The sequence below is a fragment of the Cupriavidus sp. MPR-AND1C genome (assembly GCF_058809705.1).
In genome coordinates this window covers 1-57671 of sequence record NZ_JBXASU010000046.1, presented here as the reverse complement: position 1 = coordinate 57671, position 57671 = coordinate 1, and the positions used below count along the sequence as shown (strand labels likewise).

Here is a 57671-nt window from a genome sequence, read left to right as displayed (position 1 = left end):
TGGCGCCAGTGGCGCGATTTCTTCACTGGCTGCCCCCGCGCAGACCATTGCCGAGCTGGCGGCGCTGCCGCCCTGGTTCCTGGTCGCCGCCGCCGCGCTGATCGGCTTGCTGGTCGGCAGCTTCCTCAACGTGGTGGTGCACCGCCTGCCGCGCATGATGGAGCATGACGAAGCCAACTATATCGCGTCGCTGCGCGACGACCCGATCCCCCACCCCGAGCCCTACAACCTGATGGTGCCGCGCTCGGCGTGCCCACACTGCGGACACGCCATTGGCGCCCTGGAGAACATTCCGGTACTGAGCTACCTGTTCCTGCGCGGGCGCTGCTCATCGTGCGCCGCGCCCATCGGCGCGCGCTATCCCCTGGTGGAGGCGGGCACCGCGCTGCTCACCGCGCTGGCCACCGCGCACTTCGGCCCGACCTGGCAGGCTCTCGCTGCCATCGCCCTGATCTGGGCCCTGATCGCCCTCACCCTGATCGACGCCGACACGCAGCTACTGCCCGACCAGATCACGCTGCCGCTGGTATGGCTGGGCCTGCTGCTCAATCTCGGCGGGCTGTTCGCACCGCTGGCGGATGCCGTGATCGGCGCGGCCGCCGGCTACCTGCTGCTGTGGACGGTGTACTGGATCTTCAAGCTGGTGCGGGGCAAGGAAGGCATGGGCTATGGCGACTTCAAGCTGATGGGCGCGCTGGGCGCCTGGTTCGGCTGGCAGGCCCTGCCGGCGCTGGTGCTGCTCTCCTCCGTGGTGGGGCTGGTTTTCGCGCTTGCCAATATCGCGCTGCGCCGTCAGGATCGCGATACGCACTTCGCCTTCGGCCCTTATATCGCCGGAGCCGGGCTGCTTGTGCTGTTCTTTGGGCCCAACGTGCTGCCGCTGGGCATTGTGGGCTGAACGGGCGCCGGCCGCCGCAAGGCAGCCCCTATCACACCCACAGCGAGCTTCGAGACCTACATGCTGCAAATCGGACTGACCGGAGGCATCGGCTCTGGCAAGACCCGCGTGGCGGACCTTTTTGCCGCGCGCGGCGCCGCCCTGATCGATACCGACCTGCTCGCGCACGAGATCACCGCGCCGGGCGGGCTGGCCATCCCTGCCCTGCTGGAAGCCTTTGGCCCCGCCTGCCTGCGCGCCGACGGCGCCATGGACCGCAATGCCATGCGCGAGCTGGTGTTCTCGGACCCGGCGGCCAAGGCCCGGCTGGAGGGCATCACCCACCCCCTGATCCGCCAGTTGACCGAGGCGCGCGCCGCCGCGATCCGCGCTGGCGGACTGCATCCTTACCTGATCTACGTGGTCCCGCTGCTGGTCGAGTCGGGCTCATGGCGTGCACGGGTGGACCGGGTGCTGGTGGTGGATTGCAGCGAGGCCACGCAAGTTGCACGGGTCATGGCGCGCAACGGTTTTTCCCAGGGCCAGGTCGAGGCCATCATGGCCAGGCAGGCCAGGCGCAGCGAACGCCTGGCCGCCGCAGATGATGTGGTCGACAACGAGGGCCCGCCGGAAGCCCTGCCCGCCCAGGTGGATCGCCTGGACCAGATGTACCGCACCCTGGCTGGCGCCTAGGCAGTCACAGGCAGGGTGACTGGCAGCATCCTTGTGTGGTGCTGCATGCGACACCCCAAGTCGGCTGTTTCATTGTCCTGTTTGGCGGTCTCGCATAGAATGCGCTGGAATCACGAGGGAAATGGCCGCATACTGCCGATGTTGCGGGCCCAGGCCGATTCACATCGCGCGGGCCCGGATACACCGTGAGCCTCGCCGCTCCGGCAATGCCGCCCGGGTCAGATTGCCCACCCGCCAACCCGCCATGTTGCACGGATACACCCATTGATTCTGTACGAATATCCTTTTAACGAACGCATCAGGACTCTCCTGCGCCTGGAAGACCTGTTCGATCGGCTGGATTATTTTCTCGGCCAGGATCACGCCCTGCAGCATCACGTGGCGTTGACAACGCTGTTCGAGATCATCGACGTCGCCGGCCGCGCGGACCTGAAGACCGACCTGCTCAAGGAACTGGAACGCCAGCGCCAGGCGCTTGCCGCGCTGCGCGCCAATCCGCAGATCGACCAGGGCGCGCTGGATGGCGTCATCAGCGAGATCGAGCAGGCCATGGCCCAGCTCAACCAGACGGTTGGCAAGGCCGGCCAGTTGCTGACCGATAACGAGTGGCTGACCAGCATCCGCAGCCGCGCCATCATCCCGGGCGGCACCTGCGAGTTCGACCTGCCGGCCTACTACGCCTGGCAGCACCGCCCCGTCGAAGACCGCCGCGCGGACATCCTCAAGTGGGTGCGCCCGCTGGTGCCGCTGCGCCTTGGCACCAACACCGTGTTGCGCCTGCTGCGCGAGTCCGGCCAGAGCGGCAAGGTCATCGCCACCGGCGGCAGTTACCAGCAGATGCTGTCCGGTCGCAGCTACCAGCTGATGCAGGTGCTGCTGGATGAATCGCTGCTGGCCTTCATCCCCGAGATGAGCGCCAACAAGTACATGCTGTGGGTCCGTTTCACGCAGCAGGATGGCGATCTGCGTCCCCGTTCGGTCGACGCCGACATCCCCTTCCTGCTCAAGCTCTGCAATTTCTGAAGCAATGACAACCGTAGTCAAATGCCCCACCTGCGGCACGGACGTGGCCTGGGTACCCGAGAGTAAATTCCGTCCCTTCTGCTCGAACCGCTGCAAGCAGATCGACCTGGGCGCGTGGGCGTCCGAAAAATACGTGATTGGCGGCAAACCCGGCGAGGAACCCTCGCCGGACGAGCAAGACGAGGACTAAGCACCGCGCGACCGTTGCGGCCGCGACGCTTCAGGCAGTTCAGGCGCTACCGCTCTCGGCAGCCAGCCAGTCCACCACGGGGATGGTAGCGGGCAGCAAGGGGCCTACATCCACCGGCGCCGATTGCCACGAGAAGGCCTGGCCCTCGCGGCCGACCAGCTCGCCCGTCCACGCAGTGACCTTGCAGAAATGCAGGCGCACATAGGCATGCGGGTAATCATGCTCCAGCACATGCCAGCGCACGCTGGCGCCCACCTCGATGCCGAGCTCCTCATGCAGCTCGCGCGCCAGCGCCTCTTCCACCGATTCGCCCGGCTCCAGCTTGCCGCCCGGGAACTCCCAGTAGCCTTCATAGGGCTTGCCCGCCGGCCGCTGGGCCAGCAGGAAGCGCCCGTCGGGCCGCACCAGCACGCCAACGGCGACCTCGGTCACCTTACGCACCGGCGCCGCCGCATCGGTCACCTGCGATGCCTCGCTCATGCCTGGCCGTCCTGCGCCGAGGCCATGTAAGGCTTGCCATGCTTGCCGCCCCAATCTCGGGCGAACTGCCAGGCCACCCGCCCCGAGCGCGAGCCGCGCTCCAGCGCCCACACCAGCGCATCGCCACGCGCGGCGGCGATGTCTTCGGCGCTGCAGCCAAAGTGCCCGAGCCAGTGGCCGACGATGGCCAGGTACTCGTCCTGCTTGGGCGGGTAGAACGACAGCCACAGCCCGAAGCGCTCGGACAGCGAGATCTTTTCCTCCACCACTTCGCCGGGATGGATCTCGCCATCGTCGGTGTGCCGGTAGGTCTCGTTGTCCTTCATGTACTCGGGCAGCAGATGGCGGCGGTTGGAGGTGGCGTAGATCAGCACATTGTCCGACTGCGCGGCCACCGAGCCGTCCAGCGCCGACTTCAGCGACTTGTAGCCCGACTCGCCTTCTTCGAACGACAGGTCGTCGCAGAAAATGGCAAAACGCTCGGGACGCCCCGACAACTGCTCGACGATATCGCCGAGGTCGCCCAGGTCATCCTTGTCCACTTCCACCAGGCGCAGGCCGTCCTTGACGAAGGCATTGAGGCAGGCCTTGATCAGCGAGGACTTGCCGGTGCCGCGCGCGCCCGTCAGCAACACGTTGTTGGCCGGCAAGTGCTGCACGAACTGGCGCGTATTGGCCACGATGGCATCCTTCTGCCGCTCGATGTTCTTCAGGTCGTCGAGATGGATCGGCGGCAGCTGGCGGATCGCCTGCAGGTAGCCGATGTTGCCGAACAGGCTCTGCCGCTTGCGCCAGCGGAAGGCGACGGCCTGCTCCCAGTCAGCGTCGGTCAGCTGGGGCGGAAGCCATTGTTCAAGGCGGGCGAGGAAACTATTGAGGCGGGCAGCAAGGTCTGACATGGCGGCTTGGGGGAAAAGCGGATCGTTGGCAGGGGAGCGAGGGGCTGGCGTGCCGTGCCCGCGCTGGCGGGAGCGGCACGCATTGCGTGCCTGGCCGGTGCTTACGAACGATAGTCCGCGTTGATCGAAACGTAGTCGTGCGACAGGTCGCAGGTCCAGACCGTGGCGGCGGCATCGCCACGGCCCAGCGCGATGCGCACGGTGATTTCGGCCTGCTTCATCACACGCTGGCCGTCTTCCTCACGATACTCGGGGTTGCGGCCACCGTCGCGCGCGACCAGGACATCGTCCAGCCACAAATTGACACGCTCCACGTCGAGATCGTCCACGCCGGCATAGCCCACCGCGGCCAGGATGCGGCCCAGGTTGGGGTCCGAGGCGTAGAAGGCGGTCTTGACCAGCGGCGAATGCGCCACCGCGTAGGCGATCAGGCGGCATTCGGCCACGTCCTTGCCGCCCTCGACCTGGATGGTCATCAGCTTGGTGGCACCTTCGCCATCGCGCACGATCATCTGCGCCAGTTCCTGCGACAGGTCGGTCAGCGCGGCACGCAGGGCCTCGAAATCCGCACCCTCGGCACGCTCGATGGCCGGCGCGCCGGCCTTGCCGCTAGCGATCAGCACGAAGGAGTCATTGGTCGACGTGTCGCCATCGATGGTGATGCTGTTGAAGGAGTGATCCGCCGCGTACGACACCAGCGCCTGCAGCACATCCTGCGACACGGTGGCATCGGTGGCGACGAAGCCGAGCATGGTGGCCATATTGGGACGGATCATGCCCGCACCCTTGCTGATGCCGGACAGCGTCACGGTCTTGCCGCCGATCTGCACGGTGCGCGAGGCGGCCTTGGGCTGGGTGTCGGTGGTCATGATCGACTCCGCCGCGGCCAGCCAGTTGTCGGGCTTGGCATTGGCGATGGCGGCGGGCAACGCGGCGGTGATGCGGTCCACCGGCAGCGGCTCGAGAATCACGCCGGTCGAGAACGGTAGCACTTGCTCGGGTGCAATGCCGAGCTGCGCGGCCAGCGCATCGCAGGTGGCGCGCGCATTGGCCAGGCCCGGCTCGCCGGTGCCGGCATTGGCATTGCCGGTGTTGACCACGATCGCGCGGATGCCCTTGCCGGCGGCCAGGTGTTCGCGGCAGACCTGCACCGGTGCGGCGCAGAAGCGGTTGCGGGTGAACACGCCCGCCACGGTGCTGCCTTGGGCAACGCGCACCACCAGCACGTCCTTGCGGTTGGCCTTGCGGACACCCGCTTCGGCCCAGCCGAGCTCGACGCCGGCGACAGGTTTCAGGTTTTCTGCCAGCGGCAGGGGCAGGTTGACGGCCATGTGCGTTCCTCTATGCGTTCGACGTTGCTGGTTTTGCTCGTGCCAGACGGCTGCGCTCTCAACTGAATGCACCGCCCCTGACGAACATGCCCGCTTGCGCGGGCATGTTTGCTGACTTCACGGTGCGCGGCTTAGCTGAGCTTGCCGTGGCACTGCTTGAACTTCTTGCCGGAGCCGCATGGGCAGGGATCGTTGCGCCCCACCTTGGCCATGTCCGCGGCTTGCGCCGCAGCGGCGTAGGCAATGCCGGCGCGCTCGGGTGCGCTGCTGCCCACGCTCTCCGCGCCCTGCGTGGCCTCGTCGAACTCCTCGTGCTTGTACTGCACGTTGGCGAGGTGCGACAGGCCTTCCTCGATCTGCTCCGAGGCCTGCTCGAGCTCCTCCGGCGACTGGATCTGCACGTTGAAGATCACGCGGGTGACTTCCACCTTGATCACGTCCAGCAGGCTGGCGAACAGCTCGAACGACTCGCGCTTGTATTCCTGCTTGGGATCCTTCTGCGCATAGCCGCGCAGGTGGATGCCCTGGCGCAGGTGATCCAGCGCGGCCAGGTGCTCGCGCCAGTGCGTGTCGATGCTTTGCAGCATTACCGAACGTTCGAAGCCGGCAAACGATTCGCGGCCAACCTGGTTGACCTTGGCATCGTAGCGCTCGTCGGCGGCACGCATGATCTTGTCCAGCAGCACCTCGTCCTCGATGCTCTGGGCGGCCTCGATGGTCGCGGCCAGCGGCAGGTCCAGGGACCATTCCTCGCGCAGCTTGGTCTCCAGGCCCTTGATGTCCCACTGCTCTTCCATGGAGTCGGCCGGCACGTGGTCGCGGAACATCTCGACCAGCACGCTCTGGCGCAGGTTCTTCACCATCTCGCCAACGTCTTGCGACTCGAGCACCTCGTTGCGCAGCTTGTAGATTTCCTTGCGCTGGTCGTTGGCCACGTCGTCGTACTGCAGCAACTGCTTGCGGATATCGAAGTTGCGGCCTTCCACCTTGCGCTGGGCGGACTCGATCGAGCGCGTGACGATGCCCGCTTCGATCGGCTCGCCTTCCGGCATCTTCAGGCGCTCCATGATGGCGCGCACGCGGTCGCCGGCAAAGATGCGCAGCAACTGGTCGTCCAGCGACAGGTAGAAGCGGGACGAGCCCGGATCGCCCTGGCGGCCGGCACGGCCGCGCAGCTGGTTGTCGATACGGCGCGACTCATGGCGCTCGGTGCCCACGATATGCAGGCCGCCAGCGGCCTTGACCTGCTCGTGCAGCGACTGCCACTCGCCTTCCAGATGGGCGATGCGCGCAGCCTTGTCGGCCTCGGAGAGGCTTTCATCGGCCTCGATGAAGCCAGCCTGCTTCTCCACGTTGCCGCCCAGCACGATGTCGGTGCCACGGCCCGCCATGTTGGTGGCGATGGTGATCATCTTGGGGCGGCCCGCCTGCGCCACGATCTCGGCTTCGCGCTCGTGCTGCTTGGCGTTGAGCACCTGGTGCGGCAACTTGGCCTTGTCGAGCAGCCCGGACAGGTATTCCGAGGTCTCGATCGAGGTGGTGCCCACCAGCACGGGCTGGCCGCGCTCGTAGCAATCGCGGATATCGCGCACCACGGCGTCGTAGCGTTCGTTCGAGGTCTTGTAGATCTGGTCCTGGAAGTCCTTGCGCTGGGCGCCACGGTTGGTGGGGATGACCACCACTTCCAGGCCGTAGATCTCCTGGAATTCGTAGGCTTCCGTATCGGCCGTGCCGGTCATGCCGGACAGCTTCTCGTACATGCGAAAGTAGTTCTGGAAGGTGATCGTCGCCAGCGTCTGGTTTTCCTGCTGGATCGTCACGCCTTCCTTGGCTTCCACGGCCTGGTGCAGGCCGTCGGACCAGCGCCGTCCGGTCATCAGTCGGCCGGTGAACTCGTCGACGATGACGACTTCGTCGTTCTGCACCACATAATGCTGGTCGCGATGGAACAGGCTCTGCGCGCGCAGCGCGGCGTAGAGGTGATGCATCAGCGTGATGTTCTGCGGCGCGTAGAGCGATTCGCCCTCGCCGATCAGGCCTTGCTGCATCAGGATCTCTTCGGCCTTCTCGTGGCCCGCCTCGGTCAGGTAGACCTGGTGGCCCTTTTCGTCGACGAAATAGTCGCCCGGCTTCTCGACGCCGGTGCCGTCGGCTTTTTCCTCGCCGATCTGGCGCACCAGCAGCTTGGGCACGCCGTTCATGCGCTGGTACAGGTCGGTCTGGTTCTCCGCCTGGCCCGAGATGATCAGCGGAGTGCGCGCTTCGTCGATCAGGATCGAATCCACCTCGTCGACGATGGCGTAGTTCAGCGGACGTTGCACGCGCTGGCCAGGGTCGTAGACCATGTTGTCGCGCAGGTAGTCGAAACCGAACTCGTTGTTGGTGCCGTACGTGATGTCGGACGCATAGGCAGCGGCCTTCTGGTCGTGCGGCATCTGCGACAGGTTCACGCCGACCGACAGGCCGAGGAAGTTGTACAGGCGCCCCATCCACTCGGCGTCACGCTGGGCCAGGTAGTCGTTGACCGTGACAACGTGCACACCGCGGCCGGTAATGGCATTGAGGTACACCGGCAGCGTCGCGGTAAGGGTCTTGCCCTCGCCGGTGCGCATTTCAGCGATCTTGTTGTCGTTGAGCACCATGCCGCCGATCAGCTGGACGTCAAAGTGGCGCATCTTCATGATCCGCTTGCTGGCCTCGCGGCACACCGCGAAGGCCTCGGGCAGCAACGCCTCGAGCGACTCCCCGGCGGCGTGGCGCTGCCGGAAAATCTCGGTCATGCCACGCAGGTCGTCATCCGAAAGTGCCTCGAACTTCGGTTCCAGCGCATTGATCTGCGCGACGGTCCTGCCATATTGTTTGATCAGCCGTTCATTACGGCTGCCGAAGACTTTCTTGAGAAGGCCCGTGATCATCGATTGCTTTCACCTACGCGAGTGGTACGCCGCCGTGGTACGCACTAGGGCGGCCTAGCCGCCGGCTTGGCCGGCTGCCCAGGGCGGACCGCGCGAGGAAATAGGAAGATTGGCGCAAAACGCCGAGTTTATCACGCGCGCGGGTCACGACCGGAACCAAGCGGCAGGTGAAACGCTGCGCAAACCACACCACGCATCCCCCACCACTTGACGGCCCGGACACAACCCGCGCATCCAATGCTTCCGACATCGGGGCGACGCCCCGGTTCTTCAACGGACGAGATTGCGATCGGTGGGGTCCGGCGCCTGGGCAACCTGGGCTGGCGCTGGCTTGGCGATGGCCAGGAAGCGATTCGGGTTTTGCGGCACACCGTCCACATGCACCTCGAAATGCAGGTGCGCGCCGGTGGAGCGCCCGGTGGAGCCCACCAGGGCGATCTGCTGGCCAGGCTTGACGAGGTCGCCGGCCTTCACCTGCAGCTTGGACGCGTGCGCATAGCGGGTCTTCAGGCCGTTGCCGTGGTCGATGTCGATCAGGTTGCCATATTCCGGATGCCATTCCGCCGCGACCACCACGCCGCCGGCCGCCGCCACGATCGGGGTGCCCGTGGGTGCCGAAAAATCCACACCATCGTGCGGGGTACGGCGCCCGGTGAACGGATCGAAGCGCCAGCCAAAGCCGGATGCGTCGTAGCCGCTAGCCACCGGCAGCACGCGCGGGACACGGCGGCTCTCGCTCTGGCGATCCAGCAAGGTACTTGCCACTGCGTCGAAATAGTCCGCGTGCTGCTCGGCCTGGTCCGACAGGCGTGCCAGCGCAAGCTGCAACTCCGGCAGGCTCGAGGTGCGCGATTGCGCGGATGCGGCCAGGCCGCCTCGCCCGGGCGGCTGCTGGAAGTTGAATTCCTTGGGCGCGATGCCGGCCAGCCCCGAGACCCGCTCGCCAAGCGCGTCCAGCCGCACCATCCGGGCCTGGATCTCGCCCACTCGGGTCGCGAGCACATTGAGGTTGGCCCGCAGGTAGGCGTCGTCGCCCGGTGCCCGGGCCGGCGCTGCGATGCCCGAGCGGGCCACGACCCAGGTCAGGGCCGACGACAACAGCGCGACGACCAGGCACAGCAATGCGATGCCGGCAAGGACCTTGCCCCGCGACAGGGTGAAATGGCGAACACGCGGTAGGCGTGGGTGAAGCACGATGATCTGCATGGCGCAACTCCTTCTCATGCCTGGCCGGCGCAGGCCGGGCAGCCGCGACGCATAAGCCGCCGCACTGACGCGAACGGCACGCTAGAATGCGCGCATGCGCATGTTTACCCATTACGCCCTCCAGACGCCCGCCGCCAAGCCGCTTAACGACTGGCTGGACAAGGCTGGCCCCGTCTCGGCCCTGATGCAGACGGCACGGGAACTGGCGGTACTGGAGGCTGAGGTGCTATCGCTCCTGCCACGCGGACTGCAGGATGGCATCGCTGTAGCCGGCGTCAAGCAAGACGCCCGCGGCATCGGGCAAGGCCAGTCGGAGCGAACTTTGCTGTTGCTTGCCGCCCATGGGGCCGCAGCGGCACGAGTCCGACAAGTGGTCCCCACACTACTTTCCAGGCTACAGCAGCGGGGATCGCAGATTACCGCAATCCGGGTGAGGGTACAACCGGAGGTCGGGCGGCAGGGCGATTGGGACACCGGGCCGGTGGTGAAGCCCAAGGTGGCGCGGATGTCGGCGACCGGCTTGTCCAGCCTGACACAGTTGGCCCAGGAACTCCCCGCGTCGCCGTTGCGCGATGCGCTGAATACGCTGTTGTCGCACCATCGGTGAAGGCGTCGGCGGGCGCTGATACATGAAGCGCAAGCCTGTTCGACGCCCAAACGTGAAAAAGCCGGCCTGGAGGCCGGCTTTCACATCGGACCGTGCAGCGGCCCTGAATTCCCTTCCCGCGCTACGCGAACGCCGGAGCCAACTGCGGCAGGAACGCTAGCGGCGCATCCTCGACGCGCTCGAACGTCACCATCTCGTAGGCTTCCTGATCGGCCAGCAACGCGCGCAACAGCTGGTTGTTGAGCCCGTGCCCGGACTTGTTGGCGATATACGCGCCAATCAGCGGATGCCCGACCACGTACAGGTCGCCAATCGCATCCAGGATCTTGTGGCGCACGAACTCGTCGCCGTAGCGCAGTTCTTCGTTGTTCAACATGCGGTGCTCGTCGAGCACGATCGCGTTGTCCAGGCTGCCGCCGCGCGCCAGGCCCATCTCGCGCAGGGCTTCCACTTCATGGGCGAAGCCGAAGGTGCGGGCACGGGCGATTTCGCGCACATAGCTGGTGTCGGCGAAGTCGATGGCGAAGGTCTGGCCGGTCTTGTCCACCGCGGGATGACGGAAATCGATGGTGAACGCCAGCTTGAAGCCAAAGAAAGGCTCCAGGCGCGCCAGCTTGTCGCCTTCGCGCACTTCCACGGCTTTCTTCACGCGGATGAAACGCTTGGGCGCCGATTGCTGCTCGATCTCGGCCGACTGCAGCAGGAAGACGAAAGACGCGGCACTGCCGTCCATGATGGGGATTTCTTCGGCGTCGACATCCACATACAGGTTGTCGATGCCAAGGCCCGCGCAGGCGGACATCAAATGCTCCACGGTCGAGACGCGTGCGCCGTCTTTCTGCAGGACCGACGCCAGGCGCGTGTCGCCAATGGCTGACGCGCTCGCGACGATTTCGACAGCTTCGGGCAGGTCGACGCGGGTGAATACGATGCCGGTATCCACCGGGGCCGGGCGCAGCGTCAGCGTCACTTTACGGCCCGAGTGCAAACCAATGCCAACGGTCTTGACCAGGGATTTGATGGTGCGCTGTTTTAGCATGACAGTCCCAGCTATTATTAAAATCTATCAAATACACTTTCTAATACAACGATTTTACCATCGCTTCGTTTGCTGCGCTGCGTCACTTTGTTTCGGTGTGTTAGCAAGAAGAAATAAAGCACAATAAATGCACAAAAAATCACTTTAGTGACGTGTGCTGACACACTCGCGTATTACGCGCGCAACGCAGCCAGCACGGCTTCGGCGCTGCTGACCTTGAACTCGCCGGGCGCTTCAAGCCACAGATGGGACACCACGCCATCGTCAAGCACCATGGCATAGCGCTTGGAGCGTATGCCCATGCCGCGTGCGGTCAGGTCTTGCTCCAGGCCCAGCCGGCGGGTCCATTCGGCACTGCCGTCGGCCATCATGCGCACACGGCCGCCAGTCTGCTGCTCCCGGCCCCAGGCGCCCATGACAAAGGCGTCGTTGACCGACACACACCAGATCTCGTCCACGCCGGCGGCGCGCAGCGCGTCCGCCTGCGCGACGAAGCCCGGCACATGCTTGGCGGAACAGGTCGGCGTAAAGGCGCCGGGCAGGCCGAACACCACGATCTTGCGGCCACGCGCGAGTTCCAACGCGGAGAAGGAATTGGGCCCAAGGGCGCAACCGCCGGTTTCGACCTCAAAGAACTCATTCAGCGTGGCGTCCGGCACACGCGCTCCAATAGCGATCATGCTGTGTCTTCCTGTCTCGGTAAAAACCCTGCTTAGCATCATAGTGCGCCCGCCGCGGGTGCCCAAGGCGGTTCACCGCCCGTTACTTCGTCGGAATCCTCCGACAAAGCGGTACCCAGGCTCTCACGCAGGGAACATCGGGTGGCTCGCGCCACGTGGCGCACGACGATTACATCACTTGAAGGCGGCCTTTCATGCTGCGGGCCACGCTGCTCTTGAAATAAATCCGCGCGCCGATCTTGCGATCAACGCGCGGACGACGGCACATCCCGGCCGGGAGGGGCGGGAGACCAGTCCGGGGAGGCGGCCGGAGGCACGCCTGTCCCGGCGACGGGATGCAGCCTGAGCGTCAGCGAAAGGGCAGCCAGGCAGGTTGCCGCTCAGTCCGAGACCACCGGGCGGAACACGAGCGTAGGGAGCGCTTGCGTGTTTCGCTGGTCCGGGGTCGCGGCCTGATGGCAACCGGCCGTGCCGGCCCCTTGCCGAGCCAACTCAGTCCGCCTGCTTGCGCAGGAAGGCCGGGATGTCGTACGTATCCACACCCTTTTCCTGCAGCGCAGCCACGTGGGCGGACGCGGACTCGCGCGAACTGCGCCATACCGCCGGCGTGTCCAGATTGCTGTAGTCCGGCGCGCTGCTGTGGCTTACGCCAACGTTGCTGGCCATGTTGCCCATCATCTGTACCGGCATGTTGTCGGTACCGGTCTTGAGCAAGGTCATCGGCTGTTGCTTCTTGGCCGAACGGCCCAGGCCCGTCGCCACCACGGTCACGCGCAGTGCGTCGCCCATGGCGTCGTCGTACACCGTGCCAAAGATCACGGTGGCATCTTCCGCGGCGTAGCTGCGGATGGTGTTCATGACTTCCTTGGTTTCCGACAGCTTGAGCGAACGGCTGGCCGTGATGTTGACCAGCACGCCGCGTGCGCCCGACAGGTCCACGCCTTCCAGCAGCGGGCTGGCGACAGCCTGCTCGGCAGCCAGGCGGGCGCGGTCAACGCCCGACACGGTGGCCGTGCCCATCATGGCCTTGCCCTGCTCGCCCATGACCGTCTTCACGTCTTCGAAGTCGACGTTCACCAGGCCATCGACATTGATGATCTCGGCAATGCCGGCAACCGCGTTGTGCAGCACGTCGTCGGCGCACTGGAAGCACTTGTCCATCTCGGCGTCATCGCCCATCACTTCGAACAGCTTTTCGTTGAGCACAACGATCAGCGAATCGACGCAGGACTCCAGCTCGCCCGAGCCAGCTTCCGCCACCTTGGCGCGGCGCGCACCCTCGAACTCGAAGGGCTTGCTGACCACGCCCACGGTCAGGATGCCCATTTCCTTGGCAACCTGGGCCACGACCGGGGCAGCGCCGGTACCGGTGCCGCCGCCCATGCCGGCAGTGATGAAGACCATGTGCGCACCACGCAGCGAGTCGGCGATCTGCTCGCGCGCCTGATCTGCACAGTTGCGGCCGACCTCCGGCTTGGCACCGGCCCCCAGGCCGGTGTTGCCAAGCTGCAGCACGCGCGAAGCGCTGGAGCGCTTGAGCGCCTGCGCATCGGTGTTCATGCAGATAAATTCAACGCCTTGCACGCCACGGCTGATCATGTGCTGCACAGCGTTACCGCCCGCGCCGCCCACGCCGATCACCTTGATGATGGTGCCGTCCTGCAATTCCGTTTCGATCATGTCAAAGTCCATCACTGCCTCCAAGAAGAATCAGCCGCCAAACGCTGCAGCCTCCCCGCCGCAACCCTTGGTTACTGAACAAGAAACCATCAAAAAACTGCGTGTTCAACGGCCTGCCCGCCGTTCGGTGGACAGCCCCGCCATTCAATCCAGTGCAATCCGATCGCCTGCAACGTTCAGAAGTTGCCGACGAACCATTCCTTCATGCGGGTCCACACCTGCTTGACCGAGCCGCTCTGCACTGCCACCTTGCGCCCGCGCATGCGCTGCACGCGGCCTTCGAGCAGTAGTCCCATTACGGTCGAATAGCGCGGACTCTTTACCACTTCGTGCAAATTTCCGCGATATTCCGGCACGCCGACCCGAACCGGCTTGAGGAAGATGTCCTCGCCCAGTTCCACCATGCCCGGCATCATCGCGGTGCCGCCGGTGATGACGACCCCCGACGACAGCAATTCTTCGTAGCCCGATTCGCGCACCACCTGGTGCACCAGCGAGTACAACTCCTCGATACGCGGCTCGATCACGGCCGCCAGCGCCTGGCGCGACAGCGAACGCGTACCGCGGTCGCCAACGCCAGGGACCTCGATCATGTCTTCCGGATCGGCGATGGCCTGCTTGGCGATGCCGTACTGGATCTTGACGTCCTCGGCATCGGGCGTGGGCGTGCGCAGCGCCATAGCGATGTCGTTGGTGATCTGGTCGCCGGCGATGGGGATCACGGCCGTATGCCGGATCGCGCCTTCGCTGAAGATGGCGATATCGGTGGTGCCGCCACCGATATCGACGAGCACCACGCCGAGCTCCTTCTCGTCCTCGGTCAGCACCGCCAGGCTGGAAGCCAGCGGCTGCAGGATCAGGTCGTGCACCTCCAGGCCACAGCGGCGCACGCACTTGACGATGTTCTGCGCCGCGCTAACCGCGCCGGTGACGATATGCACCTTCACTTCCAGGCGAATGCCGCTCATGCCGATCGGCTCGCGCACGTCCTCCTGGCCGTCGATGATGAATTCCTGCGTGAGGATGTGCAGGATCTGCTGGTCGGTCGGGATATTGACCGCCTTGGCGGTCTCGATCACCCGGGCCACATCGGTCTGGGTGACCTCCTTGTCCTTGATCGCCACCATGCCGCTGGAATTGAAGCTGCGGATATGGCTGCCGGCAATGCCGGTAAACACCTCGGAGATCTTGCAGTCGGCCATCAGTTCAGCCTCCTCCAGCGCACGCTGGATGGACTGCACGGTGGCCTCGATATTGACCACGACCCCTTTCTTCAGACCCTTGGACTCTGACTGGCCCATCCCGATCACTTCGTAGCTGCCGTCGGGGCGCAACTCGGCCACCACCGCGGCCACTTTGGAAGTGCCGATATCGAGACCGACCAGTAGGTCCTTGTATTCCTTGCTCATCGGTTTTTCTCCGCGTTCTTGCTCTTGAGTCGCGTCGGATTGTTGTTTGGATTGGTGCTGGCGTTCGTATTCGTATTCGTATTCGTGCTCGTGCTGGAACCAGTTGCCCTCGCCTTGGCCGCAGCCGCTGCCTGCGCATCGGTCAGGAAGCGCACGTTAGCCGCGCGAATCGCAAACCCGTTGGGGTATCGCAGGTCCGCGTACTCGATCTGCTTGCCCCACTGCTCCGTGACCTGGGGCCAGGCCACCACGAACCGCTTGACGCGCTGGTCCATGGCGTCGCGCTCCTCGTCGTTCTGTTCACGGCCAAGCTCCACCACCATGCCGTTGGAAAGCTTGGCGCGCCAGGCGTAGCGGGAAGACAGCGTGACCGCCAGCGGCTCCACCTTCAGCGGCTTGAACCACTCGCGCATGACTTCGAGCTTGTCCACCACATCGCTCTCGCTGTCCGGCGGGCCATCGAGGGCGAGCAACTGGGCATCTTCCTCGGCTTCGGCCGGATTGGCGACGAAAACTTCGCCATAAGTGTTGATCAGGCGGCCACTGTCGGCATTGCCCCACGTACCGAGGGCTTCGTGCTCCTCGACCTCGACCGCCAGCCCGTTGGGCCATTCGCGCCGCACACTGGCACGGCGCACCCAGGGCACCGACTCGAAGATCTGGCGCGCCTCGTTCAGGTCGAGCGTGAAAAAGCTCCCCGACAGCTTGCCCAGGGCGTTGGCGCGCACGCTCGGCGCATTGACATGGCGCAGGGTGCCGCCTTCCATCGACACCAGCTCGACGTGGGTAATGGCAAACACCGGCCGCTGCGCCAGCCATAGCAAGCCGGCAGCGAACGCCATCATCGCCACCAGCGCATAGAGCGTGGAGGCGATCAGGTTAAGCAGGCGAGTGTTGTGCCACATGGCGTTGCGTTGTCCCGGTTCCGGTCAGTCAGGGTTCAGTGTTGGCTCGGTCTATGCTCAATCGGGCTTCCAGGCCGCGCTGGGATGCAGGTCCAGCGTGGCCGCGGCAATCACCTGCATGACGAAGTCCTCGTAGCTGATGCCCACCGCGCGCGCCGCCATCGGCACCAGCGAATGGCCGGTCATGCCGGGCGAGGTATTCATCTCGAGCAGGTAAGGCTTGTTGTCGGCGCTGAGCATCACGTCGGCACGCGCCCAGCCGCGGCAACCCAGCACGCGGAAGGATTGCACCGCCAGGCGCCGGACTTCGGCTTCCACGTCGGCCGGCAGGCCCGACGGGCACAGATACTGGGTATCGTCAGTAAAGTACTTGTTTTGATAGTCGTAGTTCGCACCGGGAGCGACGATGCGGATCACCGGCAGCGCTTCGGCGGTGGCGCCCTCCCCCACGATCGGGCAGGTCAGCTCCGCGCCGTCAATGAAGGTTTCGGCGATCACGTCGTTGTCCAGCGCCGCGGCCTTCTCGAAGGCGGCACGCATCTGGCCGGCTTCGGTCACCTTGGTCAGACCGATGGACGAGCCCTCGCGCGCCGGCTTGACGATCAGGGGCAGGCCCAGGTCGGCCACAACAGCGTCGAAATCGGTATCGGCCTGCAGCATGGCGAAGCGCGGCGTGGGCAGGCCGTGCGTGGTCCACAAGCGCTTGGTGGCCTGCTTGTCCATGGCCAGCGCAGAGGCCAGCACGCCGCTGCCGGTATAGGGCACGCCGAGCTGCTCGAGCAGGCCCTGGATGGTGCCGTCCTCGCCGTAGCGGCCGTGCAGGGCAATAAAGACGCGGTCAAAGCCAGCCGTGGCCAGCTCGGCCACCGACTGCAGGCCGGGATCGAAGGCATGGGCATCGACGCCGCGCAAGCGCAACGCCGCCAGCACGCCGTTGCCCGACAGCAGCGATATCTCGCGCTCGGCCGAGCGGCCGCCAAGCAGCACGCCAACCTTGCCCAGCGCCTTGGGATCGATATTGGGATGGGCGACGAAGCTCATGCCTGGCCCCCTGCTTGCTGAGAAACCAGTTGTCCGGGCACGATACCGATCGTGCCCGCGCCCATCGTCACCACCACATCGCCGGGACGCACGGCGTTCAGGATAGCCTGCGGCATTTCGTCGATCTGCTCCACAAAAACGGGTTCAACCTTGCCTGCCACGCGCAGCGCGCGTGTCAACGCGCGGCCATCGGCGGCCACGATCGGGGCTTCCCCGGCGGCATAGACCTCGGCCAGCAGCAGCGCATCCACGGTGCCCAGCACCTTGACGAAGTCCTCGAAGCAGTCGCGTGTGCGGGTATAGCGGTGCGGCTGGAACGCCAGCACCAGCCGGCGCCCCGGGAACGCACCGCGCGCGGCGGCCAGCGTCGCGGCCATCTCGACCGGATGGTGGCCGTAGTCGTCCACCAGCGTGAAGGTGCCCGCGCTCTTGGCCTCGCCCTGCTCGTTAGTGCCGACGCAAGCCACTTCGCCATAGCGCTGGAAGCGGCGTCCCACCCCGTGGAACTCGCGCAGCGCCTTGACGATGGCGGCGTCCGGCACCTCCAGCTCGGTCGCGATGGCAATCGCCGCCAGCGCGTTCTGGATATTGTGCATGCCCGGCAAATTCAGCACCACCTCCAGCGGCGCCTCGGCGTGTCCGTTCAACTGGCGCAGCACGGTGAAATGCATCTGGCCGTCGACGGCGCGGGCATTGACCGCACGCACCTGCGCATCTTCGGCAAAGCCGTAGCGCACGATTGGCTTGGACACGAACGGCATGATCTCGCGCACGTTGGGGTCGTCCACGCACAGCACGGCGATGCCATAGAACGGCAGGCGCTGGGTGAACTCCACGAACGCCTGCTTGAGCCGGGCAAAGTCATGCCCGTAGGTGTCCATGTGGTCGGCGTCGATGTTGGTGATGACCTCGATCACCGGGAACAGGTTCAGGAACGAGGCATCCGACTCGTCGGCCTCGGCCACGATGAAGTCGCCCGTGCCCAGGCGCGCATTGGCGCCCGCCGAGTTGAGCCGGCCGCCGATCACGAAGGTGGGATCAAGTCCGCCTTCAGCCAGCACCGACGCCACCAAGCTGGTGGTGGTGGTCTTGCCATGCGTGCCGGCGATGGCCACGCCCTGCTTCAGGCGCATCAACTCGGCCAGCATCACCGCGCGCGGCACCACCGGGATGCGCTTGGCGCGCGCGGCCAGCACCTCGGGGTTGTCGTTGGTCACGGCGGTGGACACCACCACCGCATTGGCGCCGTTGACGTGGGCGGCATCATGCCCGTGCATCACGGTCGCGCCGAGCGACGCGAGGCGCCGCGTGGCGGCATTGCTGCCCACGTCGGACCCTGAGACCTTGTAGCCCAGGTTCAATAGGACCTCGGCGATGCCGCTCATGCCGGCGCCGCCGATGCCTACGAAATGGATGTTCTTGACGATGTGCTTCATGAATCCGTTGGTTCAATCCCTGGCCATCTGGCTGCAGATCTCCGCCACGCGCCGGGTTGCTTCGGGCTTGGCGAGACCGCGCGCCTGATGCGCCATCTCTCTGAGTCGGGGCCGCGACAGCGAGGCCAGCGTCTGCGCCAGCCCGCTCGCGGTCAGTTCGTTCTGTTGGACCAGCAAGGCGGCATCCTGGGTCGAGAGGAATTCCGCATTGGTGGTCTGGTGGTCATCGACCGCATGCGGGAACGGCACGAACAGTGCCGCCACGCCTGCTGCCGCCACCTCCGACACGGTCATTGCGCCCGCGCGGCAGATCACCAGATCCGCCTCTGCGTATGCCGCCGCCATGTCGTCGATAAAGGGCAAGGCTTGCGCCGCCACGCCCGCGGCCTGATAGTTGGCTCGCAGCCTGTCGATCTGCTTGGCGCCGGCCTGGTGCTTGACCAGCGGGCGCTCGCCCGGCGGCAGCAGTGCCAGCGCCTTGGGCACGACCTCGTTGAGCGCCGCCGCACCCAGGCTGCCGCCCACCACCAGCAGCCGCAACGGGCCGGTGCGGCCGTCGTAGCGCGCCTCGGGCGCCGGCATGTGCGCCACTTCATCGCGCACCGGGTTGCCGGTCCACTCGCTGTCCGGCAGGGCATTCGGAAAGGCGCACAGCACCCGGTCCGCGACCTTGGCCAGCACCTTGTTGGCCAGCCCGGCAATCGAGTTCTGCTCGTGCAGCACCAGCGGGCGCCCCAGCAGCGAGGCCATCATGCCGGCGGGGAACGTAATATAGCCGCCCATGCCCAGCACCACGTTGGGCCGCACCCGGCGCAACGCCTGCAGACTTTGCCAGAAGGCGCGCAACAGGTTCAGCGGCAGCATCAGCTTGGTCAGCGGGCCCTTGCCGCGCAGGCCACCAAACTGGATGAACTCCATCGGGATGTCGTACTTGGGCACCAGCGTGGCTTCCATGCCGTTGCGGTTGCCCAGCCATACCACCCGCCAGCCCTGCTCACGCAGCGCGCGCGCAACCGCCAGCCCGGGGAAGACATGCCCCCCGGTGCCGCCAGCCATCACGAGCAAGGTGCGCGGTGCGGTCATACCTTGCCTCCGCGCATCATTGAATGGTTGTGGCTACGGCCGCTGCGCTTAACTTCCTGCTTGCGCAGGAAGTTAGCCTCCGCCGGAACCAAGTGATGCTGCGCTACGGTCATACCTTCCCTCCGCGCATCATCACCCGGTTCTCGTAGTCGATACGCAGCAGGATCGCCAGCGCCACGCAGTTCATCAAAATGCCCGAGCCGCCGTAGCTCACCAGCGGCAAGGTCAGCCCTTTGGTCGGCAGCAGGCCAAGGTTCACGCCCATATTGATAAAGGTCTGCCAGCCAACCCAGATGCCGATGCCCTTGGCCACCAGGCCGGCAAAGGTGCGGTCGAGCTGCAGGGCGGTACGGCCGATCTCGAAGGCGCGGCGCACCATCCAGTAGAACAGCACGATCACCACCAGCACGCCCACGAAGCCGAACTCCTCGCCAATCACGGCGAGGATGAAGTCGGTATGCGCCTCGGGCAGGTAGTGCAGTTTCTCGATGCTGCCGCCCAGCCCCACCCCGGTCCACTCGCCGCGGCCGAAGGCGATCAGCGAATGGGTGAGCTGGTAAGCCTTGCCCAGCGCGTTGGCTTCTTCCCACGGGTTGAGATATGCGAAGATCCGCTCGCGCCGCCAGGGCGAGGCCGTGATCAGCAGCGCGAAGGCGCCCACCGCCACGCCAACCAGGCCGGCGAACAGCTTGCCGTTGATGCCGCCGAGGAAGAGGATGCCCATGGCGACGGTAGCCACCACCAAGAAGGCGCCCATGTCCGGCTCCAGCAGCAGCAGCATGCCGACCACCACCACGGCCACGCCCATCGGCAGGAAGCCCTTGCCCACGTTCTGCATCCACTCCTGCTTGCGCACGGTGTAGTTGGCGGTGTACAGCACCACCGCCAGCTTCATGAGCTCGGACGGCTGGAAGTTCATGATGCCCAGCGGAATCCAGCGCCGCGCGCCATTCACGCCCTTGCCCACGAACGGCACCAGCACGATGATCAGCATCACCAGCGCGATCACGAACAGCTTGGGCGCGTACTTATCCCAGAACTTGACCGGGATCTGGAAAGCCAGCAGTCCCATGGACAGCCCGATGAACAGCGCGAACGCGTGGCGCGCGAGGAAGTGGCTCTCGCGGTAGTTGGCATAGCGCGGCGAGTCAGGCAGCGCGATCGAGGCCGAATAGACCATCACCAGGCCAAGCGCGAGCAGCACGATCGCCACCCACAGCAGTGGCTGGTCGTATTCCATCATGCGCGAGCGCGTCGGCTTGACGCCGGACACCGCATCGCGCAAGCCGCCCCAGGCGTTGCCGATGGTGGCCCCGATAAAGCCGCTACGCTTGACCTGTGCGTCGCTCATGGCACGATCCCCCTGGACATCGCCAGTTCTTCCACCGCGGCGCAAAAGACTTCGGCACGGTGCACATAATTACGGAACATGTCGAGGCTGGCGCACGCCGGCGACAGCAGCACGGCGTCGCCGCCCTGCGCTGCACTGGCAGCCAGCGTGACCGCCTGCTCCAGCGTGGCGGCATCGGCCAGCGTGACGCCGGTGTCCTGGAGCGCGCGACGCAGCTCGCCGGCATCCTTGCCGATCAGCACCACGGCGCGCGCGTACTGCGCCACCGGCGCGGCCAGCGGCGAAAAATCCTGCCCCTTGCCTTCCCCGCCGGCAATCAGCACCACCCGCTTGTCCAGGCCGGACAACGCGGCGACGGTGGCGCCCACATTGGTGCCCTTGCTGTCATCGAAGAACTCGACATCATCCACCGTGGCGACCCACTCCACGCGGTGCGGCTCGCCGCGGTACTCGCGCAGGCCATGCAGCAACGCGTTCATCGGCAGGTCGATGGCGCGGCACAGCGCCAGCGCGGCCATGGCGTTGGTGGCGTTGTGCATGCCACGGATATGCAGCGCGTCGGCCGGCATCAGGCGCTTGTGACGCACCGGCACGGCTTCCACGCTCTCGGCGGCCGCAGCCTTGCGGCGGCGCGGCTTGTTCTCGCCTTCGGCTTCGCTATCGGGCTCGGCCACCACCAGCCAGGGCATGCCGCCCTCGCGCTGGATGCCGAAGCAGCCCGGCAATTCGGGCAGATCGTTGCCGAAGGTCACCAGTGCGCTGGCCGGGCGGGCCATATCCAGGCTGAGACGGTCGTTGCGGTTCAGGATCTGCAGGCAGCCGGCTTCGCCGGGCGCCGGCGCCGGGCCGAAGATCCGAGCCTTGGCGGCGGCATAGGCTTGCATGCTGCCATGCCAGTCCAGATGGTCCTGGGTGATATTGAGGACGGTGGCCGCGTGCGGCGCCAGCGTATGCGTGGTCTCCAGCTGGAAGCTCGACAGTTCCAGCACCCAGACCTCGGGCAGCGTGGCCGAGGCAATGCAGGCGGCCAGCTTGTCCAGCGCCGACGGACTGATATTTCCCGCCACCGCTACGCTCTTGCCGGCGCGCTCCACCAGGCGGCCGGTCAGCGCGGTAGTGGTGGTCTTGCCATTGGTGCCGGTGATGGCCAGCAGCTTCGGCGCGTAGCCCGACTCTGCCCGCAGATGCGCGAGCGCGCGCGCGAACAGTTCGATTTCGCCCCAGACTGGAATGCCACGCTCGCGCGCCGCTGCCAGCAGCGCGGCGGTATCGCTCTCCAGCGGCGACAGGCCGGGGCTGATCGTCACCAGTTCGATGCCGTCCAGCAGCGCTTCGGCCAGGGCGCCGCCATGAAACTCGGCCGAGGGCAACTCGGCCTGCAGGAAGACAAGGTTGGCGGGAGCCTCGCGCGTGTCGGCAACGCGCACGGGGGCACCATACAGGCCGCACCAGCGCGCCATCGCCAGCCCCGATTCGCCGAGGCCCAGCACCAGCACATGAGGTTTTTGCAACTCGCCAAACACTTCGATTCCCGCCTTTCTTGCGTTACTGCGTTAGTAGATATGCGCTGGCTTCAGCGCAACTTGAGCGACGACAGCCCGATCAGCACCAACAACATGGTGATGATCCAGAAGCGCACCGTCACCTGCGTTTCCTTCCAGCCCGACAATTCAAAGTGGTGGTGCAGCGGCGCCATCTTGAACAACCGCCTGCCCTCGCCGTAGCGCCGCTTGGTGATCTTGAACCACCCCACCTGCAGCATCACCGACAGCGTTTCCACCACGAAGATGCCGCCCATCACGAACAGCACGATCTCCTGGCGCACGATCACTGCCACCGTGCCCAGCGCGCCGCCCAGCGCCAGCGCGCCGACGTCGCCCATGAACACCTGGGCCGGGTGGGCGTTGAACCAGAGGAAGGCCAGCCCCGCCCCCGCCAGCGCTGAACAAAAGATCAGCAGTTCGCCGGCCCCGGGAATATGGGGGAACAGCAGGTACTTGCTGTAGACCGAACTGCCCATCACGTAGGCAAACACGCCCAGCCCGCTGCCGACCAGCACCACCGGCATGATCACCAGGCCGTCCAGCCCATCGGTCAGGTTCACCGCATTGCTCGAACCCACGATCACCAGATAGGTCAGCACGATGAAGCCGGCCACGCCCAGCGGATAGCTCACTTCCTTGAAGAAAGGCACGATCAGGTTGGACTTGTAAGGCATGTCGAGCGACAAACCGCCTTCGACCCAGCCCAGGAACAGGTCCCACACCCGCACATTGCTGCTTTCCGATACCGAGAACGCCAGGTAGACCGCGGCCACCAGGCCGATCAGGGTCTGCCAGAAAAATTTCTCGCGGCTCGACATGCCGCGCGGATCGCGATAAACCACCTTGCGGTAGTCATCCACCCAGCCGATCGCGCCGTAGCCCAGGGTCACCAGCATCACGACCCAGATAAAGCGGTTGCCCCAGTCGCACCACAGCAACGTGGAGATGGCGATCGACACCAGCACGAGCACGCCACCCATGGTGGGCGTGCCGGCCTTGACCAGGTGCGACTGCGGGCCGATGGTGCGCACCGCCTGGCCGATCTTGAGTTCGGTCAGCTTGCGGATCACCCACGGCCCGAGGCCGAGCCCGATCAAAAGCGCGGTGAGGTTAGCCATCACCGCGCGGAAGGTCAGGTAGTTGAAGACCCGCAGGAAGCTGTAGTCGTTTTGCAGCCACTGGGCCAGAGCCAATAACATCGTGTGTCCGTATTCCTTTCGACAACCACCCAGCGGCGCCGGGCTATCTGATTGATTGCGTAAATAACTGTTGATGACGATTAATGCGCGGGAGTGTTTGCGACCAGCGCATCGACCATCCGTTCCATCCGCATGAACCGAGATCCCTTCACCAGTACCGCGCTTGCCGCCGCCACGGTACCGTCCTTGTCTTGCGCCAACACCTGGGCGAGGTCCTCGGCCCGTTCGAAATACCGGGCTGCGGCGCCAAACGCCTGCACCGCGTGCACCATGGCCGCGCCCGTCGCCCACAGCGACTCGATGCCATGCGCGCGCGCGTAGGCGCCGATCTCCGTGTGAAAGGCCGGCCCCTGGTCGCCCACTTCACCCATGTCGCCCAGCACCAGCAAACGCGGCGCGGCAAACCCGGCCAGCACGTCGATGGCCGCCCGTACCGAATCGGGATTGGCGTTGTAGCTGTCATCGATCACCAGCGTGCCGCCGGTGGCATGCTTGACCTGCAGCCGGCCCTTGACCGCGGCAAACCCGGCCAGCCCTGCCTGGATCGCCTCGATGCCGACGCCCGCGCCCAGCGCGCAGGCGATCGCCGCCAGCGCGTTGCGCACGTTGTGGGTGCCAAGCACCGACAGGCGGACTTCGAACGCAGCACCAGGCGCGCTGACCTGCATCACTTGCACGCCGTCGTCCAGAGCCACATCGGCGCGAACATCGGCGCTGGCATCCAGGCCAAACGACAGCACGCGGCGCGCACCGGCTGCCTGGCGCCAGATGCCGGCATGCGCGCCGCCGCCTTCGGCGTCGAGCGGGAACACCGCCACGCCGTCCGCGGGCAACGCCGCGATCGCCGCGGCGTGTTCATGCGCCACGGCCTCCACGTTCACCATGAACTCCTGGTGCTCGCGCTGCGCGTTGGTCACTACCGCCACGGTAGGCTGGGCGATGCTGGCCAGGTAGACGGTCTCACCCGGGTGGTTCATGCCGAGCTCGAGCACGGCGAGCCGGTGCGCAGCGGACAGGCGCAGCACAGTCAGCGGCAGGCCGATATCGTTGTTCAGGTTGCCGCCCGTTGCCAGGCGGGCGCCCTCCCCTACCGCCGCCGCGAAGATCGCGGCGATCATTTCCTTGACGGTGGTCTTGCCGTTGCTGCCCGTCACCGCGACCGCGGGCAAGCTGAAACGGCGGCGCCAGCCGGCGGCCAGCTGGCCCAGCGCCAGGCGCGTATCGGGCACCACGATGGCGGGAATGCCAAGCGCGGCATCGGGCTCGCGGTCCACCAGCACCGCGGCGGCGCCACGCGCCACCACGTCTGCCAGGAAATCGTGCGCGTCGAAGCGCTCGCCCTTGAGCGCGACGAACAGGTCGCCGGGCTGGACCGTGCGGCTGTCGGTCAGCACGCGCGAGAACCCCCGGCTGCCTGCGCCATCGGGCCCGGAAAGACGCGCGCCGGCGATCCAGCCGGCGGCTTGCTGCAAATCGGTCATGGTGTATTGCGTCATGCTGACACCCCACGCGTGCCCAGCGTCAGCCGGACATGCTCGCGGTCGGAGAAAGGCCGCTTGCGGCCCTGCACCTCCTGGGTGGCTTCGTGCCCCTTGCCCGCCACCAGCACCACATCGGCTACGGTGGCGTGCTTGATGGCATACAGGATGGCGGCTGCGCGGTCCTCGATCAGGTGCGCGCGGCTACGATCGGCCAGGCCGTCGGCAATGGCGTTCAGGATGTCTTGCGGGTCTTCGCTGCGCGGGTTGTCGCTGGTCAGCACCACCTCGTCGGCAAGCCGCTCGGCCACTTCGCCCATCAGCGGGCGCTTGATCGGGTCGCGGTCGCCGCCACAGCCGAACACGCACCACAGCCGGCCCTTGCGGGCCTGGGCCACGGGGCGCAGCGCGTCCAGCGTCTTTTCCAGCGCATCCGGGGTGTGGGCGTAGTCGACCACTGCCAGCGGCCCGTCCTGGCCGCCATGGCTGCCGCCGAACAGCTCCATGCGGCCATCGACCGGCTTGAGCGTGCGCAGCGCGTCGAGGGCTGCGTCCCAGGCAATGCCGTTGGCCAGCGTGGCGCCGAGCACGGCGAGCAGGTTGCTGACATTGAAGGCGCCGATCATCGGCGTGCTGACATCGGCGCTGCCGAAGCTGCCATCCACATGGAAGGCCGTGCCGGCAGCGGTGGCGCGCACGTTGGTCGCGCGCAGCCACTGTCCTGCCTTGCGGGTCGGGCCGGCCGCGCCATCGATGCCGTACTCGATCACCTGCGCGGCGAGCGCGGGGTTGGCCAGCAGGCGACCACCCATGGCATCGTCGCGGTTGATCACGGCGGCACGCAGGCCTGGCCATTGGAACAGCAGGGCCTTGGCGGCCTCGTATTCGGCCATGGTGCCGTGGTAGTCGAGATGGTCCTGGGTCAGGTTGGTCAGCACCGCCACCGCAAAGTGCGTGCCGGCCACGCGGCCTTGCTCCAGGCCGTGCGAGGACACTTCCATGGCGACCGCGCGCGCGCCGGCGCCGTGCAGCGCAGCCAGGCTATCCTGCAACTGGACGGCGTCGGGCGTGGTGAAGCCGGTCGCCGTGATCGCGTCAGGAAAACCGGTGCCAAGCGTGCCGATGGTGGCGCAGCGCTTGCCCGCGGCCTGCAGCACGCGCGCCAGCCACTGGCAGCACGACGTCTTGCCATTGGTGCCGGTGATGCCGGTCACGGCGAGATCGCGCGCGGCGTTGTCATACCAGCCGGCGGCAATCGGGCCGGCGAGCTGGTGCAGGCCCGACACGCCAAGATGCGGCACGCCTTCGCCATGCGGCCAGGCGAAACCATCGGCCTCAAAGACCACGGCACTGGCGCCACGGGCGATCGCCTGGGCGATATGGGGGCGCCCGTCGGTCGACAGGCGCGCGTTGCCCAGCACATAGGCAAAGAACACATCGCCCTGGGCCAGACGGCGCGTGTCGCCCGTCAGCTTGGCGCCGGCGGGGGCGTGCTGGCGCAGCCAGGCCAAGGCATCGCCAGCCTGCGCGGCCACTTCGAGGGGGAGCAGCGGCTGGCTCATTGCGTCGCGCTCCACGGTTCGCTTTCCTGCACCTTGTCGCTCACGACCAACTGCCGGATCGGCGAGTCCGGTTGCACATTGAGCGCGCGCAGCGCGCCGCCGGTAATCGCGGAAAAGGCCGGGCCCGCCGCGGCGCCACCGTAGTGGCTGCCGGAGGTAGGCTCATCCACGCTCACGGCCACGATCACGCGCGGGTTGGACATCGGCGCCAGGCCGATGAAGGAAGCCCGGTACTTGCTGCGGTCGTAGCCGCGGCCAACGTGCTTGTACGCCGTGCCCGTCTTGCCGCCAACCCGGTAGCCCATCACCTGGGCTTCGGGCGCAGTGCCGCCAGGCGCCGTCACCGTCTCCAGCATGGCACGCACCTGGCGCGCCACCTCGGGCGACAGCACGCGCTCGCCAGTGACCGGGCCCTGGTTCCGGAACATGGTGACCGGGATCAGTTCGCCATCATGGGCGAAGATCGTGTAAGCGTGGGCGATCTGGAACAACGACACCGACAGGCCGTAGCCATAGGACATGGTCGCCTGCTCGATGGGCCGCCAGCTCTTGTACGGGCGCACCCGTCCGGCCACGGCGCCGGGGAAGCCGATCTTGGGCGCCTGGCCCAGGCCCACGCTCATATACATATCCCACATTTCCTGCGGCTTGAGCAGCATCGAAATCTTGGTCGTGCCGATGTTGCTGGACTTCTGGATGATGCCGGCCACGGTCAGCGCCCCGTAGTTGTGCGTGTCGCTGATGGTGGCGCCTTCGTAGTTGAACTTGCCGGTCGTGGCAAATACCGTCGACGGCGTGACGCGCTTGAGCTGCAGCGCCAGGCCGATCGTGATCGGCTTCATCATCGAGCCCGGCTCGAAGGTGTCGGTCAGGACCCGGTTGCGCAGTTGCTCGCCCGACAGGCGGGTGCGGTCGTTGGGGTTGTAGGTCGGCCAGTTGGCCAGCGCCAGCACCTCACCGGTCTGCGCGTCGAGCACCACGGCGCTGGCCGCCTTGGCCTTGCTGCGCTCGACGATGGCCTTGACCTCGTTGTAGGCCAGGTACTGGATCTTGGCGTCGATGGAGAGCTGCTGGTCCTCGCCGTCGCGCGGCGTCTTGAGGATGCCCACATCCTCCACCACGCGGCCAAGGCGGTCCTTGATCACCTGGCGCGCGCCGGACTTGCCGGCCAGCACGCCCTCGCGCGCCAGCTCCACGCCTTCCTGGCCGCGGTCTTCGACATTGGTAAAGCCGACGATGTGCGCCATCGCCTCGCCTTCCGGATAGAAGCGCTTGTATTCGCGGGTCTGGTGAATGCCGTCGATCTTGAGCGCGGCGATCTTGTCCGCGACGTCCGGCAGCACCTGGCGCTTCAGGTAGACAAAGCTCTTGTCTTCCGTGAATTTGCGGCGCAGTTCCTTGTCGCTCATGTCGAGCAGCTTGCTCAACTGGCGGATCTTGTCAGCGTCGATCTCGTCGGGCACGTCCTCCGGGACCGCCCAGATGGCCTTCACGGGCAAGCTGGTCGCCAGCACCAGCCCATTGCGGTCGAGGATCTTGCCGCGCGTTGCGGGCAGCTCGAGCGTGCGCTGGAAGCGCTTCTTGCCTTCGGCCTCGTAGAACTGGTTGCCCGGGCCCTGGATCCAAAGCGCGCGCCCAGCCAGGGCGACGAAGGCGGCGAACATCATGAACACCACCAGCTTCGAGCGCCACATCGGCAGGCGCAGGCCAAGCACGGGGCTAGCGGCGAACTGGCCGGTGCGCGGGCGCGAAGGGTTGCCGCGCTGGGCGTTTTGCGAGGGCCGGGCGATGGTCATGGCTTACTCCCCTCGGGTGCTGCGGCCGCGGGCGCGCTGGCGGGCGGCGCGTCCAGCACCACGCCGGCCAGGTACTGGGTCCTGCCGGGAAGCACCGGCGTCATCTTCAGCTGTGTCCGGGCTGCGTCCGCGATGCGCGCGCTCTTGCCGAGCGAGCTCTGCTGGTACTGCAAGCGGGACCAGTCGATGTCGAGCTGCTTTTCTTCCGCCTGCGCTCGCTCGTGGGCAACGAACAGGGTGCGGGCCTGGTGCTGCGCGCTCACCAGCGAGAGCGCGCACAGCATCAGGGCAGCCAGCAGGAAGAAAGTCAGGCGGTTCATGGGTGGCCCGCCTTCTGGGTGGAGGCGGACGAAGGGGACGCCGGGGACGGCAGCTTCTCGGCCACGCGCATCACCGCGGAGCGGGCACGCGGATTGGCGGCAACCTCTTCGGCGCCCGGCTTGACCCGGCCGAGCAGCTTCAGCGTGGGCTGCGGCAGCTGGTCCGCGCGCAGGGGCGCGCGGCGCATGGCGGGATCGGCATTCTGCTGCGGACGGGCGTGCGCCTGCATGAACCGCTTGACGATGCGGTCCTCAAGCGAATGAAAACTGATGACCACCAGCCGCCCGCCTTCCTGCAATAAGTCGTAAGCGGCGCTCAGGCCGCTTTCGAGGTCCGCAAGCTCTTGATTGACGTGAATCCGTAGAGCCTGAAAGGTGCGGGTCGCAGGGTCCTGACCCTTCTCGCGTGTTTTGACGGCTTTCGCCACGAGCGCGGCAAGCTCGGCAGTAGTGGTAAGCGGTCCGCCATGGCCGGGTTCGCTCCGGCGAGCAACAACCGCCTTTGCAATCTGTACAGCAAACCGTTCTTCCCCATAGTCCCGTACCACCCTTGCGATGTCTTGCTCATCCGCTTGCGCCAGCCACTGCGCGGCGGTAATGCCGCGCGTGGTGTCCATGCGCATATCCAGCGGTCCCTCGAAGCGAAAGGAAAACCCCCGCTCCGCGTCGTCGATCTGGGGTGAGCTGATGCCCAGGTCGAGCAATATCCCGGCGACCTTTCCCCGGCCCGCCAGCGCCGCCGGCATCTCGGCGAAGCTGGTGTGCTCAATGGAGAAGCGGGCATCCTTGATGGTGCCCGCCTCTGCGATTGCTGCCGGATCCTTGTCGAAGGCCACCAGTGCCCCGGCCGGGCCCAGCCGGGCCAGAATTGCCCGGCTGTGCCCCCCTCTGCCGAAGGTGCCGTCCACATAGACGCCATCGGGCCGCCAGACCAGGGCTTCGACAGCCTCGTCCAGCAACACGGTGCGATGGCGCAGGGCGGTGGTCCCCGGCGTTTGGGTTGAGCTCATGACCTCGTCAGAAAGAGAAATTCTTCAATGCGTCCGGCATGCCCTGCGCCATCGCCTGCTGTTCCTTGGCGGCGTAGGTCGCGGCATCCCAGACTTCGAAATGGCTGCCCATACCGAGCAGCATGACTTCCTTGTCGAGCAAGGCGGCGCTACGCAGCTCGGGCGCGATCAGCACCCGGCCCGCGCCGTCCATGTCGACGTCGGCGGCATTGCCCAGGAAGATGCGCTTCCACCAGTGCGCGTCCATCGGCAAAGCCGCAATGCGACCACGGAAGTTTTCCCATTCAGGGCGTGGAAACAGCAGCAGGCAGCCGTCCGGGTGCTTGGTCAGCGTTACCCGGCCCTCGGCCTGCTGTTGTAGCGCTTCACGGTGCCGCGCCGGAATCGACATCCGGCCCTTGGCATCCAGTGACAGCGCCGATGCGCCCTGAAACAAGCTAGCTCCCCGGTCCGCGCCGGCATGCTTGCCACCGGCTGGCGCGTGAATCCTTTAAATCCGACGTTGGGCGATGATCCCATAGCCAGACTGCGTTTTCACACAAAAACACACTTCCTCACACTATTTCCCACTTTAGAGGAAGCGATTTCACGGGTCAAGGCTCGTTATGGGGCAACAATCCGGGTTTTTTTAATTAGAACAATGACTTAGCGCGCACACCTCGCGCACCGAAAAAGTGAATTCCCAATGAAATGAAGATCTTATGGAAGAAAACAGAGAAACCACCTGAGAACAACCGAGGAAGGAACTGCCTGCAGCAGGAAAATCGGCCGAGCCGGAACGATGGAAGGATACAACGTTTTCGCGTCTACCCCGCGTGCGGGGGGCCTGGCTTGCCGGCGCGCGAAGCGACAGGGCGGGGCGTCCCGCTCCGGCGCCGTCCCTCAGATCCGATAAGCGGCGGTGGTCATCACCTTGGAAGCCGCCCGCATCATCGCGCGCACCGGCGAGGGCAGCGGCATGCCGCCCGCCTCGCGCGCGGCGGCGCCGTGCCTCACCTCGTCATCGCGCATCTGCTCCAGGATCGCGCGCGACCGGTCGTCGGCAACGGGGATCTGCTCGAGATGGCCATTGAGGTGCTGCTCGACCTGGTACTCGGTCTCGGAGACGAATCCCAGGCTGACGCGGTCGCCGGCTCGCCCCGCCGCCCAGCCAATGGCAAACGCGCCTGCGTACCAGAGCGGGTTGAGCAGGCTGGGACGCGAGCCGAGCTCGCGCAGGCGTTCGGCGCACCAGCCGAGGTGGTCTTCTTCCTCGCGGGCAGCCTCATCCATCTGCGCGCGGACCTGCGGCGTGCGCGCGGTCAGCTTCTGGGCCTGGTAAAGGGCCTGCGCGCAGACCTCGCCCACGTGGTTGATGCGCATGAGCCCGGCCACGTGGCGGCGTTGCGTCTCGTCGAGGCTCTGCGCATCGGGCGCAAGCGCATCGGCGGGGTTGGCGCGGCTGGCGCGGGTGACGCCTGCGATCGCACGCAAGGCCACATCGAATTCGCGAATCAAGGTATCCATGGATGCATGCGCTGGTGGTTGCTCGAAGCGATTCCGCGCCCCACTCCCTGGCTGAAGCGGGAGATGGACCGATGAATACGCCCTCGGGATTTCCCGCATTGTACCGTGGCCGGCTTGCCGGGCTTCTCCCGCCTGGCCCGCGCCGACAAGGGCCAGATACTCCAAAACCCTGAGTTGTGAAAAGCTGACAAGGGCAGTGAACCCGATTGTGAATCGAAGGCGGTTTGTTACAGTAGTTGGCAGCTTCTGACGAAGTTGGGTAAGCGGAAAATGGAGACTCAGGAGGTTTCTCCGCTGGCCACCAATAATTCTTACACGGAGATCATCGAGCATGAAAAAATCGCTTCTCGCGCTGGCTGCGTTGGGTGCATTCGCGGGTGCCGCACAGGCCCAGTCCAGCGTGACGCTTTATGGCGTGGCGGACATGAACATTGAATACGTCTCACACATGTCCAGCAGCGGCACCAGCGGCCCCTCGGGCAACGTGACGCGGATGAGCTCGGGTGGCCTGTCCGGCTCGCGCTGGGGTCTGCGCGGCGTGGAAGACCTGGGCAGCGGAATGAAAGCCCTGTTCGTGCTCGAAAGCGGCTTCAGCCTGGATACCGGCTCTTCGCAGCAAGGCAGCCGCCTGTTCGGTCGTCAAGCTTATGTCGGTCTGGAAAGCGCCCAGTTTGGCCGCATTACCCTCGGCCGCCAGTACACCACGCTGTTTGACCTGCTCGCCAACTTCTCGCCCAGCGGCTACGCTACTCAGTATGAACCGGTGGTCGCCCAGCTCGGGGTGAACTTCCGCTCCGACAACACTGTCAAGTACACCGGTGTGTTTGGTCCGGTGACCGCGATCGCCCACTGGTCGTTCGGCGCCGGTGCGCCGGGTGGTGGTGAGGTCCCGGGCCAATTCCGCCGTGACACCGCGTACGGTGCCGGCTTCGGCTATGCTGCCGGCCCCTTCGGCGCCACGATCGCCTACGACCAGTTCAACCCCACCGAGAGCGCTGCCGCGGGCACCAGTGCCACCTACAAGAAAGCCGCCGTGGCCGGCAGCTACGCCTTTGGCCCGGCAAAGGTCATGGCCGGTTATCGCTGGGGTCAGGCCAAGAGCTCCGCGGGCGCCAGCCTGCTGCGCGACGACTACTACTGGATTGGCGCCAACTACCAGGTCACGGCACCGCTGGGCCTGACACTGCAGTACAACTACGACAACGTCAAGAGCATGAACGGCGTCAATGTCCCGAATCCGTGGCAAGTCTCGTTCATCGCCGACTACAGCCTTTCCAAGCGTACCGACGTCTACCTGACGACCGCGTATGCCAAGAATGCGGGCCTGAACCTCGACACCGCGGCAATCGGCTTCGCCAATGGCTATCCGCTGGGCGCCGGCAAAACCAATATGTTCGGCGCTGGCGTCGGTATCCGCCACAAGTTCTGAGCAATTCCGCCCTGCTTGCAAAGGCACCTTCGGGTGCCTTTTTTGGTTTGGCAGCCTGTGCCGCTGCCGCCCCATCAGGAGACCGCCCATGCACCGCAACCGTCGCCGCGCAACCCGCCTGCTACTCGCAACGCTCGCCAGCACATGCGTTGGCACGCTGACCGTACCCGCGCCCGCGCAAGCCGCAGACCCCTACCCCAACAAGCCAATCCGCCTGGTGGTGCCGTTCCCCGCCGGCGGCACGACCGACATCATGGCGCGCGCAGTGGCCGCCGAGCTGTCGAAGCTCCAGGGCTGGAACGTAGTCGTCGACAACCGGCCGGGCGCGGGCGGCAACATCGGCACCGACATGGTCGCCAAGGCCGCGCCGGACGGCTACACGCTGCTGATGGGCACGGTGGGCACGCATGGCATCAACCAGTCGCTGTACGGCAAGCTGCCGTTCGACCCGGTCAAGGACTTCACCCCCATCACCGAGGTGGCCTCTGTGCCCAATGTGCTGGTGGTCAACCCCGCCTTCGCGCAGCAAAACCGCATCAACAGCGTCACCGACCTGATCGCCCATGCGCGCGCCAACCCCGGCAAGCTCAACATGGCGTCGAGTGGCAACGGTACCTCGATCCACCTGGCAGGCGAGCTGTTCAAGACCCAGACCCGTACCTTCATGGTGCACTTTCCCTACAAGGGCAGCGGCCCGGCCCTGACCGACCTGGCCGGCGGCACCATGCAGCTCATGTTCGACAACCTGCCCTCGTCGATGGCGCTGATCAAGAGCGGCAAGCTCAAGGCGCTGGCTGTCACCAGCGCCAAACCGTCACCGGCGCTGCCGGGCGTGCCAACGGTGGCAGAGGCGGCCCGCCTGCCGGGCTTCGAGGCCAGTTCCTGGTTCGGCTTGCTGGCGCCCGCCGGCACGCCGCATGAGATCGTCGCGCGCGTCCAGCAGGAAGTCGCGCGCGCGCTGGGCACGCCGGCCATGCGGGAAAAGATGCTGGCCCAGGGCGCCGACCCGGTCGGCAACACGCCGGAACAGTTCGCCGCCTTTATCCGCGCCGAGCTCACCAAGTGGGCCAAGGTGGTCAAGGACTCGGGCGCCAAGGTGGATTGAGGCGCGCGCCGGCCCGTGGCTGCGTGCAAGCGCATATACTTGAGGCATCAAACAACCAGCGTGCCGCGATGCCCACCTCACCTGCTGCCGAGGCCCCGCCCAAGGCCGGCGCCGAAGAAGCGCCGGTCGATCTCGAAACCAGCGCCGACGATAACGCCCACGACGCCCTGCGCCTGTGGCTGCGCCTGCTGACCTGCACCAATCTGGTCGAGGCCGACATCCGCTCCCGGTTGCGCCAGGATTTCGCCTGCACCCTGCCGCGCTTTGACCTGATGTCCCAGCTCGACCGCCATCCGGAAGGCCTGAAGATGGGCGAGCTGTCGCGCCGCATGATGGTCACCGGCGGTAACGTCACCGGCATCACAGACCAGCTCCAGCAAGAAGGCCTGGTCTCGCGCGAGGCTTTGCCAAGCGATCGCCGCGCTTACCTGATCCGGCTCACGCCGGCCGGGCGCATCGCGTTTTCCAAGATGGCGCGCGCACACGAAGACTGGATCGAGCAATTGTTCGGCGGCCTGCCCCAGACCGACCGGCGCGCCCTGTTCCGCTTGCTGGGCCGGCTCAAGACCGGGCTGGTGAGCGCATGAACGCAGCCCGCTCGGGACCGGGCACGCTTTGCGCCGCGCTGCTGACGCTACTCCTGGCGGCCTGCCAGAGCATGCCGCCAGGACCCGAAGTGTCACCGCTCAACGTCACCATCAGGCTTGGGCGCATCGGCGCGAAGACGCTGGTGGGCCAGGTCGACATGCCGGACAACGGTGCGGTGAGCACCGCCGCGGGCGTTGGCGGCGGCGCATGGAGCGGCGGTGGCTGGAGCGGCGGTGGCGTTGGCTTTTCCGTCGACCTGAACTCGTTGTTACGCCCGCGGCCGCGGCCGCGCATGGACCTGTTCCAGTACACGGTGGCACCGCTGGATGGCGGGGGCGGCAACGTCATCGTCAATGGCCCTGCGGCGCCTGGTCTGGAGCCCGGCGCCTGCGTGCGGATGATCTATCCCGACGGCGCCCCCGAGCCGCTGCTCGTGCCCTCGCGGGAATGCTGACGCGCCCCGCTGAATGAAGAACGGCCTCGCTGGCGGGAGGCCGTTCTTGCTGCGGCGTGCGTAGCTGGCTTGCGCTCTTCGCTCAGGCCGCCTTGCGGCTGTCGCGCAGCTCGCGGCGCAGGATCTTGCCCACATTGGTCTTGGGCAACTCGCTGCGGAACTCCACGAACTTGGGCCGCTTGTAGCCGGTCAGGCGCTCCTTGCAGAAGGCGATCAGTTCGGCTTCTGTCAGCGCGGGATCCTTGCGGACCACGTACAGTTTGACCACTTCGCCCGAATGCTCGTCGGGCACACCCACCGCTGCCACCTCCAGCACGCCCGGGCACTCTGCGGCCACGCCTTCGACCTCGTTCGGGTACACGTTGAAGCCGGACACCAGGATCATGTCCTTCTTGCGGTCGACGATCTTGGTGTAGCCACGCGCGTCCATCACACCAATGTCGCCGGACTTGAAGAAGCCGTCGGCCGTCATGACCTTGGCGGTCTCGTCCGGGCGGTTCCAGTAGCCGGCCATCACCTGCGGGCCGCGGATGCAGATCTCGCCAGCCTGGCCGAGCGGCACGTCCGCACCGTCGTCGTCGCGAATGGCGATGTCGGTCGACGGCAGCGGCAGGCCGATGGTGCCGGAGAACGCGTCGGAATCAGTCGGGTTGCAGGTCGCCGAAGGCGAGGTCTCCGACAGGCCGTAGCCTTCGATGATCGGGCAGCCCGTCCTGGCCAGCCACTTCTTGGCCACCGCTTCCTGCACCGCCATGCCCCCGCCGTTTGCCACGCGCAAGCCAGAGAAGTCGACCTTGTCGATATCCGGGCTGTTGATCAGCGCGTTGTACAGCGTATTGACCGCCGGGAACATGTTGAACTTGTACTTCTGCAGCTCCTTGATGAAACCGGGGATATCGCGCGGATTGGGGATCAGCACGCTCAGGCCGCCGCTGCGCATGCCCAGCAGGCAGCAGACCGTCAGCGCGAAGATGTGGTACAGCGGCAGCGCCGTGATGGTGATCACCTGGTCGATCGGTGCGCCCTTGGCCAGCGCCGGCTGCATCCAGGCTTCGGACTGCAGCACGTTGGAGACGATGTTCCGGTGCAGCAGCACGGCGCCCTTGGACACGCCAGTGGTGCCACCGGTGTATTGCAGGAAGGCAACGTCGTCCGGGCCCGTGGTGGCGGGCTGCAACTGCATGCCGCGCCCCTCTGCCAGCACTGCGTTGAAGCGCACGCAGTTGGGCAGCTCCCACGCCGGCACCATCTTCTTGACGTTGCGCACAACGAAATTGACGATCGCGCCCTTGAGGCCGCCCAGCAGGTCGCCCATGCTGGCCACCACCACGTGCTTGACCGGCGTGGCGGGCAGCACTTGCTGCAGCGTGGTGGCGAAGTTCTCGAGGATGACGATGGCCTCGGCGCCGCTGTCCTTGAGTTGATGCTCGAGTTCGCGCGGGGTGTAGAGCGGATTGACGTTGACGACGACAAAGCCGGCACGCAGCACCGCGGCCAGCACCACCGGATACTGCAGCACGTTGGGCATCATGATGGCCACGCGCGCGCCCGGCTTGAGCCCGCGCGACTGCAGCCACGCCGCGAATTGCCGCGACATGCGGTCGAGTTCGCCGTAGGTGATCGACTTGTCCATGCACACAAAGGCACGGCGATCAGCATAGGTGCGGAAGGACGCCTCGAGCAATTCGGCCAGCGAGTGGAACTGACTGCTATCAATCTCGGCAGGTACGCCGGCCGGGTAATGCTTCAGCCACAGTCTTTCCATGCACCGTCTCCTGATTTTCTGAATGGTCGTTCGATTTTCGACAGATGCTAAACGCGCGACCAGGTTAAGACAACACGTTAGATGAAGTCCTCTGGACATTGCTCATCGTCTGACGTGAAGTTTAGCGCACAGTTCAACCCGGACTGGGGAATTCCCCTAGCGGCTTGCGCCAGGCAGCAACGAAAAGCCTTGCCGAAGTCAGGCGTTCACCGGCAACACCATCTTCATCATGCTCGTGGCCAGCTCTTCCGCCAGCGCCTGCGCCCCCATGCGTTCAGGCTGGTGCCAGGTGTACATGAAGCCCACCACGCTGCCAATCGCATGCGCGGTCACGCGCGCGTCGCCATAGCTGAACACGCCCGTGCGCTTGCCTTCCTCCAGCAGCGCATAGAGGTCGCGATAGAAGGCCCGCGCCATATTGCCCAGCCAAGTCACCGTTTCCGGCCGCAGGTACTGGTTGTCGCGAAAGCTGAGCGTGGCGGGCACGTAGCAGGCAATGCAACGCCGCGCCATTTCCAGCAGGCAGGTATGCAGGCGCTCGCGCACCGGCAGGGCCGGGTCGGCGGTCTCGCGGATGACCGGCAGGCAGGTCTGCGCGGACTCGCGGCACAAGATGTCGAAGATCTCGTACTTGTCGGTGAAGTAGTAGTACACCGCCGGCTTGGTCACGCCCAGCGCGCGGCACAGGTCGTTCATCGTCATGCCGGGATAGCCCTTGGTATAGAACAGCTGGGCAGCGGCATCGAGGATCTGGCGGCGGCGCGCTTCCTGCCGCTCGGCGATATGCGAGCGGGCGGGTACGGCGTCCAGAGCGATTTCCGGAGCGGCCTCGGCGGCGGGAGCGGTTTTCTGTGCAGTCGGCATGACGCGATTCTCGCATGGCGCCGCGGCTGGAAGGCCCGGCAGTCCGTTTTGGCGTTGACCCGCTCCCCCCTGAACCGTGGATTCACGCGGGGGCGGCACCTGGCTTGACGCATGACGGCAATGCCAATACGATCATACCCAAGGGTAAATAAATATACCAAAGAGTAAATTTCGCCAACCCAAGCCGGCTTGGCGGCCCATCAGCAAGGAGACACCGCCAATGGACGAAACGACCTACCTGGCCGACATGCATGCGCGCTGGCAGCGCGCATGGCCCGAGCGCACCCCGCGCACGCCGCAATATCCGCTGGGGCGCCAGCCGCTCACGGATATGCTGCGCCACTGGAGCCGCACCCGGCCAGACCGCCCCGCGGTGATCTTCTACGGCCACGAAACCACCTACGCGGAGCTGGACGCGCAGAGCGACCGCTGCGCCGCGCTGCTGGCAGCACACGGCGTCGGCGCCGGTGACCGCGTGGCGGTGCTGATGCCGAACTGCCCGCAGTTCCACATCGTGTTCTTCGGCATCCTCAAGCTGGGCGCCGTGTACGTGCCGATCAGCCCGCTGTCGCAGCGCGCCGAGTTGCAGCACGCGCTCACCGACAGCACGCCGCGCGCACTGATCGCGCTGGACCAACTGGTGCCGCTGGTACGCGAAACGCGCGCCGCGCTGGGCGCGCAGGATCCGCTCGCCCTGCTGTTTTCGACCAGCTTTGCCGATGTGATTCCCGCCGAGCCCACACTGCCGCTGCCGCCCATGGTGCAGGCCCCGCGCCATGACTGCGAAGCGGACGGCTACGCCATCGACCTGCTGCGCGCGATGGCGGCGTGCACGCACGCAGCCCCTGCCACACCAGCCTCGCTCGATGCCGCGGCCGCGCTTAACTACACCGGCGGCACCACCGGCCTGCCCAAGGGCTGCATCCACACCCAGGGCGATATGGTGGACATGGCGGCCGCGTTCGGCGCGGTCTCGCTCGACATCGCCGACGACAGCGTCATGCTGGGCTTCTTCCCCGAGTTCTGGATCGCGGGCGAGAACCTCTGCCTGATCTTCCCCGCCTTCTTCGGCATCCCGCTGGTGCTGCTGGCGCGCTGGGATCCCGAGACCTTCATGGCGGCGGTGCAGCGCTACCAAGTCACCAACGCGTCGATGCTGGTGGACAACGCGGTGGAGGTGATGGAGCACCCGCGCGCGGCGCAGTACGCATTGCGCTCGCTGCGCTACGTGGGCGTATCGTCCTTCGTCAAAAAGCTCAACCTGCCTTATCGCCGCGCGTGGCAGGCGCTGACCGGCTCGGTCATTGCCGAGACCGCCTGGGGCATGACCGAGACGCAAACCTGCAACACCTTTGCCTATGGCATGCAGGACGATGACCTGGACCTGCGCGCCCAGCCCATCTTTGTCGGCCTGCCCGTGCCCGGCACAGAGTTCAAGATCTGCGACTTCGCCAGCGGCGAGCTGCTTGCGCCGGGCGCCGAGGGCGAGCTGTGCGTGCGCACGCCGACCCTGCTCAAAGGCTACTGGAACAAACCCGACGCCACGCGCGAATCGCTGCGCAACGGCTGGTTCCACACCGGCGACATCGGCCTGATCGACGAGCACGGCTATCTGCACTACCTGGGCCGGCGCAAGGAGATGCTCAAGGTCAACGGCATGAGCGTGTTCCCGGCCGAGATCGAGGCGCTGCTGGGCCAGCATCCGGCCATTCTCGGCTCGGCGGTGCTGGGCCGTGCGGATGAGGACCGGGGCCAGTTGCCGGTGGCCTTTGTCATGCTCAAGCCCGAAGCCATCGGCACGGTGGACAACGCCGCGCTGGTGCAATGGTGCCGCGCCAACATGGCCGTCTACAAGGTGCCGCTCGTGCATATTGTCGACGCCCTGCCGCTGACCGCCACGGGCAAGGTGCGCAAGCAGGACCTGGCGCCGCTGGCCGAGCAGCTTGGCTGATCCCGCAATGCCCCTCCCTATGAACTCCGCCACACTCACCTTCTTCGCATCATGACGTTCCGCAAGCTACTGATCGCCAATCGCGGTGAAATCGCCATCCGCATCGCCCGCGCCGCCGCCGCAATGGACCTGCAAAGCGTGGCGCTTTATAGCGAGGACGATCGCGACGCCCTCCACGTGCGCAAGGCCGATGGCGCGGTGGCGCTGCCCGGCACCGGCCCGCGCGCCTACCTCGATATCGCGCAGGTAGTGGACGCCGCGCGCCGCAGTGGCTGCGACGTGATCCACCCGGGTTACGGCCTGCTGTCCGAGAACGCGGAGTTTGCCCAGGCCTGCCTGGATGCCGGCCTGGCCTTCGTCGGCCCCGCACCCGATGTGCTGCGCCTGTTCGGCGACAAGGCGCGCGCGCGCGCGCTGGCCCGCGAGTGCGACGTGCCGGTGGTGCCGGGCTCCACCGGGCCGACGACGCTGGCAGCGACGCATGCGTTCTTTGCCTCGCTGCAAGCGCCAGGCAAGGCGGCCGGCATGATGATCAAGGCCCTGGCCGGCGGCGGCGGGCGCGGCATGCGCGCGGTGCACGCGGCGGCGGACATCGACGAGGCTTATGCCCGCTGCGTCTCCGAAGCCACGGCTGCGTTCGGCAATGGCGCCGTCTACGTGGAGCGCATCGTGCATGCTCCGCGCCATATCGAGATCCAGGTGGTGGCGGATGCGGCCGGCGGCGTGATCGCCCTGGGCGAGCGCGAATGCAGCCTGCAGCGCAGGCACCAGAAGCTGGTTGAAGTGGCACCCAGCCCTTCGCTCGATGCAGGCATGCGTGCGCGCCTGGCCCAGGCCGCGATCACGCTGGCGCGCGCCAGCGCCTATCGTGGCATCGGGACCTTCGAGTTCCTGCTGGGTGCGGATGGTGCGGATGGTGCGGATGGCGAGTTCTGGTTCATGGAGGCCAACCCGCGCCTGCAGGTGGAGCACACCGTCACGGAAATGGTGACCGGCGTGGACCTGGTCCAGGTGCAGCTGGCCATTGCCGCCGGGCAGGATCTCGGCCACCTCGGGCTGGCGCAAGCGCCCGCGCCGCGCGGCATCGCGGTGCAGTTGCGCATCAACGCCGAGCACCTCGACGCGCAGGGCCATTTGCGCCCCGCCAGCGGCCGCATCGATGCCTACGAGCCGCCCAGCGGCCCCGGCGTGCGCGTCGATGGTGCGGGCCATGCCGGCATGACGGTCAACCCGCGTTTCGACTCGCTGCTGGCCAAGCTGATCGTGCATGAGCCCGGCGGCGACTACGCGCGCGCGCTGGCCCAGGCCTATCGCGCGCTGTGCGAGTTCCGCATCGAGGGCATCGACACCAACCGCAGGCTGCTGCAGGACCTGCTGCTGCGCGACGATGTGCGGCGCAACGCAGTTCACACGCAGTACCTGGACGCGGCGCTACCGGCTCTCGCTGCGCAGTCGCAGGGCGGCGATCCCGGCCATCCGGCGCTGCATGCGGTATCCGCGGCCAGCAGCACGCAAGCGCTCGCATCCACGCTGCCGGACGACCTGCCCGACGATGCCGAACTGCTCAGCGCGCCCATGGACGGCGCGTTGGCCGCGGTGCAGGTGCGGCCCGGCGACCGCGTGCGGCGCGGCCAATCGCTGGCCATCATCGAAGCCATGAAGATGGAGCACCCGCTGGAAGCGCCGGGCGCGGGCGAAGTGCTGCGCGTGCTGGCCGCGCCCGGCGACGTGCTGCGCGCGGGCGCGCCGGTGATCGTGCTGTCGCTGGATGAAGGCGGCCATCATGGGGCGCAGGCCGGCGCCGCCGTGGATCCCGCCCATATCCGCGCGGACCTGCGCGACGCCCTGGCCCGCCACGCGCTCACGCAGGACGCGGCCCGCCCGCAGGCGGTGGACAAGCACCACGCCCGGGGCGGGCGCACCGCACGCGAGAACATCGCCCAGCTGTGCGATGCAGGCTCGTTCATCGAGTACGGCGCGCTCGCCATCGCCGCGCAGCGCCAGCGCCGCAGCGTGGAAGACCTGGAGCGCGCGACGCCGGCCGACGGCATCGTCACCGGCATTGGCACCGTCAATGCCGAGCGCTTCCCGGCAACGGATGCGCGCTGCATGGTGCTGGCGTACGACTACACGGTGCTGGCCGGCACTCAGGGCTTCTACGGCCACAAGAAGCTGGACCGCATGCTGGCGCTGGCGCGCCAGTGGCGCCTGCCGGTGGTGCTGTTCGCCGAAGGCGGAGGCGGGCGGCCAGGAGACACGGACACCCCGGTGGTGGCCGGGCTGGATTGCACGTCCTTCATCCAGTTCGCGCGGCTGTCCGGCCAGGTGCCGCTGGTGGGCATCGTCTCCGGGCGCTGCTTTGCCGGCAATGCCGCGCTGCTAGGCTGCGCCGACGTGATCATCGCCACGCGCAACGCCACCATCGGCATGGGTGGTCCGGCCATGATCGAAGGTGGCGGGCTCGGCGTGTTCGCTGCGGAGGAAGTCGGCCCGGTGAGCGTGCAAGCACCCAATGGCGTGATCGACGTGCTGGTCGACGACGAGATCGCGGCGGTGGAGACGGCGCGCCGCTACCTGTCTTATTTCCAGGGCGACCTGCCCGACGGGGAGGCCGGCGATGCGCGCGCGCTGCGCCACCTGATTCCTGAGAACCGGCTGCGCAGCTACGACATGCGCGGCGTGCTTGCGGCGCTGGCCGATCACGACTCCGTGCTGGAGCTGCGCGCCGCCTTTGGCGCGGGCATCATCACCGCGCTGATCCGCATCGAGGGCCGCGCCTTCGGCTGCATCGCCAACAACCCGCGGCACCTGGGCGGCGCCATTGATGCCGACGCCGCCGACAAGGCCGCGCGCTTCATGCAGTTGTGCGATGCGCACGGCTTGCCCATCGTCTCGCTGTGCGACACGCCTGGCTTCATGGTGGGACCGGAGGCGGAGAAGACCGCCACGGTGCGCCACGTCTCGCGCCTGTTCGTCACCGCCGGCGCGCTGCGCGTGCCCTTCTTCACCGTGGTGCTGCGCAAGGGCTATGGCCTGGGCGCGCAAGCCATGGCGGGCGGCAGCTTCAGCGCGCCGTTCTTTACCGCAGCCTGGCCCAGCGGCGAGTTCGGCGCGATGGGCATCGAGGGCTCGATCCGGCTGGGCTTTCGCAAGGAACTGGAAGCCGTGGCTGACCCGGACGAGCGCGAAGCCTTGTTTGCGCGCATGATCGAGGGCGCCTACCGGCGCGGCCGAGCGCTTAATATGGCTAGCCACCTGGAAATCGACGCCGTCATCGACCCGGCCGACACACGCCACTGGCTGCTGCGCGGGCTGGCCTCGGCGCTCCCGGCGTCGGCCGCGCGCGATACGCCGGCGGCCGGATCGCGCCGTTTCATCGACACGTGGTGACAAGCAGAAGGAGAGGATCGATGTCCCATGACTTGAGGCGCGCTGCAAGCGCCACCGCCAGGGTCGCCGCGCTGGCGCGTGGCGTGTTCATGCGCAGCGTCGCCGTTGCCGCGCTCGCGCTGGTCGGCGCGCTGCCGCTACAGGCCCAGGAAAAAGCGCAGGAAAAAACGCAGGACGCCGCAGCCGCGCCCATCAAGGTGGCGTTTATCGACCAGTTGTCCGGGCCGCTGGCCAACGTGGGCCAGATCTTCCAGGCCAACCTGAAGTTCGCGCTCGACGACGCCAACGCCCAAGGCGGCGTGCTCGGGCGCAACTACGCGCTGGTGAGCTACGACAACAAGCTCTCCGCGCAGGAAAGCCTCATCGCGCTGCAAAGCGCGATCGACGCTGGCGTGCACGTGGTGTTCACCGGCGCATCTGGCTCGCCGGTGGTCACGGCGCTGGTGGAGGCCGTCAACCGGCACAACGAGCGCAACCCCGGGCAGCGCGTGCTGATCATGAACTACGCTTCGCTCGACCCCGACCTGACGGGCACGCGCTGCAGCTTCTGGCACTTCGCCACCGAGGCGAACACGGCGATGAAAATGCGCGCGCTGGCCAATTTCGCGCGTGAGCAAAAGGGCATGCACAAGGTCTACCTGCTAAACCAGGATTACACCCAGGGCCGCATCTGGGCAGCACTGGGCCGGCAGATGATCGCGGGAGCGCGGCCCGACGTGCAGTTCGTCGGCGAGGCGCTGCACCCGCTGGCGCGAGTCAAGGACTTCGCGCCGTACATGAGCCGGATCAAGGAAAGCGGCGCCGATACCGTGGTCACGGGCAACTGGGGCCAGGACCTCGGCCTGCTGATCAAGGCCGGCGGCGAGGCCGGCTACGAACTGAACTACCTGAACCATAGCGGCGGCGGCGCGCCCGGCACCGTGCTGGCCGTGTCGCAGGCAAAGAACGCCCACCTGACCTGGGTCGCCGAGTACCTGCCCAACGGCGACGATCCGGTGCTGGCTGCGCTGGCGGCGCGGGTCAGGCAAACCCCGGCGGGCGAGTACTTCGCCCCGCGCGTGCTGATTGCCGTGCAGATGCTCAGCGCGGCGATGCGCCACGCGAACTCCGACGACCCGACCCGCATCGCATTCGCGCTCGAGGGCATGCAGTACCGCTCGCCCGTTGGCGACGTACTGATGCGCAAGAGCGATCACCAGTTGCTGCTGCCGCAGGTGGTCTCGACCATCGCGCCAGTGGACGGCAAGACCGTCAAGGTTGGCGTGGAAGGCACGCAGTACGGCTTCCGCCTCGACAGCACGACGGCAGGGGCAGACCTGAACCTGCCGTCGGTCTGCCGGATGAAGCGCCCAGCGGGCACCTAGTCAGTCCATCAAGGCTTGGCGCTAGCCGCAGTCGCGGATGGCGTGTCGGGCGCGCCGCTGGCGCGTGCCGCGCCGAGCGCGGCCCCTACCGCGGTCTCGCTCTCGCCGGCGCTCAGCGCGTCGCCGCCACTGGCCGGCGGCGCCAGCTGGCGCAGGCGGGCATCGCGATCGGCACGCGGCAGCTCGCCGATGCGCCGGACCTCGGCATAGAACGCGGTCCAGTCGCCACCGTTTTGCGCCAGGAGCACCGTGAAAGCCGGCACCCATTGCTGGTAGGTCGCCACCGCGGCAAGCTGCGCATTGGTCAGCGGCCGCTCGAACCAGCGATCGTAGCCGCTGTAGCCGCCCCACTCTTCCTTGAGCTTCGCATAGCGCACACGCAGGCCGGCGAAGATTTCCGCCTTGCCCGCCCGCTTGGCATCGTCTGACAGTGGCGAGTGATAGAGCGTATCGAGCCGGTCGCGCGTGTCCAGCAGCATCGCGCGGAATTGCTGGCGGCGCAGGTCGTACTGGCGGTAGCTGGCGCGGGCGTCGGGCGATGCCGCCAGCGCCAGCCAGCGCTCCACCCCGGCCGTTTCCACCGCGGTGGCAAAAGACTCGTTGAAGGTAGTGTCATCGCGCACATAGACCACCTGGTGCGCCAGTTCGTGGAAGATCAGCCGTGCCAGCTCGCCTTCGGGCTGGTAAACGAAGGTATTGAGCAACGGGTCGTCGAAATAGCCCAGCGTGGAATACGCCGGGATGCCGGCGACATACGGCTCCAGGCCCTCCTTGCGCAGGCCCTGCGCATAGCCGTCGGCATCCGCCTGCGCGTAGTAGCCGCGGTAGCTGATGCAGCCCACCACCAGGAAGCACCACTTGTGCAGTTCCATCGACAGCTCGGAGGTGGCGAACACGCTCCACACCACATACGACCGGTGCAGGTTAGCGTAGCGCCGGTAGCTGCCGTTGTCCGGCAGCTTCAGCTCATGCGAGGCAAAGTCGCGGATGGTGCCGGCCAGAGCCAGGCGCTGAGCCAGCCGGGTGTCCTTGGCTTGCTGCGCCGCGGCGATGGCGTCGGGCAATGGCCGGGAATCCGCCATCACCCCAAGGTGGCCGCCGATCGATTGCGCATAGTAGCCGACCGTGTCACAGCCGGACAACAGCGCGGCAAGCCCAAGTGCAGCCAGGGCTTGAAGCGTGCGTGCCGGGCGCAGGTTCATGGTGGCTAGGGGGTGGCGGTGGCGGACGCCGCTTCCACTTGCACCAGGCAATCGTAGAACACCGGCGCACGGCCCAGGTCGGTCAGCCGCTGGCTGGTGAGCTCGTTGGCGTTCTTGCCATCCGGCGCCAGCTTCTTCCACCAGATCGACAGCCCCACCACCAGCCCGCGCCGGGCCCGGTCGGTCACGCGGGCCCGCGCCAGCATGCTGCCGCGGTCGTTGAAGGCACGCACCATGCTGCCGCTGGCGATGCCACGCGGGGCGGCGTCCTCAGGATGGATGTCCAGGTGCGGCTCGCCTTCGGTGGCGCGCAGGCTGTCGACGTTGACGAACGAGCTGTTGAGGAAATTGCGCGCCGGCGGCGAGATCATCGCCAGCGGATAGCGCGCGGCCAGTTCCGGCGCGGTCGCGGGGGTCTCGTACGGGGGCACGTAGTCGGGCAAGGGATCGAGGCCGTCGCGGCGCATGATCTCCGAATAGAACTCGCACTTGCCGGACGCCGTGGCAAAGCCGCCCTCGGCGAGCGGCGCCACCGGCAGGTTGAGCTTTTGCCAGCCCTGTGCCTTGAGGGACTCCCAACTGATGCCTGCCGCGCGCGGGTCCGTGGCCACGATGGCCTGGGCGGCGATATCCTCGTCGCTATCGGCAAAGCACGGCTCGGCAAAGCCCATGCGCTGGGCCAGGCGGCGGAAGATCTCGGTGTTAGGCACGGCCTCGCCCAGCGGCGCGATGGCCTGGTTGTTGGCCAGGAAATACGTATGGCCGTAGGCCTTGTGCACATCCACGTGCTCGAGTTGGGTGGTGGCCGGCAGCAGGATGTCGGCATAGTCAGCCGTATCGGTGCGGAACTGCTCCAGCACCACGGTGAACAGGTCCTCACGCGCGAAGCCTTCGGCCACCTTGGTCGACTGCGGCGCCACCGCCACCGGGTTGCTGTTGTAGACCACCAGCGCCTCGATCTTCGGGTTGCCCGCGCCGTCACCGGCATCCAGCAGCGCGTCGCCGATGGTGCTCATGTTGACCGTGCGTGGCAGCGCCGGCAGGCCCGGCAGCAGGTCCGGGCGCTGCAGCGCCAGGTTGTCCACCGGGAAGAATCCCGACGTGGACAGCTGCAGGCCCCCGGCCGCGTGGCGCCAGGCGCCCACGAGCGACGGCAGGCAGGCCACCGCGCGCACCGCCTGGCCGCCGCCGTGCGAACGCTGCATGCCATAGTTCAGGCGGATCGCCACCGGCTGGCGCTCGCGCACCGCGAGTTGCCCGTAGAGGCCGGCGAGCCATTCGATGTCGTCCACGCTGACGCCGCAAATCTCGGCCGCGCGCTGCGGGGTGTAGGCCAGGGCACGCTCGCGCAGTGCCTCGAAGCCCACCGTGTGGCTCGCGATGTACTCAAAGTCGAGCAGGTCATCGCGCATCAGCACGTGCATCATCGCCAGCGCCAGCGCGCCGTCGGTGCCGGGCATCAAGGCGATGTGGCGATGGCATTTCTCGGCGGTCAGCGAGCGATACGGGTCGATCGCCACCAGGGTGGCGCCGCGCCGCTTGGCTTGCTGCACCCGCGTCCAGAAATGCAGGTTGGAGGCAATGGGGTTTCCGCCCCAGATGATGATGAGCTTGGCATCGGGCACATGCTCGATATCCATGCCGATGCTGGCTCCATAGGTATAGCGCAGCGCGGTGGCACCGGCGCTGGCGCAGATCGTGCGGTCAAGCAGCGAGGCGCCCAGCTTGTGAAAGAAGCGCGCCGCCATGCTCTCGCCCTGCACCAGCCCCATGGTGCCGGCATAGCTGTACGGCAGGATGGCCTGCGGGTCACGCGCGGCGATGGCGGACAAGCGGGTGGCCACGGTGTCCAGCGCCTCGTCCCAGGAAATCGGCTCGAACTTGCCTTCGCCCTTGCGGCCGACCCGCTTCATCGGCGTCAGCAGGCGGTCGGGGTGGTAAGTGCGGTCCGTGTAGCGCGAAACCTTGGTGCACAGCACGCCCTGGGTGCCGGGATGGTCGGGATCTCCCGCCACCTTGGTCGCGCGGCCGTCTTCGACGGTGACGAGCAAGGCACAGGTATCAGGACAATCGTGCGGGCAAGCGGCACGGACGATGCGGGAAGCCATGGATTCTCCTGGCAAGCGATTGGGGACGGGCGGCGCGACTGCCATGGGGCAGCAGCATTGGGGCGGCTGAGCGGCCACACGCGGCGGGACCTAGCACCGTGCAGGAAAGGCCGTTGCCGGACTAGCCTGGTGGCATCGCGTGTTGTATGCCGGCGTCGCCCCGACGGGCGCCGCCGGGGGAAATTGTTAGGCTCCGATTGTATTCGATTATGATAGCCCGACGCTGCGCCAGGGGATGGCGCCAGGACAGCGCCGGCACAGACCGGCAAGGCATTCACGGGTAAAGAAAACACCGTTTCTCACGGGGAAACCATGCAAGTGCATTCTGGGGTCAGGGGCTGGCGCATTGCCGGCCTGCTGGTGGCATGCGCCATCGGCTCATTCGTTGCCAATGCCAGCGCCGAGAACGGCGTCAGCGCGGACACTATCCTGCTGGGCCAGTCGGCCGCGCTCACCGGGCCTACCGCCATGCTAGGCAAGCAGCTCAATTCTGGCGCGCGGCTCTACTTCGACTACATCAACCAGCACGGCGGCATCTACGGCCGCAAGATCGAGCTCAAGGTGCTGGACGATTTCAACGAGCCGGAATCCGCCGCCAAGAATACCCGCGCGCTGATCGACGAGGACCATGCCTTCGCGCTGTTCGGCTACGTCGGCACGGAGACCGGCGAGGCCTCGTTGCCGCTGGCCACCCAGGCCAAGGTGCCGTTCTTCGCCCCCTACAGCGGCGCCCAGTCGCTGCGCGAGCCGTTCAACCGCTATGCCTTCCACGTGCGCGCCGGTTTCAACGAGGAAGCCGAGGCCATCCTGCGCCAGGTCCGCGTCACCGGCCTCAAGCGGGTCGCCGTGGTCTACAACGAGGACGCCTACGGCAAGGCCGGCCTGGAAGCGCTCGAGCGCGCCCTCAAGGCCGCGCCCGACAGCGGCGTGCAGATCGTCGCCCGCGAGGGCGTGGTGCGTAATACGGTGGAGATCGGTGACGCCATGCAGGGCTCCATGAAGTCCAAGCCCGACGCGGTGGTGATGATCAACGCGTACCGGACCACTGGTGCCTTCGTGAAGGAAGCGCTGCGCCGCGGCTTCAATGGCCAGTTCTATAACGTCTCGTTCGTCGGCACCCAGGCACTCGCCAAGGAAGTCGGCGCCAAGGGCAGCGGCGTGATCATCTCGCAAGTCATGCCTCACCCTGGCAACGCCACGCTGCCGGTGGTGCGCGAATACCTGCGCCTGCTGCAGGCGGCGGGCAAGCCCAACGAGTTCGACTACGCCAGCATCGAAGGCTTCATCGCCGCCAAGGCCTTTGTCGAAGGCACGCGCCGTGCCGGCAAGGACCTCACCCGCGAAAAGCTGATCACCGCGCTGGAAAGCATGAGAAACGTCGACCTCGGCGGCTACATCATCAACTTCAGCCCGGACAGCCACGTCGGCTCGAAATTTGTCGAGATGACCATCATCAACTCGCGGGGGCAGGTCATCCGCTGATGGGCACATGGCCCGTCTCGCGCACGCGTGAGACGGGCCCGATGCCGACAGCACCTACGCCATGTCGTTCAGGTGGCAAGCCGAAAACCGCATCGGCGCGATTTCCTTCAACAGTGGCTGTTCCTCCCGGCAACGCGGCATCGCATGCGGGCAGCGCGGATGGAAATGGCAACCCGGTGGCGGGTTCAGCGGCGAGGGAATCTCGCCTTTGATCGCCACGAAGGTCTTCTTGCCCACCTCCAGCTTCGGGGCCTCAGCCAGCAGCGCCTGCGTGTAGGGATGGTTGGGGCTGGCGAAGACATCTTCCGCCGGCGCCGACTCCACCACCCGCCCCAGATACATGATCACCACCCGGTCGCTGATGTGCTTGACCACGCCCAGGTCATGGCTGATGAACAGGTAGGTCAGGTTCAGGTCCTGCCGCAAGCGCATGAAGAGATTCAGCACCTGCGCCTGGATCGAGACATCCAGCGCCGCCACCGACTCATCGCACACCAGGAATTCCGGCTTGACCGCCAGCGCGCGCGCAATGCCGATGCGCGCGCGTTGCCCGCCCGAGAACTGGTGCGGAAAGCGGCGCAGCACGGTGGGGTCCATGCCCACGCGCACCAGCATGTCTTCCACGTAGCGCTTCTGCTCGCTGGCCGGCACCATGCCGTGCACGACCGGCGCCTCGCCAACGATATCCATCACGCGCAGGCGCGGATTCAGCGATGCATACGGATCCTGGAAGATCATCTGGATCGCCAGCTGCTTCTCGCGCTTCTTTTCCGGCGGCAGGCGGTCCAGGTCAACGCCCCGCCACAGGCGTGAGCCTTCGGTCAGCGAATGCAGGCCCACCGCCATGCGGCCCAGCGTGGACTTGCCACAGCCGGATTCTCCGACGAGGCCCACCACCTCGCCCGCGCGAATGGACAGGTCGACACGGTCGACCGCATGCACCACCTCCTCCTTCGCGCCTGCGCCGAAGAGGTTGGCGATCTTGGCTGCGGCATCGAGCGATTTGACAAAGCGCTTGGACACGCCCTGCAATTCGAGGATGGGCGCGTTGGGCGTGGGTTCGGCGCTGGAATCGGTCGTCATGGCGGCGAGGGCGGGATCAACAACGGCGGCGCTCATGCGGCCTCCTGCTGGGAGAGAACCGGATGAAAGCAGCGCAGGCGGCGCCCGTCTGCCGCAGTGTCGAGCGGCGGCGCGGTCTTGCATACATCGGTGGCGTAGGTGCAGCGCTCACGGAAGGCACAACCAGCCGGCAGGTTCAGCAACGATGGCGTCATGCCGGGAATCTGCCGCAGCGGCGCGCCACGCGGGTTACGCGACGGCGCGGAGCTGATCAGGCCGTGCGTGTAGGGATGCTCGGGCCGCTCCAGCACCTGGCGCACATCGCCGGCTTCGACGATCTTGCCGGCGTACATCACACACACGGTATCGGCCAGGCCGGCCACCACGGACAGGTCGTGGGTGATCCAGATCAGCGCGGTGCCGGACTCGCGGCACAGCTTCTGCATCTCGTACAGGATCTGGCCCTGGATGGTTACGTCCAGCGCGGTGGTGGGCTCATCGGCGATGATCAGGTCGGGCTTGTTGAGCAGCGCGATGGCAATCGCCACGCGCTGGCGCATGCCGCCCGAGAACTGGTGGGGATAGGCGCGCAGGCGCTCGTCCGGCGAAGGAATGCCGACGCGGGCCAGCGCATTGCGGGAGCGCTCGCGCGCCACCGCCTTGTCGACTTTTTCATGCGCCAGCACGGCCTCGATCATCTGCGTGTCGATGCGCAGGACCGGGTTCAGCGTCATCATCGGGTCCTGGAAGATCATCGCGATGCGGTTGCCGCGCACATCGCGCATCTGCGCCGGCGTGAGGTTGCGCAGGTCGCGCGTGACGCCGTCGCGGCTGGTCAGCTCGATGCGGCCATCCACCACTTTGCCGGGCGGATCGATCAGTCCCATAATCGAGTAGCCAGTCATCGATTTGCCCGATCCGGACTCGCCCACCAGGCCCATGATCTCACCGCGGCCAACCGAGAACGAGACATCGTCGACCGCGCGCGCGACGCCGCCGCGCGTGAAAAACTGGGTTTTGAGGCCTTCCACCACAAGGGTCGGTTTGCTCATGTTCGCTCCTGTCGTGCTGCGTTACTGCGTTTGCAGGCGCGGATTGAGTACATCGCGAAGCTGGTCGGCGACCAGGTTCATGGCCACGATGGTGACCACCAGCGCGATGCCCGGGAAGAAGCTGATCCAATACTTGCCGGACAACATGTATTGCTGTCCGTTGGCGATCAGCGAGCCCAGCGACGGCTCGGTTATGGGCACGCCCAGACCGAGGAAGGACAACGTGGCCTCCAGCGTGATGGCGGACGCCACCTGCAGCGCCGCGATCACGATCAGGGGCGGCAGGCAGTTGGGCAGCAGGTGGCGGAACATGATCCGCCCCGGCGGCAGGCCCAGGCAGGTAGCGGCCTCGATATATTCCTTGCGCCGCTCCACCAGCGCCGCGCTGCGGGTGGTGCGGGCGTAGTAAGCCCACTGCACCGCCACCAGCGCGATCACGATATTGCCGATGCCGGGCCGCAGGAACGCCAGCAGGATCAACGCCAGCAGGATGGGCGGAAACGACAGCTGCAGGTCGGCCACGCGCATGATGATGGCCTCGACGCGGCCGCCCAGGAAACCGGCGATCAGGCCGAGCGTGGCACCCAGCAGCAGCGCGATCACGGTGCTGACCACGCCCACGCCAATGCTGATGCGCAGGCCGTACATCACGGCCGAGAGAATGTCGCGGCCCTGCTCGTCCGAGCCAAGCAGGAATGTCATGCCACTGCCGGACTGCTCGCCCGGGGCCATGCGTGCATCGAGCACATCGAGCGTAGCAAGGTCATACGGGTTCTGCGGCGACAGCCAGGGCGCCAACAGCGCGATCAGCAAGATGACGATCAGCAAGGTCAGTCCGGTCACGGCGATCTTGCTCGACAAGAACTGGCTGGCGAAGCGCCGCAGCGGGGTCTGCTCGGCTAGCGGCGGGGCCGCAGTGGTTTCGGTTGCGGTTGTCATGAGCTCAGCCCTTGTTGTCGGCGATACGCACGCGCGGATCGAGCACGCTATAGATGATGTCCACCAGCAGGTTGATCAGGATGAACAACGTCACGATCACCATCAGGTAGGCCACGATGACCGGCCGGTCGAGCAACTGGATGGAATCGATGATCAGCTTGCCCATGCCGGGCCAGGCGAAGATCGATTCGGTCACGATGGCAAAGGCGATGATCGAGCCGAACTGCAGGGCAATCACCGTGACGATGGGGATCATGATGTTCTTGAGCACATGCACGCCCACGATGCGCGTATTCGACAGGCCCTTGGCCCGCGCGAACTTTACGTAGTCCATCAGCATCGCTTCCTGCGTGCCGGCCCGCGTGAGACGGATCACCATGGCGATGTTGAGCAGCGACAGCGTCACCGCCGGCAGCAGCAAGTGGCGCAGGCCGTCCACCGTCAGGAAGCTGACGGGGATGCCTAGCAGCGAGGTGGTTTCACCGCGCCCGTTGGACGGCAGCCAGCCCAGTTGCACCGCGAACACCATGATCAGCATCAGCCCGACCCAGAAGGTGGGCAGCGAGAAGCCGAGGATGGAGACACCCATGATGGTCTTGCCAGCCACGCCGCCAGGACGCAGGCCCGCCCACAGCCCGAGCGGGATGCCGAGCAGCACGGCCAGCAGGATGGCGCACACGGCCAGCTCCATGGTGGCCGGCATGCGCTCGAAGATCAGCTTGAGCGCGGGCGTGCCGTGCGCGAACGAGGTGCCGAGGTCCCCGTGCAGCGCGTTGCGCAGGAAGATCCAGTATTGCTCCCAGAGGGGCTTGTCGAGTCCGAGCGCCGCGATGGTGCGCTTGATGTCTTCCTGGTCGGCCTGAGGATTGATCAGGATATCGACCGGGTTGCCGATGGCAAAGACGCCCAGGAAAACCAATAGCGACATGACGAAGAGCACGACTACGCTCTGCATCAAGCGCCGGATAATGAAAACCAGCATGTTCGGAAGCTTTCCTTCGCCGATGACAGGCCACGGCGCCTGTGGGCGCCGCCTGGTTGCACCGGCAGTCGGCTCGTGGCTAGGCCCGGCTACCGTCCGGGGATGATTCGCCGGGAAGCGGCCACCCAGACCGCGGACGCTTCCCGCCTTTACCTGCAGATGATCTTGTGTCCGGGGAGCGCGACATGGTGGTCGCGCCCCCCGGCCTCACCGCTAACCTCTACCAGCTACTGCTCAGGCCTTTACTTCACTGCGGCTTGAAATTGTGCGCGTACGTGCGTTCGTCGGTACGCGGCACATATGTGATGCCCTTCTGGGTGGCCCAGGTGGTCACCTGCTGGTGGATCGGGATGATACCGCCATCGTTGATGGCGATCGCGGTAGCTTCCTGCAGCAGCTTGGAACGCTCGCCGTCATCCACGGTGGCCAGCGCCTTTTCCAGCACCACGTCCATCTTCGGATTGCAGTACTCGCCCCAGTTGGTCGTGCCAAAGCCCTTCTTCGGATCCTCGCACGCCAGCAGCGCGCGCAGCGGCGAGCTCACTTCGCCGGTTTGCGCGCCCCAGCCCAGCAAGCCGAACGAGAATTCGTGCTTGATACCCTTGGAAGAATAGGTCGCCATCGGCATGCCCTCGACCTTGGTCGCAATGCCGATGCGGGTCAGGTTCTGTGCAATGGTCTGGGCGATCTTCTCGTCGTTGACGTAGCGGTTGTTAGGCGTGTGCAGGGTGATGCCGAAACCGTTCGGGTAACCCGCCTCGGCCAGCAGCTTCTTGGCGCCTTCCGGGTCGTACTTGACCGTCTTCAGGTTCGGGTTGTAGCCGAACAGCGTGGGCGGCACCAGGTTGTTGGTCGGCTCGGCGAGGCCTTCCATCAGGCGGTCCTTGATGCCTTGGCGGTTGATGGCCATGCTGATGGCATTGCGCACGCGCGCATCCTTCAGCGGGTTCTTGTCCATTGGCGCGCCTTCCTTGGTGGTGACAAAAGGCGACTTGTCTTTCTTGTCATCGGTGTACAGGTAGATCACGCGATGCGAGATCTTGGAGAAGAAGGACAGCTTCGGATCCTTGCGCACCTGCGGCAAGTCCGGCGTCGGCACGTTCTCGATCGCCTGCACGTCGCCGGACAGCAGCGCTGCCATGCGGGTCGCCGGGTTCGGGATAAAGCGCAGCGTCACCTTGTCCCAGGCGGGCTTGGGCCCCCAGTAGTCGGGGTTCTTCACCAGTTCGACCCGGTCGTCGCGCGCGTAGCTGACGAACTTGAAGGGGCCGGTGCCGATCATGCCCTTGCCTTGCGCAAAGTCGTCCGAGGTCAGGCCCTGCGTGGCCTTCTTCTGCACGATGAAGATCGACGTCAGGTCGTTCAGCATCAGCGGATACGGCGTGTTGGTGGTGAGCTGGATGGTGTACTTGTCGATCACCTTCTTGTTGATGATCGCCTTGGTGTAGACGTCGAACTTGCCCGGGCTGTTCTGGATAGTGGACGGACGCTCGAGCGACCAGACGATATCGTCGGTGGTGAGCTCCGAGCCGTCGTGGAATTTCACGCCCTTGCGGATCTTGAATTCCCAGGTCAGGTTGTTCACCAGCTTCCAGGACTCGGCCAGGCCGGGAATGATCTTGCTGTCCGCATCCATCTTCACCAGGCACTCGAACATGTGCTCGGAGACGTTGATGTTGGAGAACAGGTTGTAGAAGTGCGGATCCATCGAGGTCGGGGGCGAACTCATGGCCAGCTTGAAATCGACCGCGTGGGCCTGGCTGGCAAAACCGAAGCTCATGGCCGCGGTTACCACCATGGCACCGAATGCCTTCTTGCATGTGCGAAGGGACATCGCGCAACTCTCCCGGGAAGAAATGTAGCAAATGACTACTAAGGGCAACGCAGGCATATCGCGCCAGGCGCCGCATTTTGGTGCGGCTACGGACGCGACAAGTGGCAACGTTGCCAGGCAAGCACATCAAGCATGAACTGTTCCAGCACTGCACCATGCGGGGCAATGCGGGGAAACCCCCGCGCTGATTGGCGATGATGCGCTGCGCAAGCGCTGGTGAAAGTGGCGGAAGTGTCCTGCCGGGCGCCTGCTTTGGCGCTTTGGACTAAGGCATCGTATGATCGGGGTATCCTTCGCCCTCAACTGGCATCATGACACTCATCCCCGAAATTCTTCAGGCGCAGCCTGAAATCCGCAGCATCCGACGTGACATCCATGCCCATCCGGAGCTTTGCTTCAAGGAGGAACGGACCTCCGACGTGGTGGCGCAGAACCTCGCTGCCTGGGGCATCGAGGTCCATCGCGGCCTAGGCACCACTGGCCTGGTCGGCGTGATTCGCAACGGCAGCAGCAAGCGCAGCATCGGCCTGCGCGCCGACATGGATGCCCTGCCGCTACAGGAGGCCAACACCTTCGGCCACCGCTCGCAGCACGACGGCCGCATGCATGCCTGCGGCCATGACGGCCACACGGCAATGCTGCTGGGTGCGGCACGCTATCTGGCCGAGCACCGGAATTTCGATGGCACCATCAACCTGATCTTCCAGCCGGCAGAAGAAGGCGGAGGCGGCGCGCGCGAGATGATCAAGGATGGCCTGTTCGAGCGCTTCCCGTGCGACGCCGTGTTTGGCATGCACAACTGGCCCGGCATGCCGGCTGGCAGCTTCGGCACCACCGCCGGCCCGCTGATGGCGTCGAGCAATGAATTCCGCATCGTCGTGCGCGGCAAGGGCGCGCATGCTGCGTTGCCGCACAACGGCAACGACCCGGTTTTCACCGGTGCGCAGATCGTGTCCGCGCTGCAGGGCATCATTACGCGCAACAAGCGCCCGATCGATGCCGCCGTGATCTCGGTCACGCAGTTCCATGGCGGCGATGCCACCAATATCGTGCCGGACCAGGTCTGGATCGGCGGTACGGTGCGCACTTTCACGCTGCCGGTGCTCGACCTGATCGAGCGCCGCATGGAGGAAGTCTCCAAGGCGGTTGCCAGCGCCTTCGATTGCACCGTTGAATTTGAGTTTCACCGCAACTATCCGCCCACCGTCAACAGCGCAACAGAAACCGCGTTCGCCGTCGAAGTGGCGAGCGAGCTGGTGGGCGCAGGCAATGTCGACGGCAATATCGAGCCGACCATGGGCGCCGAGGACTTCTCCTTCATGCTGCTGGAAAAGCCCGGGTGCTACCTGTTCATCGGCAATGGCGAAGGCGTACACCGCGAAGCCGGCCATGGCCTTGGTCCCTGCATGCTGCACAACCCCAGCTACGACTTCAACGACGAGATCCTGCCGGTCGGCTCGACCTTCTTCGTGAAGCTGGCGGAGAAGTGGCTCGCGCCGGCTTGAGCGCGCGTCAGTCCAGCGCGATGTCGCCGTACCAGCTTTCGGCGCGGCTCCTGGTGTTGTCGGTATCGGTCATGAGGCCGATCGCCACCACCTTGCCCGGATCGGCCCCGAAGACCTTGCGGTAGTCGGCGCGCAGGTCGCGCCGGTGGCAACGCCATTCGCCGGTATGCCGGGTACCGGAGTCGACCACGATCATCCGCACACGCTCAGTGTGCGGATTCGACACCACGGATCCTTCAGGCTTGCGCCCGCCCCAGATGTACATCAGCGTGGCATAAGGCATCTCCCGCCCCGTTGTCAGCCGCGCCATTTCGTACATCAGCTGATCCTTTAACGAGAGGCTGCCTTTGTCGCCATCGAAGGCGACGAAGATGCGCAGCGGCGAGTCCTCGCGCGGGGCCAGTGAGTTGTCAGCGCTACGGATGACGTCGCGCGTCTTCCACGTCCAGTTCAGCATGCCCGGGTCGCGCCCGACCAGTGGTACGTACAGGCCGGATGCAGAACTGTCGGCTTCGGCATGCAACACCATGCGTTGGTCGACTTCTGTCAGGGTATAGCGCGTGGGAATTTTGTTGCGATTGACGGTCCAGGGCTGCCAGCCTGCCGGCTTGCCAAGCCCGCTTGCTGTCGCGGAGAACAAAGGCAGGCGCTTCAGCGTAGGATGCTCTTCCGGCTCGCTGGACTCGCCATGATCGGCTTCGGCGGGGTCTTGGCTCGTTGCGATCAGGCCCGCTGTCGCGCGCTCGGCGGAAATCGGCGTCTGCGCCGGTTCGGCTAGCCTGAGCTGCTCAATGTGCGCGGCAAAACTGCTGCAGTCGTTCGACGAGAGCGCAGCCATGGCGCCAGGCCCCGACAGCGGGATCGGTCCCTGCGGTGCGGACCCCGTTCCGAGTGTGCCGCAACCCGTCAAAACAAGCGCACCTACCACGCTGGTCAGTACCAACAGGCAAAATCTGGCCGCCATTCATCCCCCAAACCTGGATGCCACCGCCTAGTCACGCCTGTTGGCGCTCACCGGCCCGGACTTGTTTCAATCTTTCGAACTGCATTTCGAACTGCATCAATGCGTCGAACCGCGTCACGCCGGACCAAGCCGGAGCTTGAGGCAAACGGTAGCAGAAGGATATGGACGAAGGAAGGCTCGGGTACCCTGATGCGGGGATTCCTGGTGTAGCGACAGCGCTATTTCAAATGCTATTTTCGATCGCACGAAATTGCAGCCACTTTTGCGGCCACTTTCGATCGCACTTTTCGCAGCCACAAAAGCAAAACCCCCCAGTACTTTCGTACTGGGGGGTTTCAAGGGAGAGCCTGGCGATTACCTACTTTCACACG

Annotated in this window: 47 protein-coding genes (1 of these 47 running past the window's edge); 14 read left to right on the top strand and 33 right to left on the bottom strand. The window is 66.0% G+C overall.

What is annotated here, in order from left to right; translation table 11 throughout:
* From AC1RWI_RS23010 to AC1RWI_RS22995, 4 genes are all read left to right on the top strand, one after another.
* Nucleotides 1-898: the 3' portion of a prepilin peptidase gene (locus AC1RWI_RS23010; RefSeq protein ID WP_236701932.1), read on the top strand. Its footprint begins 20 nt before the window's first position; only the last 898 of its 918 coding nucleotides appear in the window; the start codon falls outside the window, past its left edge; its stop codon occupies nt 896-898.
* 60 nt (nt 899-958) lie between these two features.
* Nucleotides 959-1570, top strand: coding sequence for a dephospho-CoA kinase (coaE, locus tag AC1RWI_RS23005; RefSeq protein WP_043349760.1), 612 nt, complete (start codon nt 959-961; stop codon nt 1568-1570).
* 264 nt (nt 1571-1834) lie between these two features.
* A complete protein-coding gene (zapD, locus tag AC1RWI_RS23000; protein WP_043349763.1) occupies nt 1835-2593 on the top strand; it encodes a cell division protein ZapD in 759 nt (252 codons plus the stop codon).
* 4 nt (nt 2594-2597) lie between these two features.
* A complete protein-coding gene (locus AC1RWI_RS22995) occupies nt 2598-2783 on the top strand; it encodes a DNA gyrase inhibitor YacG (RefSeq protein WP_043349767.1) in 186 nt (61 codons plus the stop codon).
* A gap of 39 nt (nt 2784-2822) precedes the next feature.
* Here AC1RWI_RS22995 and AC1RWI_RS22990 read toward each other — a convergent pair whose 3' ends face one another.
* From AC1RWI_RS22990 to AC1RWI_RS22970, 5 genes are all read right to left on the bottom strand, one after another.
* Nucleotides 2823-3263, bottom strand: coding sequence for an NUDIX domain-containing protein (locus tag AC1RWI_RS22990; protein ID WP_043349769.1), 441 nt, complete (start codon nt 3261-3263; stop codon nt 2823-2825).
* On the bottom strand, nt 3260-4162 hold the full coding sequence (locus AC1RWI_RS22985) for an ATP-binding protein (protein WP_043349772.1): 903 nt from the start codon (nt 4160-4162) through the stop codon (nt 3260-3262). Before AC1RWI_RS22985 ends, AC1RWI_RS22990 begins: the two co-directional genes overlap by 4 nt.
* 101 nt (nt 4163-4263) lie before the next feature.
* Nucleotides 4264-5493 (bottom strand): bifunctional glutamate N-acetyltransferase/amino-acid acetyltransferase ArgJ, encoded by a 1230-nt coding sequence (argJ, locus tag AC1RWI_RS22980; RefSeq protein WP_043349776.1) that lies wholly within the window; start codon nt 5491-5493, stop codon nt 4264-4266.
* A gap of 131 nt (nt 5494-5624) precedes the next feature.
* Nucleotides 5625-8408 (bottom strand): preprotein translocase subunit SecA, encoded by a 2784-nt coding sequence (gene secA / locus AC1RWI_RS22975; protein ID WP_492868957.1) that lies wholly within the window; start codon nt 8406-8408, stop codon nt 5625-5627.
* Between the two features lie 270 nt (nt 8409-8678).
* On the bottom strand, nt 8679-9614 hold the full coding sequence (locus tag AC1RWI_RS22970; protein ID WP_492868955.1) for a M23 family metallopeptidase: 936 nt from the start codon (nt 9612-9614) through the stop codon (nt 8679-8681).
* Between the two features lie 94 nt (nt 9615-9708).
* Between AC1RWI_RS22970 and AC1RWI_RS22965 the strand changes: the two genes are divergently transcribed.
* Nucleotides 9709-10221: a DciA family protein gene (locus tag AC1RWI_RS22965; protein WP_043349787.1), complete on the top strand. Its 513-nt coding sequence runs from the start codon at nt 9709-9711 to the stop codon at nt 10219-10221.
* Between the two features lie 121 nt (nt 10222-10342).
* On the opposite strand, the gene lpxC is transcribed toward AC1RWI_RS22965, so the two are convergent.
* The 18 genes from lpxC to coq7 all read right to left on the bottom strand — a co-directional run bounded on the left by lpxC (nt 10343) and on the right by coq7 (nt 31260).
* A complete protein-coding gene (gene lpxC, locus AC1RWI_RS22960; RefSeq protein WP_043349791.1) occupies nt 10343-11260 on the bottom strand; it encodes a UDP-3-O-acyl-N-acetylglucosamine deacetylase in 918 nt (305 codons plus the stop codon).
* Between the two features lie 173 nt (nt 11261-11433).
* Complete coding sequence (locus tag AC1RWI_RS22955; protein WP_043349795.1) at nt 11434-11940, bottom strand: peroxiredoxin; 507 nt, start codon at nt 11938-11940, stop codon at nt 11434-11436.
* A 492-nt stretch (nt 11941-12432) separates the two neighbouring features.
* Nucleotides 12433-13632 carry a cell division protein FtsZ gene (gene ftsZ / locus AC1RWI_RS22950; protein WP_043349799.1) on the bottom strand — a complete coding sequence of 400 codons (1200 nt, stop codon included), beginning with the start codon at nt 13630-13632 and terminating at the stop codon, nt 12433-12435.
* A 164-nt stretch (nt 13633-13796) separates the two neighbouring features.
* The gene (gene ftsA, locus AC1RWI_RS22945; protein WP_035875601.1) at nt 13797-15029 is read right to left on the bottom strand and encodes a cell division protein FtsA; all 1233 of its coding nucleotides are present in this window, start codon (nt 15027-15029) and stop codon (nt 13797-13799) included.
* Nucleotides 15026-15934: a cell division protein FtsQ/DivIB gene (locus tag AC1RWI_RS22940; protein ID WP_043349805.1), complete on the bottom strand. Its 909-nt coding sequence runs from the start codon at nt 15932-15934 to the stop codon at nt 15026-15028. Before AC1RWI_RS22940 ends, ftsA begins: the two co-directional genes overlap by 4 nt.
* A gap of 57 nt (nt 15935-15991) precedes the next feature.
* On the bottom strand, nt 15992-16975 hold the full coding sequence (locus AC1RWI_RS22935; protein WP_043349809.1) for a D-alanine--D-alanine ligase: 984 nt from the start codon (nt 16973-16975) through the stop codon (nt 15992-15994).
* Nucleotides 16972-18411 carry a UDP-N-acetylmuramate--L-alanine ligase gene (gene murC, locus AC1RWI_RS22930; protein WP_043349812.1) on the bottom strand — a complete coding sequence of 480 codons (1440 nt, stop codon included), beginning with the start codon at nt 18409-18411 and terminating at the stop codon, nt 16972-16974. The genes AC1RWI_RS22935 and murC overlap by 4 nt, the downstream gene beginning before the upstream one ends.
* Nucleotides 18412-18423: 12 nt before the next feature.
* Nucleotides 18424-19494 carry an undecaprenyldiphospho-muramoylpentapeptide beta-N-acetylglucosaminyltransferase gene (gene murG / locus AC1RWI_RS22925; RefSeq protein ID WP_043349816.1) on the bottom strand — a complete coding sequence of 357 codons (1071 nt, stop codon included), beginning with the start codon at nt 19492-19494 and terminating at the stop codon, nt 18424-18426.
* Between the two features lie 109 nt (nt 19495-19603).
* Entirely contained in the window at nt 19604-20845 is a 1242-nt protein-coding gene (gene ftsW, locus AC1RWI_RS22920) for a putative lipid II flippase FtsW (RefSeq protein WP_043349820.1), read from the bottom strand.
* Nucleotides 20842-22368, bottom strand: coding sequence for a UDP-N-acetylmuramoyl-L-alanine--D-glutamate ligase (gene murD / locus AC1RWI_RS22915; RefSeq protein WP_043349824.1), 1527 nt, complete (start codon nt 22366-22368; stop codon nt 20842-20844). The genes ftsW and murD overlap by 4 nt, the downstream gene beginning before the upstream one ends.
* Nucleotides 22369-22418: 50 nt before the next feature.
* A complete protein-coding gene (mraY, locus tag AC1RWI_RS22910; RefSeq protein ID WP_017227540.1) occupies nt 22419-23588 on the bottom strand; it encodes a phospho-N-acetylmuramoyl-pentapeptide-transferase in 1170 nt (389 codons plus the stop codon).
* A gap of 80 nt (nt 23589-23668) precedes the next feature.
* Nucleotides 23669-25084, bottom strand: a complete 1416-nt coding sequence (locus AC1RWI_RS22905; RefSeq protein ID WP_043349828.1) for a UDP-N-acetylmuramoyl-tripeptide--D-alanyl-D-alanine ligase — start codon at nt 25082-25084, stop codon at nt 23669-23671.
* Nucleotides 25081-26628: a UDP-N-acetylmuramoyl-L-alanyl-D-glutamate--2,6-diaminopimelate ligase gene (locus tag AC1RWI_RS22900; protein ID WP_043349833.1), complete on the bottom strand. Its 1548-nt coding sequence runs from the start codon at nt 26626-26628 to the stop codon at nt 25081-25083. The genes AC1RWI_RS22905 and AC1RWI_RS22900 overlap by 4 nt, the downstream gene beginning before the upstream one ends.
* Entirely contained in the window at nt 26625-28424 is a 1800-nt protein-coding gene (locus AC1RWI_RS22895; protein WP_043349836.1) for a peptidoglycan D,D-transpeptidase FtsI family protein, read from the bottom strand. Before AC1RWI_RS22895 ends, AC1RWI_RS22900 begins: the two co-directional genes overlap by 4 nt.
* On the bottom strand, nt 28421-28744 hold the full coding sequence (gene ftsL, locus AC1RWI_RS22890) for a cell division protein FtsL (RefSeq protein WP_043349840.1): 324 nt from the start codon (nt 28742-28744) through the stop codon (nt 28421-28423). Before ftsL ends, AC1RWI_RS22895 begins: the two co-directional genes overlap by 4 nt.
* Nucleotides 28741-29754 carry a 16S rRNA (cytosine(1402)-N(4))-methyltransferase RsmH gene (gene rsmH, locus AC1RWI_RS22885; protein ID WP_043349844.1) on the bottom strand — a complete coding sequence of 338 codons (1014 nt, stop codon included), beginning with the start codon at nt 29752-29754 and terminating at the stop codon, nt 28741-28743. The genes ftsL and rsmH overlap by 4 nt, the downstream gene beginning before the upstream one ends.
* Nucleotides 29755-29761: 7 nt before the next feature.
* Complete coding sequence (mraZ, locus tag AC1RWI_RS22880; RefSeq protein ID WP_043349847.1) at nt 29762-30190, bottom strand: division/cell wall cluster transcriptional repressor MraZ; 429 nt, start codon at nt 30188-30190, stop codon at nt 29762-29764.
* A gap of 446 nt (nt 30191-30636) precedes the next feature.
* Nucleotides 30637-31260: a 2-polyprenyl-3-methyl-6-methoxy-1,4-benzoquinone monooxygenase gene (gene coq7 / locus AC1RWI_RS22875; protein ID WP_043349850.1), complete on the bottom strand. Its 624-nt coding sequence runs from the start codon at nt 31258-31260 to the stop codon at nt 30637-30639.
* A 331-nt stretch (nt 31261-31591) separates the two neighbouring features.
* Between coq7 and AC1RWI_RS22870 the strand changes: the two genes are divergently transcribed.
* The 4 genes from AC1RWI_RS22870 to AC1RWI_RS22855 all read left to right on the top strand — a co-directional run bounded on the left by AC1RWI_RS22870 (nt 31592) and on the right by AC1RWI_RS22855 (nt 34836).
* Nucleotides 31592-32689, top strand: coding sequence for a porin (locus AC1RWI_RS22870; RefSeq protein ID WP_043349853.1), 1098 nt, complete (start codon nt 31592-31594; stop codon nt 32687-32689).
* 88 nt (nt 32690-32777) lie between these two features.
* Nucleotides 32778-33794, top strand: a complete 1017-nt coding sequence (locus AC1RWI_RS22865) for a Bug family tripartite tricarboxylate transporter substrate binding protein (RefSeq protein WP_043349858.1) — start codon at nt 32778-32780, stop codon at nt 33792-33794.
* Nucleotides 33795-33862: 68 nt separating this feature from the next.
* Nucleotides 33863-34381, top strand: a complete 519-nt coding sequence (locus AC1RWI_RS22860; protein WP_043349862.1) for a MarR family winged helix-turn-helix transcriptional regulator — start codon at nt 33863-33865, stop codon at nt 34379-34381.
* Nucleotides 34378-34836 carry a hypothetical protein gene (locus tag AC1RWI_RS22855; protein WP_043349865.1) on the top strand — a complete coding sequence of 153 codons (459 nt, stop codon included), beginning with the start codon at nt 34378-34380 and terminating at the stop codon, nt 34834-34836. Before AC1RWI_RS22860 ends, AC1RWI_RS22855 begins: the two co-directional genes overlap by 4 nt.
* A gap of 82 nt (nt 34837-34918) precedes the next feature.
* On the opposite strand, the gene AC1RWI_RS22850 is transcribed toward AC1RWI_RS22855, so the two are convergent.
* On the bottom strand, nt 34919-36601 hold the full coding sequence (locus tag AC1RWI_RS22850) for a long-chain fatty acid--CoA ligase (RefSeq protein ID WP_043349869.1): 1683 nt from the start codon (nt 36599-36601) through the stop codon (nt 34919-34921).
* Between the two features lie 198 nt (nt 36602-36799).
* On the bottom strand, nt 36800-37465 hold the full coding sequence (locus tag AC1RWI_RS22845; RefSeq protein ID WP_043349872.1) for a TetR/AcrR family transcriptional regulator: 666 nt from the start codon (nt 37463-37465) through the stop codon (nt 36800-36802).
* Between the two features lie 220 nt (nt 37466-37685).
* On the opposite strand from AC1RWI_RS22845, the gene AC1RWI_RS22840 reads away from it, so the two are divergent.
* Genes AC1RWI_RS22840 through AC1RWI_RS22830 form a run of 3 tightly spaced genes read left to right on the top strand, consistent with a single transcriptional unit; the run spans nt 37686 to nt 44170 of the window.
* Nucleotides 37686-39416, top strand: a complete 1731-nt coding sequence (locus tag AC1RWI_RS22840; RefSeq protein ID WP_492868946.1) for an AMP-binding protein — start codon at nt 37686-37688, stop codon at nt 39414-39416.
* Between the two features lie 51 nt (nt 39417-39467).
* Nucleotides 39468-42806 carry an acetyl-CoA carboxylase family protein gene (locus tag AC1RWI_RS22835; RefSeq protein WP_492868944.1) on the top strand — a complete coding sequence of 1113 codons (3339 nt, stop codon included), beginning with the start codon at nt 39468-39470 and terminating at the stop codon, nt 42804-42806.
* A 20-nt stretch (nt 42807-42826) separates the two neighbouring features.
* The gene (locus tag AC1RWI_RS22830) at nt 42827-44170 is read left to right on the top strand and encodes a branched-chain amino acid ABC transporter substrate-binding protein (RefSeq protein WP_492868942.1); all 1344 of its coding nucleotides are present in this window, start codon (nt 42827-42829) and stop codon (nt 44168-44170) included.
* A gap of 8 nt (nt 44171-44178) precedes the next feature.
* On the opposite strand, the gene AC1RWI_RS22825 is transcribed toward AC1RWI_RS22830, so the two are convergent.
* Together AC1RWI_RS22825 and AC1RWI_RS22820 are read right to left on the bottom strand one after the other, a co-directional pair.
* A complete protein-coding gene (locus tag AC1RWI_RS22825) occupies nt 44179-45372 on the bottom strand; it encodes an aminopeptidase (protein ID WP_043349880.1) in 1194 nt (397 codons plus the stop codon).
* Nucleotides 45373-45377: 5 nt separating this feature from the next.
* On the bottom strand, nt 45378-47480 hold the full coding sequence (locus AC1RWI_RS22820) for a molybdopterin-containing oxidoreductase family protein (protein ID WP_043349883.1): 2103 nt from the start codon (nt 47478-47480) through the stop codon (nt 45378-45380).
* A gap of 312 nt (nt 47481-47792) precedes the next feature.
* Between AC1RWI_RS22820 and AC1RWI_RS22815 the strand changes: the two genes are divergently transcribed.
* A complete protein-coding gene (locus tag AC1RWI_RS22815) occupies nt 47793-48962 on the top strand; it encodes an ABC transporter substrate-binding protein (protein WP_492868939.1) in 1170 nt (389 codons plus the stop codon).
* Nucleotides 48963-49016: 54 nt separating this feature from the next.
* On the opposite strand, the gene AC1RWI_RS22810 is transcribed toward AC1RWI_RS22815, so the two are convergent.
* From AC1RWI_RS22810 to AC1RWI_RS22790, 5 genes are all read right to left on the bottom strand, one after another.
* Nucleotides 49017-50081 (bottom strand): ABC transporter ATP-binding protein, encoded by a 1065-nt coding sequence (locus tag AC1RWI_RS22810; RefSeq protein ID WP_043349891.1) that lies wholly within the window; start codon nt 50079-50081, stop codon nt 49017-49019.
* Nucleotides 50078-51076 (bottom strand): ABC transporter ATP-binding protein, encoded by a 999-nt coding sequence (locus AC1RWI_RS22805; protein ID WP_043349893.1) that lies wholly within the window; start codon nt 51074-51076, stop codon nt 50078-50080. The genes AC1RWI_RS22810 and AC1RWI_RS22805 overlap by 4 nt, the downstream gene beginning before the upstream one ends.
* 21 nt (nt 51077-51097) lie before the next feature.
* Entirely contained in the window at nt 51098-52015 is a 918-nt protein-coding gene (locus tag AC1RWI_RS22800) for an ABC transporter permease (protein ID WP_043349896.1), read from the bottom strand.
* A gap of 4 nt (nt 52016-52019) precedes the next feature.
* Nucleotides 52020-52997: an ABC transporter permease gene (locus AC1RWI_RS22795; protein ID WP_006163472.1), complete on the bottom strand. Its 978-nt coding sequence runs from the start codon at nt 52995-52997 to the stop codon at nt 52020-52022.
* A 247-nt stretch (nt 52998-53244) separates the two neighbouring features.
* Complete coding sequence (locus AC1RWI_RS22790) at nt 53245-54831, bottom strand: ABC transporter substrate-binding protein (protein WP_043349901.1); 1587 nt, start codon at nt 54829-54831, stop codon at nt 53245-53247.
* Nucleotides 54832-55142: 311 nt separating this feature from the next.
* Here AC1RWI_RS22790 and AC1RWI_RS22785 point away from each other — a divergent pair, with 311 nt between their 5' ends.
* Nucleotides 55143-56336: a M20 aminoacylase family protein gene (locus AC1RWI_RS22785; RefSeq protein WP_043349905.1), complete on the top strand. Its 1194-nt coding sequence runs from the start codon at nt 55143-55145 to the stop codon at nt 56334-56336.
* A 7-nt stretch (nt 56337-56343) separates the two neighbouring features.
* Here the strand turns inward: AC1RWI_RS22785 and AC1RWI_RS22780 are convergent, their stop codons facing one another.
* Nucleotides 56344-57174, bottom strand: a complete 831-nt coding sequence (locus tag AC1RWI_RS22780; protein ID WP_492868936.1) for a DUF3047 domain-containing protein — start codon at nt 57172-57174, stop codon at nt 56344-56346.
* Nucleotides 57175-57671 lie beyond the last annotated feature (497 nt).

Coding starts and splice junctions, on each gene's coding strand:
- coaE (WP_043349760.1), top strand. CDS start 959: ATGCTGCAAATCGGACTGACCGGAGGCATCGGCTCTGGCAAGACCCGC.
- AC1RWI_RS22995 (WP_043349767.1), top strand. CDS start 2,598: ATGACAACCGTAGTCAAATGCCCCACCTGCGGCACGGACGTGGCCTGG.
- AC1RWI_RS22990 (WP_043349769.1), bottom strand. CDS start 3,263: ATGAGCGAGGCATCGCAGGTGACCGATGCGGCGGCGCCGGTGCGTAAG.
- AC1RWI_RS22985 (WP_043349772.1), bottom strand. CDS start 4,162: ATGTCAGACCTTGCTGCCCGCCTCAATAGTTTCCTCGCCCGCCTTGAA.
- argJ (WP_043349776.1), bottom strand. CDS start 5,493: ATGGCCGTCAACCTGCCCCTGCCGCTGGCAGAAAACCTGAAACCTGTC.
- secA (WP_492868957.1), bottom strand. CDS start 8,408: ATGATCACGGGCCTTCTCAAGAAAGTCTTCGGCAGCCGTAATGAACGG.
- AC1RWI_RS22970 (WP_492868955.1), bottom strand. CDS start 9,614: ATGCAGATCATCGTGCTTCACCCACGCCTACCGCGTGTTCGCCATTTC.
- AC1RWI_RS22965 (WP_043349787.1), top strand. CDS start 9,709: ATGCGCATGTTTACCCATTACGCCCTCCAGACGCCCGCCGCCAAGCCG.
- lpxC (WP_043349791.1), bottom strand. CDS start 11,260: ATGCTAAAACAGCGCACCATCAAATCCCTGGTCAAGACCGTTGGCATT.
- AC1RWI_RS22955 (WP_043349795.1), bottom strand. CDS start 11,940: ATGATCGCTATTGGAGCGCGTGTGCCGGACGCCACGCTGAATGAGTTC.
- ftsZ (WP_043349799.1), bottom strand. CDS start 13,632: ATGGACTTTGACATGATCGAAACGGAATTGCAGGACGGCACCATCATC.
- ftsA (WP_035875601.1), bottom strand. CDS start 15,029: ATGAGCAAGGAATACAAGGACCTACTGGTCGGTCTCGATATCGGCACT.
- AC1RWI_RS22940 (WP_043349805.1), bottom strand. CDS start 15,934: ATGTGGCACAACACTCGCCTGCTTAACCTGATCGCCTCCACGCTCTAT.
- AC1RWI_RS22935 (WP_043349809.1), bottom strand. CDS start 16,975: ATGAGCTTCGTCGCCCATCCCAATATCGATCCCAAGGCGCTGGGCAAG.
- murC (WP_043349812.1), bottom strand. CDS start 18,411: ATGAAGCACATCGTCAAGAACATCCATTTCGTAGGCATCGGCGGCGCC.
- murG (WP_043349816.1), bottom strand. CDS start 19,494: ATGACCGCACCGCGCACCTTGCTCGTGATGGCTGGCGGCACCGGGGGG.
- ftsW (WP_043349820.1), bottom strand. CDS start 20,845: ATGAGCGACGCACAGGTCAAGCGTAGCGGCTTTATCGGGGCCACCATC.
- mraY (WP_017227540.1), bottom strand. CDS start 23,588: ATGTTATTGGCTCTGGCCCAGTGGCTGCAAAACGACTACAGCTTCCTG.
- AC1RWI_RS22905 (WP_043349828.1), bottom strand. CDS start 25,084: ATGACGCAATACACCATGACCGATTTGCAGCAAGCCGCCGGCTGGATC.
- AC1RWI_RS22900 (WP_043349833.1), bottom strand. CDS start 26,628: ATGAGCCAGCCGCTGCTCCCCCTCGAAGTGGCCGCGCAGGCTGGCGAT.
- AC1RWI_RS22895 (WP_043349836.1), bottom strand. CDS start 28,424: ATGACCATCGCCCGGCCCTCGCAAAACGCCCAGCGCGGCAACCCTTCG.
- ftsL (WP_043349840.1), bottom strand. CDS start 28,744: ATGAACCGCCTGACTTTCTTCCTGCTGGCTGCCCTGATGCTGTGCGCG.
- rsmH (WP_043349844.1), bottom strand. CDS start 29,754: ATGAGCTCAACCCAAACGCCGGGGACCACCGCCCTGCGCCATCGCACC.
- coq7 (WP_043349850.1), bottom strand. CDS start 31,260: ATGGATACCTTGATTCGCGAATTCGATGTGGCCTTGCGTGCGATCGCA.
- AC1RWI_RS22870 (WP_043349853.1), top strand. CDS start 31,592: ATGAAAAAATCGCTTCTCGCGCTGGCTGCGTTGGGTGCATTCGCGGGT.
- AC1RWI_RS22865 (WP_043349858.1), top strand. CDS start 32,778: ATGCACCGCAACCGTCGCCGCGCAACCCGCCTGCTACTCGCAACGCTC.
- AC1RWI_RS22860 (WP_043349862.1), top strand. CDS start 33,863: ATGCCCACCTCACCTGCTGCCGAGGCCCCGCCCAAGGCCGGCGCCGAA.
- AC1RWI_RS22855 (WP_043349865.1), top strand. CDS start 34,378: ATGAACGCAGCCCGCTCGGGACCGGGCACGCTTTGCGCCGCGCTGCTG.
- AC1RWI_RS22850 (WP_043349869.1), bottom strand. CDS start 36,601: ATGGAAAGACTGTGGCTGAAGCATTACCCGGCCGGCGTACCTGCCGAG.
- AC1RWI_RS22845 (WP_043349872.1), bottom strand. CDS start 37,465: ATGCCGACTGCACAGAAAACCGCTCCCGCCGCCGAGGCCGCTCCGGAA.
- AC1RWI_RS22840 (WP_492868946.1), top strand. CDS start 37,686: ATGGACGAAACGACCTACCTGGCCGACATGCATGCGCGCTGGCAGCGC.
- AC1RWI_RS22835 (WP_492868944.1), top strand. CDS start 39,468: ATGACGTTCCGCAAGCTACTGATCGCCAATCGCGGTGAAATCGCCATC.
- AC1RWI_RS22830 (WP_492868942.1), top strand. CDS start 42,827: ATGTCCCATGACTTGAGGCGCGCTGCAAGCGCCACCGCCAGGGTCGCC.
- AC1RWI_RS22825 (WP_043349880.1), bottom strand. CDS start 45,372: ATGAACCTGCGCCCGGCACGCACGCTTCAAGCCCTGGCTGCACTTGGG.
- AC1RWI_RS22820 (WP_043349883.1), bottom strand. CDS start 47,480: ATGGCTTCCCGCATCGTCCGTGCCGCTTGCCCGCACGATTGTCCTGAT.
- AC1RWI_RS22815 (WP_492868939.1), top strand. CDS start 47,793: ATGCAAGTGCATTCTGGGGTCAGGGGCTGGCGCATTGCCGGCCTGCTG.
- AC1RWI_RS22810 (WP_043349891.1), bottom strand. CDS start 50,081: ATGAGCGCCGCCGTTGTTGATCCCGCCCTCGCCGCCATGACGACCGAT.
- AC1RWI_RS22805 (WP_043349893.1), bottom strand. CDS start 51,076: ATGAGCAAACCGACCCTTGTGGTGGAAGGCCTCAAAACCCAGTTTTTC.
- AC1RWI_RS22800 (WP_043349896.1), bottom strand. CDS start 52,015: ATGACAACCGCAACCGAAACCACTGCGGCCCCGCCGCTAGCCGAGCAG.
- AC1RWI_RS22795 (WP_006163472.1), bottom strand. CDS start 52,997: ATGCTGGTTTTCATTATCCGGCGCTTGATGCAGAGCGTAGTCGTGCTC.
- AC1RWI_RS22790 (WP_043349901.1), bottom strand. CDS start 54,831: ATGTCCCTTCGCACATGCAAGAAGGCATTCGGTGCCATGGTGGTAACC.
- AC1RWI_RS22785 (WP_043349905.1), top strand. CDS start 55,143: ATGACACTCATCCCCGAAATTCTTCAGGCGCAGCCTGAAATCCGCAGC.
- AC1RWI_RS22780 (WP_492868936.1), bottom strand. CDS start 57,174: ATGGCTGCGCTCTCGTCGAACGACTGCAGCAGTTTTGCCGCGCACATT.